Source organism: Pelomonas sp. Root1237 (assembly GCF_001425055.1).
Lineage (GTDB): Bacteria > Pseudomonadota > Gammaproteobacteria > Burkholderiales > Burkholderiaceae_C > Pelomonas.
In genome coordinates this window covers 54,050-109,042 of sequence record NZ_LMDK01000001.1, presented here as the reverse complement: position 1 = coordinate 109,042, position 54,993 = coordinate 54,050, and the positions used below count along the sequence as shown (strand labels likewise).

Genomic DNA, 54,993 nt, shown 5'->3' with positions numbered 1-54,993 from the left:
ACTGGGACAAGGGCGTCGGCCTGGCGCTGTGGGATGCCACGCGCGACGGCCTGCAGGAAGAAGGCTGCACCAAGGCCACGCTGTGGTGCTATCTGCGCAACGAGCGCGCCCTGCGCTTCTTTGAGCTGGCCGGCTTCAAGCGTGAACTCGGCAGCGCCCGCACCTCCGAAGTCGGCGGTGCGCGTGTCGAAGAGATCCGACTGCATCGCTCCCTCGTCTGAGGCCATCGCACCGTGAGCAAAGCGCCCTGCGGGGCGCTTTGTCTTTTCCTTGGTGCTGTCGTCAAGGTATCTGGGTGTTCCGGGCCGAGCGCCGGGCCGCTCCCTAGCCGGCCCGCGCTGGCGAAGTGCTTGCGGCTCAACGCCGCAAGCGTCGCCGTCCCCTCGGGGGACCGGTCAGGCGCGCCCGCGTTCAGCAGGGCGAGACTGGACGAGGGGTCCTATTTCAAGCCGCGTAACCGCCAGTGGCCAGGGCCCAGCCATCGGTGGCGTCGTCGTGGCGCTGGATGTGCACGGGGCTGAGCTTCTTGGCGGCCGCGCGCTCGACCAGGTTCTCCGCCTGCTCGGCCGTCAGCTGCAGCGCGAAGCGGGCCCAGCGCTTTTGCACCAGGGGCAGGGTCCAGGCATCTTCAAGTGCCCAGCGGATCTGATGCGGCTCCTGCAGCTCGGCAGCCGCCAGCACGCGAGGGGCCAGGGCGAGCAGGAAGCGGTTGAAGTCGGTGCGCAGCGTGTCGGTGGGCAGCAGGGCCTCGAGGCGGCTCAGGCGGGCGCTCCAGCCGGGCGTGGCGAGCTGGCGTGTGACCAGGGCCTGCAGGGCCTGGATGGGATTGAACAGACGCAGGCGATTGGGCGGCAGCACGTGCAGCGGAATCAGCGCGGCTTGCTCGTGGCTCAGCGGTGTGACAAAGCTGGCCAGCACAGCCAGGCGCTGCCACTCGGCCTCGGCCAGGCCGCCAATGCGCGTGATGGGGCCGGCGGCGCAGCTGGCGGCCATGTCCGCCAGCGCTTGGTGATTGCGATGCCCCTTGGCCCGGTTGGCGCGGCGACTCATGACGGCCAGGTTGCCGGCCGCATAACCAGCGTCGTCGCGGACGCGGTCGATGCTGGTGCTCTCGCCGTCCAGCAACTCCCGGCTGATGGGGCAGTGCTGGGTTTCCAGCTGGGCGAGATGGTGCGGCGTAAGCTGGATGTCCTCGAAGCTGCGGCCGCGTGCCCAGGCGTGGGTGCGCAGGGCCAGCCAGCGCTCGACCTGCGGGCTGGCCGGCGTGCGCACCGGGCGGCCACGTGAGGCCAGCCAGCCGCGCTGCAGTGGCGACTGCGGGTAGAGATGGGCGATGGGCGGCGTGATGCCATGCAGGGCGTAGTCGCGGCCCAGGGCCAGGCCGGTGCGCTCGTGGGCGCTGACCAGAGCAGAGGTGTCGTCCATGTCCAGGTCGAACTGGACCAGCGGGCTGCTCTGGAGGCGGGGGGTGATCTGGGCGTTGATGACGGCTTGCATGACTGACTCCTGATTGAGAGGCACGCCTGAGAGTCGCGGGCCTTGGATATCAGTTTGTGAGCCAGGTAGCTCAATAGGTGATCTACCCTGTGAAAAAAATCAGATGCGCATAAAAAAGGCACCGTAAGGTGCCCTTCGGAAGGCCGACGGAAATTCAGCCGCGGCGCCGGCGCAGCTTGGCGCCCACCACGGCGACCCCCGCAAGGGTCAGGGCCATTGAGCCCGGTTCGGGCACGCTGGTCACGCTGAGGAGCAAGGACATGCAGCCCTGCTGCTGATGGCAGCCGGACGCAAGAATGGTTCCGTTGTCGTTGATCCGCTGGGCCTCGCCGATCAGCCAGTCGGACGAGCCGACCAGGTTGTTCAGGTCGTACATGGTGCCGCCCGTGTAGAGGAAGCCATGACCGAAGCCGTCGATGCCGTTGTTGGAAATGCCAACGACGTCGCCCGCGGCGTTGATGTCTTTGCCCTGGCTGTAGGAGCCGCCCAGGGTGCCCAGATCGATCATCTGCCCGCCGCTGTACCGGAAGGCGCGAGTGAAGCTGTCCGCGGTGTAGGAATATCCGGTGGCCTGACCCCCATCGTTGATGGCCGCCGGAATGCTGAGGGCCGACCCCAAGGTGCCGAGGTCCGTCATTGCGCCCTGGCTGAAGATGGCCGCATGGCCGCCGGCAGTGCCGAGGATCTGGCTGTGGTTGTTGATGGCCGTGACGTCGGTGAAGCTGGCGCCCAGGGTGGCCAGATTGATCATCTGCCCGCCGCTGTAGAGGAAGGTCGCGGAGTTCTTGTTGCCGGCGGTGACCGACATTCCTACGACCTCACCCGCGTTGTTGACGCCGTAGGCTTGGCTGAAGCTTCCGCCCAGCGTGCCCAGGTCGGTCATCTGCCCGTTGCTGTAGAGGAAGGCACGGATGTCGGGATAGCTGCTGGAATAGGACCCGCCCACCACCTGGCCGACGTCGTTGATGGCTTGGGCGTCGGTGGGGCTGTACCCGTTGCCCAGCGGATTGGTCCCGCCCAGGCCGCCGATGTTTACCGTGTTGCCGCTGCCGTACAGGAAGCTATACGTCGCGCCATTGGCATTGGGCAGATAGGCCAGCCCAGTCACCTGGCCGGCGTTGTTGAGGTCCTTGGCATAGCTGGTGGGATATAGCGATTGCACGGCCAGCGGTGTGACCGAATAGGTCGGCGCTGCAGCCATGCACTCGGCGCCAAGGGCTGCCCAGAAAAGTCCCGCGCAGATTTGACGCAAGAATGATGTCGACGGATTCATGTCACTCTCCCTGCCTGCTCCCGGATGTTTGGCATCCGTGAAGCAGGCTATTGATTTGTTGGCCGATTCAAGCCCGCCGAGTGTGCAGAGATGCCAGCGGTCGGGGCACTGAGAAAACCCGAATGGACCGCACCGAACGCTTTTACAAGATCGAGCAGCTGATCCGCTCCCGCGGCTGCGTGTCATTCGCCGAGTTGATCGAGGCGCTGGAGGTGTCGCCAGCCACGCTCAAGCGCGACCTGGCCTACCTGCGGGAGCGGCTGGACGCGCCCATCGAGTACGACGCCGGCGAAAACGGCTACCGTTTCGGCCAGCAGTGGCGTGGCGGCAAGCATGAGCTGCCGGGCGTCTGGTTCAACGAGGCCGAACTGCACGCCCTCCTGACCATGCAGCAGATGCTGGCCGGCCTGGATGAGCAGGGTGTCGTGGGCCGCCACCTGCAGCCCATGTTCGACAAGATCACCGGCATGCTGGGCGTGGATGCGGCCGAGGCCGATGAGCTGCGGCGGCGCGTCAGGCTGATTGGCACGGCACGCCGGCGCATGGCCAGCGACAGCTTCGAGACCGTGGGCAGCGCTGTCGTCAAGCGCAAGCGCCTGGCCATCCGCTACCGCAAGAAACGCGATGGGGCGGGCAGCGAACGCGAGGTCTCGCCGCAGCGCCTCGTGCATCATCGCCACGCCTGGTATCTGGATGCCTGGTGCCATGCCAGCGACGCCTATCGCCGCTTTGCCCTGGACGGCATCGAGGCGGCGACGCTGCTGGACGCCGACGCCCGGCCTGTGCCCCTGGCCGAGCTGGAAGCCGAACTCGACCAGGGCTACGGCATCTTCGCCGGTGGCACGCCGCGCGAGGCCGAGCTGGTCTTCAGCGCCGGCACGGCGGCCTGGGTGTCGCGCGAGGAATGGCACCCGGCCCAGCAGAGCGAATTCCTGCCCGACGGCCGCTGGCGGCTGCGCCTGCCCTATGTCGATGACACCGAGTTGCTGATGGACCTGCTGCGCCATGCCGGCCAGGTGGAGGTGCTGGCGCCGGCCGCCTTGCGCGAGGCCTATGCGCAGCGCTTGCGGCAAGCGGCCGCGGCCTTGTAGGACAAGCCCGCTTCAATCGTGGTGGGGCATGTCAGGCCATGTCCAATCGCGTTAGGCTGCAAGCGTGTTTGATCCCCCGATCAAGGAGCCAGCGATGAGTGATACCAGCCAGGCGAAGGAAAAATTGGCCTCGGACTTCCGTGCGGTGATGGAAGACATCGACGCGCTGATGACGGCCACGACCAACAAGGCGGACGGCGAGGTGAAGGCCTTGCGCGCCCGCATCCAGGACCGGCTGTCCGGTGCCAAGGACAAGCTGCTGGACGCCCAGCACGAAGCCCTCCAGCGCGCCAAGGATGCCGCCGTCGCCACCGACGACTATGTGCATGCCAACCCCTGGCAGGCCATCGGTGCCGCGGCAGCCGTGGGCCTTGCGATTGGCGTGTTGATCGGCCGCCGCTGAGCCCCGCTTGAGCGACGCCAAGGAACCCGTCTCCGCGCCGCTGCGGCGGCTCGGGGTGTCGTTGCTGACGCTCAGCCGCATTCGGCTTGAGCTGTTTGCCATCGAGGCCCAGGAGGAGAAGGAGCGTATCGCCAGCCTGCTGCTTTGGGCGGTGCTGGCCGCGTTGCTGGCGGGCTTTGGCCTGCTGATGGGGCTGGTGTTGATCACGGTCGCCTTCTGGGACGATCACCGGCTGCTGGCTCTGGGCGGCGGTACGGTCGTTCTGATCGTTGCGGCCGTCGTCGCCGTGCTCAAGGTAAAGAAGCTGATCGATCAGCCGGCTAGCCTGTTCCAGTCCAGCATCGGTGAGTTGCGCGCTGACGCCGAAGCGCTGCGCCGGCCAGGGCCATGATCCCCAGGATCCCGGCCGACCCGGCTCTGCGCAGCGAGCGCAAGGCCAATCTGCTGCTGGCATCCGAGTTGATGCGCGGCCAGGCTGCACTGTCGGTGGACGATATCGGCCAGCGCGCTGACGGCTGGGTGCTGCGCATCCTGGCCTGGCGCGATCTGCTGTCCAACCCCATCGTGCTCGCCGCGGCCGGCGGCGGAGCGGCCTTGTTTGCCGGCGCGGGGGCAGACCGACGTGGCAAGCTCTGGCGCGGGCTGCGCTGGGCCTGGCTGGCCTACAAGGTCTGGGGCCGGCGCAAGCGCTAGGCTAGCGGGCTGTCGCGGCCGCGCATGTGAGCCGGGGTGCTGTCCAGCTCAGGCAGCCAGGGCATGGCCGAGTCTTTCCAGACCTGCACCACGGGCTTGAGCTGGGCGCGCTCGTTCACGCAGCCCAGGCGGATGTTCAGCGTCTCGGGTACGTCGGCTTCCGTGGCGAAGAGCTGGGTGCCGCAATCCCCGCAGAAGGCCTGTGCACGGCGGTTGCCGCTGGCTGCGACCTTCACATACTGCTTGGGCGTGCCCACCAGTTCGACCTGATCCGCCGGAACGGCGATCACCGCGCGGAACGGGCCGCCGGAGATGATCTGGCAGTCCGCGCAGTGGCAGGCAAAGACCTTGGCGGGATCGGCAGTCGCCGAGAAACGGATGGCGCCGCAGTGGCATTGACCGGTGATTTGCATATGGGCCCCTGGGCTTCAGTTGTCGGCCGCGTCCAGCCGCTTCATGCGCTCGCTCTGCCAGTAGACGTCGTCGCCACCCAGGCCGTCGAGGTTGGCGCGGTTGAGCACGCGGGACAGCACGAAGAGCAGGTCGGACAGGCGGTTCAGGTACTGGCGCGGCGCGGCGCGCACGGGCTCGGCGGTGGCTACCTGAATGACGGCGCGCTCGGCACGGCGGGCAATCGTGCGGCAGACATGGGCGATTGCCGCACTGCGCGTGCCGGCCGGCAGGATGAATTCCTTGAGCCGCGGCAGATGCTCGTTGTAGTGCTCCAGCGCTTCATCCAAGCGCAGCACGGCGGCGTCCTTCAGCAGTTCGCCGCCCGGCCAGGACAGCTCCCCACCCAGGTTGAAGAGCTCATGCTGGATGGTGACGATGAGGTCGCGGATGTCGTCGGGCAGGGGTTCGGCCAGCAGCAGGCCGAGGTTGGAGTTCAGCTCGTCGACATCACCCATGGCCTGCACGCGCAGATGGGTCTTGGGCACGCGGCTGCCGTCGGACAGGCCGGTGGTGCCGTCGTCGCCGGTGCGCGTGGCGATCTGTGAAAGTCGGTTGCCCATGATGGCGGATGCAGGTCGGTGATCGGACCTGCATCCTGCCTGAATCTTCAGGCTGCAGCCGTCTTGGGCGGCAAGGTGTTGACCAGGATGCGCTTCATCACCGTCAGGTACTGCCTGAACAGGCTGCCGGTGTTGTAGCGCAGGCCGTACTTGCGGCACAGCGCCTGTACTTGCGGTGCGATCTCGACGTAGCGGTGGGCGGGCATGTCGGGAAAGAGGTGGTGCTCGATCTGGTGGCTCAGGTGGCCGGTGAGGATGTGGAACCAACGCCCGCCGGTCAGGTTGCTGGAGCCTGCCAGCTGGCGCAGATACCAGTCGCCGCGGGTCTCGTTGAGGCAGTCTTCCTGCCGGTAGATGGCCACATGCTCGGTGAAGTGGCCGCAGAAGATGACCACATAGGTCCACAGGTTGCGGATCAGGTTGGCCGCGAAATTGCCGGCCAGCACGCGCGGCGCGCTCCACAGCGCCAGCGCCGGGAACAGCAGATAGTCCTTGAACCACTGCTTGCCCACCTTGCTCAGAAAGCGGTTCAGGCGCTCCTTGAACACGGGCTTGGGGACGGCGCCATGCTTGTAGCGGCCCAGCTCCAGGTCATGCGAGCCGACGCCGTACTGGAAGCCCAGGGCCAGCATCAGGTTGGCCAGCGGCTGCAGCCAGTGGCGCGGCTTCCACTTCTGCTCGGGCGTCATGCGCAGCAGCGAGTAGCCCAGGTCACGGTCCTTGCCGAGGATGTTGGTGTAGGTGTGGTGGGTGACGTTGTGCGAATGGCGCCAGGCCTCGCCGTCACAGGCGATGTCCCACTCGAAGGTCTGGGAGTTCAGTGCCGGGTCGCCGGTCCAGTCGTACTGGCCGTGCATGACGTTGTGGCCGATCTCCATGTTGTCGAGGATCTTGGCGTGGGCCAGCGCCAGCACGCCGGCGATCCAGCTCAAGGGCCCGACGCCGAAATGCAGCAGCGCACGGCCGCCCACCTCGCTGGCGCGGCACAGCGCGATCATCTTGCGGATGTGGTCGACGTCGGCCTGGCCGAGCGAGTTCATGACGCCGGCGCGGATGGCGTCGAGCTCGGCCTGGAATTCATCGACTTGGGGGCGGGTCAGGGTGTGCATGGCGAGCCTAGAAACGGCAGTTGGACGCGCCCGAAGGAGACGCGGTGGGGTGCGCTGACAAGGCGCGACGATGAAGTGGGCTCATGCCCACGAAGAGGAGCAACGCCGGCAGCGTGCACCACCGCGTCTCAGGCGGGTGCGTAGCGTTCTTGCCTGTTGGATGAGCGCCGTCGTGGGTGCATACCGTTGATGAGGCGAGGACTGGCATGCGGTGGAAAGCGGTCAACTGCCGTTTCTAGGCTCATAGATCCAGTTCGAGGTCGGAGCGGGCGGCGCTGACGCACAGCCGAATGAGTTCGTTGGGTGCGCTGGACAGCTCGCCCGTGTGCAGGTGCTGCACCGTGCCGCTGCGCTTGACGCATTGGCAGGAGCGGCAGATGCCGATGCGGCAGCCATGCTTGGGCGCCAGGCCGGCGGCCTCGGCCTGGTTCAGCAGCGGGGCAGCGCCCAGCGACGCGAAGCCGGTGGCGCTGCGCAGCAGCTGCACGCGCACCGGGGCGCTCAGCGGCTCGGCCGCCAGCGGCGCGGCGGCAAAGCGTTCGCTGTGCAGCGGCGCGGTGATGCCGTGCGCCTGCCAGTGCGCGTGTATCGCATCCATCAGCCCGGCGGGGCCGCACACCCAGGTGGCGCGCTCGGCCAGGTCGGGCACCTGCGCTTGCAACCCAGCCGGCGTGAGGTGGCCGGCGCTGGCGCTGAAATGCTGCACCCGGCGCAGCCCGGGCATGGCTGCCAGCTCGGCGGCAAAGATCTGTTCGACCGGGCTGCGGCAGCTGTGCACAAAGACCACACGGTCGGCCGCGCCGCGCGCCTGCAGCTCGCGCAGCAAGGCCATCACCGGCGTGATGCCGCTGCCCGCGCTGAGCAGCAGGATCTTGTCCGGCAACACGGCGGGCAGCACGAACTCGCCCATCGCCGGGCCGAGCGTCAGCACATCGCCCACGCGCACGCTCTCATGCAGATGCGTGGACACCCGCCCCTGTCGCTTGACCGTGATCGCCAGCAGGCGCGAGCCCGGGCGCGACGTCAGCGAGTACATGCGCTCGTGGCGGCGGCCGTTGATCTCCACGGTCAGCGACACGAACTGCCCGGCGCGGGCACCACGCCACATCGCGTTGGGGCGCAGCACCAGCGTGCGGGTGTCGGCCGTCTCGGCGATGCACTTCACCACCCGGGCCTTCACCTGATGCAGCGACAGCAGCGGGTGCAGGGCCTGCAGGCTGTCCTCGACGGCGCTCTCGCGCACGATGGCCGCCACCCAGGGGTGCTGCAGCGCGGCGCGCAGCGGGCGAGTCAGGGCTTCTAGGCGGGTGGGGAGGTGCGTTTGCATGGTTGCATTGTGTACGTTTGTACACAAACATACAAGCCACTCAACCAGGGCGGTGCGCCATGCTGTGTACAAATAGGCAGTCAAGCGGGTGAAGCTACGATACGAGTGTTCACAAAACGACCCGCCATGTCCGACACCGCTGCCGACAAACTCTCTCGCGCCGAGCGCAAGGACCTGACCCGCGCCAGCCTCACCCAGGCCGCGCTGGCGCTGATGGGCGAGGGGCGCAGCTTCACCAGCCTGGGCATCCGCGAGATCGCCCGCGAGGCGGGCATGGTGCCCAACGGCTTCTACCGGCACTTTCGCAACACCGACGAGCTGGGCCTGGCGCTGGTGGAGGAGGTCGGCATCAGCCTGCGCCGACTGCTGCGCGAGGCGCGCCAGGGCGGCGCGGCGCCGGCCGACCGCGTGCGCGTGTCGGTCGAGGTCTATTGCAGCTATGTGCAGCAGCACCGGCTGCTGTTCCTTTTCATCAGCAGCGAGCGCGGTGGCGGCAGCCGCATCCTGCGCCTGGCCATCCGCAACGAGGTGCGCCACTTCACCAACGAGATGGCGCAGGACTTCCGCGCCATCGGCGCGTATCCCGACATGCCCACGGCCACGCTGCAGATGGTGTGCGGGCTGATCGTCAACACCATGCTGGCGGCAGCGCCCGAGATGCTCGACCTGCCGCCCCAGCAGCCGCTGCTGGAGGCCGAAATGATGGACAACTTCGTGCAGCAGCTGCAGGTGGTGCTGCTGGGCGCGGCGGCCTGGCGGGTCAACCCAGACTGAGCCCGCCCCTCAGCGCTGGGCGACCGGCATGCGGAAGGTGTTGACCAGGCCCGACAACTTCTCGGCCTGCTGCTGCAGGCTCATGCCGGCCGCGGCGGTTTCCTCGACGAGGGCGGCGTTCTGCTGCGTCAGCTGGTCCATGTGCGAGACGGCCTCGCTGATCTGGCCGATGCCGGTGCTCTGCTCGCTGGACGCGCGGCTGATGCTGGTGACGAGTTCGGCCAGAGAGCGGATGGCGTCGACGGTTTCGCGCATCGTTGCGCCGGCGCCCTTCACGAGGCGGGCGCCGTCCTCGACCTGGCCGACGCTGGTGGAGATGAGGACCTTGATCTGCTTGGCAGCCTCGGCCGAGCGGCCAGCCAGCGCGCGCACTTCCGACGCGACGACGGCAAAGCCGCGGCCCTGCTCGCCGGCCCGCGCGGCCTCCACGGCGGCGTTCAACGCGAGGATGTTGGTCTGGAAGGCAATGCCGTCGATGACGGCGATGATTTCCTCGATGCGCCGGCTGCTGGCCTCGATGGCGCCCATGGTGCTGACGACCTGGTCGACGGCCGCGCCACCCGAGATGGCGACCGTGCAGGCGCGCTGGGCCAGGCTGCTGGCGTCGCCGGCCTGATCGGCATTGCTGCGCACGGTGGCGGTCAGCTGCTCCATGGAGCTGGCGGTTTCCTCGAGCGCCGAAGCCTGCTGCTCGGTGCGCTGCGACAGGTCGCGGTTGCCCGAGGCCAGTTCCTGCGAGGCTTGCGCCACCTCGCCGGCATTGCTGCGCACCTCGCCGATGACGCCGCACAGGCTGTCGCGCATGGCCAGCAGCGCCATCGTCAGCTGGCCGATCTCGTCGCGCGCGCTGATGACGACGTCGCCGCTGAGGTCGCGTTCGGCGATCTGCTGGGCCAGGCCGGCGGCATGCTGCAGCGGCACGGTGATGCTGCGCGAGATGCCGCGCGCGAGCAGGAAGACGGCGCCCAGCATGAAGGCCAGCAGGCCGAAGACGACCCAACTGCTGGTGCGCAGGCTGGACACGCGCGCGCCGAGCATGCCGTCCAGCGCATCCATCGCCTCCTCGGCAACGACATACATCGCGTCGATGGTGCGGGTGTAGCTGGCGATGTAGTCGGGCGCCGCGTAGGCCAGCTCCTCCTTGGCGATCAGCTCGTCGCGGGTCAGCTTCAGCGAGCCGCGCACCTGTTCGTCCAGTGCGGCGATCTTGCTGCCCAGCCGGCTCTTGAGGTCGGCATTGACGGCGAAACTCTTGTCGAAGGCCGTGCCCATGCCGGCATGCTGGTCGGCGGCCTGCTGCACGAGGCCGGCCAGCAGGGTGCGGCCTTCTGGGCCGATCTTGCCTTCCGCCAGAAAGCCGGCGCCACGCGCTCGCGCCTGGCCCAGGGCCTCGGTGGCGATGGGCAGCCGCGTCAGCGTCGCGCTGATCAGGAAATAGGTGTCGGCCTCGGGGTCGAGGATGAGGCCGGACTGGTCGACGAGCTGGTCCAGCAGTTTGAAATAGACGGCGATGAGCTGGGCGTGCAGGGTGCTGCTTTCGGCCGCCTTCAGTCCCTTGGCGCCCACCTGGCTGGACAGGCTGTCCCAGCGCGTGCGCGCGTCCTGCCAGGTCTGGCGCATTGCGTCGTTCGCGCCATCGCCCTTCAGCATGGTGTCGACGGCGGCAACCTGCTTGACCACCTCGGCGTTCTTGGCCGAGCGTGCCGTCTGCACCGAGTCGTTGCCGCCCAACACGGCAGCCGACAGGCCGCGGTGCTGCTGGGTCAGCTGGGCCAGCCGCACGAGCAGCCGGGCGGGCGCCAGGCCTTCGAGCTCGCCCTGCGCCGCCTGAGCCAATTGACGCGCCTGGCGCACCTGGAAGGCCGAAGGGATGCTGATGGCGACCAGCACCAGCAGGGTCAGCAGCGTCAGCTTGCGGCTGATCGTCAGAGTGGTCGTCGGGCTCATGGCGTTCTCCTCGTTGGCAAGGCCCTGTTGCGGCGCCGATTCAGTGTCGGCGGCCGCTGCGGTGGAAGGCCGGTTTGTGCACGGGTGCCTCATGCGGCTTGAAACCTTGGGCCGACGTCCAGCGCGGCGCGGGCGGGGCGTCATGGGGCGGTGGCGGATGACCGAACACCTCGCGCCAGCGCGCGGCCAGCAGATCGAAGCGCACCGCGCCGAAGGCGATGAGGGCAACGGCCGCGACGAGCAGCAGCCAGGTCAGGGTCGGGTCCATGCAGGTCTCCCGGGGTTCGCTGTGTGCCCCATGCTGTCACCATGCGACGGGCACTGCAACACAATCCTTGTCTGACCCCCTGGAGTTGGCCATGAACGCGCCCGAAACCTTCTCGCCCGCCCCACTCCCGGCCGCGCTGCTGGACAGCCTGCGTGCCGAATTCGCCGAGCGCTGCTCGACCGCCCTGGCGGTGCGTGAGCAGTATGGCCGCGACGAATCGGTGTTCGACGTGCCGCCGCCGCAGGCCGTCGTCTTTGCGGAAAGCGAAGTCGAAGTCGCGCGCGTGGTGGCGCTGTGTGCCGAGCATCGTGTGCCCGTCATCCCCTACGGTGCGGGCTCGTCGCTCGAAGGCCATCTGCTGGCCGTGCACGGCGGCATCAGCCTGGACGTGTCGCGCATGAACAAGATCCTGCGCGTCGACGCCGAGGACCTGACGGTCACCGTGCAGCCCGGCGTCACGCGCAAGGCGCTGAACGAAGCGCTCAAGCACGAGGGCCTGTTCTTCCCCATCGACCCCGGCGCCGACGCGAGCCTGGGCGGCATGGCCGCCACGCGCGCCAGTGGCACGAACGCGGTGCGCTACGGCACGATGCGCGAGAACGTGCTGGCGCTGCGCTTCGTGTCGGCCAGCGGCGAGGTGGTGCGCTGCGGCTCGCGCGCCAGGAAGAGCAGCGCCGGCTACGACCTGACGCGCCTGGTCATCGGCAGCGAAGGCACGCTGGGCGTCATCACCGAGCTGACCGTCAAGGTCCACCCGCTGCCCGAAGCCGTGTCGGCCGCGGTCTGCTTCTTCCCCAGCATCGATGCGGCCGTGCGCACGGCCATGCAGATCATCCAGATCGGCGTGCCCATCGCCCGCTGCGAGCTGCTGGACGCCAACGCCATCAAGGCCGTCAACGCCCATGACAAGCTGGGCCTGAAGGAGGCGCCCATGCTGTTGATGGAGTTCCATGGCAGCGAGGCGGGCGTGGCCGAGCAGGCGGCGGTGGTGCAAGACGTGGCGGCCGACCATGGCGGCGAGGCCTTCGAGTGGGCGACGACGCCCGAGGCGCGCACGCGGCTGTGGACGGCGCGGCATCACGCCTATCTATCCGGCCTGCAGATGCGCCCCGGCTGCCGCGCGGTGACGACAGACACCTGCGTGCCCATCTCGCGCCTGGCCGAGAACATCAACGCGTCGATTGCCGAGGTCGAGGCCGCAGGCCTGCCCTACTTCATCGTCGGCCATGTCGGCGACGGCAACTTCCATATGGCCTATCTGCTGGACCCGATCGACCCCGAGGAGCTGGCGACGGCCGAGCGCCTGAGCGCACAGATGGTGGCGCGGGCGATTGCGCTGGAGGGCACCTGCACGGGCGAGCATGGGATCGGATTGCACAAGCAGGGGTTTTTGCTTGATGAGACTGGATCAGAAGCCGTCGCATTGATGCGAGCGGTGAAGCAGGCGCTGGACCCGCTGGGCGTCCTCAATCCGGGAAAAATCTTTGCGACTGAATGAGGTGGTCGACGTCATGAAGCAATCGAAGGCCACACTTCTTGCGTTCGTTTCGGCGACCGCGCTCATTCCTACTTATCTGTCGCTTGAATTTCCGTTGTCGGGCCAACGTGACCTGTTGTCGGTCATTGGGACGTTCGTTGTGTTCGGCCCATTCACGGCCATGGTGACTTGCGTGATCGCCGTTCCGGCCTACGCAGCTCTCAGTAAGTTCGGCTGGGTGACTTGGTGGTCCTCGGTAGGCAGTGGTGTGCTCACCGCAGTCCTTGCCACGGCGGTGTTGATGCCTACTACGGAGGCCGAAGGATTCTTGAGATTTGCGTTGCTTGGTGGCGCTGCGGGATTCGTGTTTTGGTTGATCTGGAGAATGGGTCGCGAATGAGCCGGTGGGGTTCGGCTCCACAAACTGAATGACGCTGCCAGCGGGTCCCGCTTCCTAAACTCGCCCTATGCACACCACCACCGCCCCGCCCGCCGGCGCGCTGCGCCAGTTCGACGACCTGCCCGGCCCGCGCGGCGTGCCGGTGTTCGGCAACCTGCTGCAGATCGACTCGACGCGGGTGCATCAGCAGGTCGAAGCCTGGTGCGAGGAGTTCGGGCCGATCTTCAAGCTCAAGCTGGGCAAGCGCCGCCTCGTCATCGTCGGCGACCACGAGCTGATCAGCACGGCGCTGCGCGACCGGCCGGATGGCTTCAGGCGCACGCAGCGGCTGGAGGACGTGGGCCGCGAAATGGGGCTGAACGCGGGGCTGTTCGGCGCCAACGGCGAGGCCTGGAAGCGCCAGCGGCGCATGGTCATGGCTGGGCTGGACCCGGTGCATGTGAAGCGCTACTACCCGTTCCTGCTGCGCGTGGCCGAGCGCCTCGTCGGCCGCTGGCAGGTCGCCGCGCGCGAGGACCGCCGCATCGAGCTGCAGGCCGACCTGATGCGCTTCACGGTGGATGCGGTGGCAGGCCTGGCCTTTGGCGAGGACGTCAACACGCTGCAGTCCGATGAGGACGTCATCCAGCAGCACCTGAACCGCATCTTCCCGATGCTGTTCAAGCGCATCTTTGCGCCGCTGCCACTGTGGCGCTGGTGGCCCTCGGCCGAGGACCGCGCACTCACGCACAGCGTCGCTGAGGTGAACGTGGCGGTGCAGGGCTTCGTCGCCAAAGCGCGGGCACGGATGGCCGCCAACCCGGGGCTGCGCGAGGAGCCCGGCAACTTGCTGGAAGGCATGCTGGTGGCGGCCGACGAACCCGGCAGCGGCATCGACGACGAGCAGGTGGCTGGCAATGTGCTGACCATGCTGCTTGCCGGCGAGGACACGACGGCCAACACGCTGGCCTGGATGATCTGGCTGCTGTGGCAGCATCCCGACGCGCTGGCCCAGGCGCGGGCCGAGGTGGACCGCGTTTGTGGTGAGGCCGCGCTGCCGACCCTGGAGCAGCTCGGCGCGCTGGACTTCGTCGAGGCCTGCGCGCACGAGACGATGCGGCTGCGGCCGGTGGCGCCCATCAACGTCATGCAGGCCATGCGCGACGCGCATGTGGGCGACGTGCAGGTGCAGGCCGGCATGATCGTCATGGCCGTCATGCGGCGCGATGCCACGAGCGAGCGCCACCTGGCCAACGCGGCCGCCTTCGACCCCGCGCGCTGGCTGGTGGATGCCAAGCAGGCCGGCGCAGCCAAGCGCCTGAGCATGCCCTTCGGCGCCGGGCCGCGCATCTGCCCGGGGCGCTACCTCGCGCTGATGGAGATCAAGCTGGCTTGTGTCCTGCTGCTGCGGCACTTCGACATCACGGCGGTGGATACGCCCGACGGCCAGGCGCCGCGTGAGCTGCTGCAGCTGGCGATGGGGCCCGTGGGCTTGTCGATGCGACTGGCACGGCGCTCGGCCGCTGCGTGACGCCTGGTGCGTCCGATAACGATTCTGGTATCGATCACATCGGCGAATTCATCGCCGCGAACATGAGCGAGTTCTCATAGGCGGCGCGACTTGATTTTCTAGGGGTGTCCGGAGCGTCAATCAGGGAAAAACAGGTGTCGGATTGTTTGCGCTACCACACAATGCTGCGCAACGATAAAAACGGAGACGCCGTTGAAGACCCTTTCCATCGCCTGCCTCGCCGGGGGCCTGGCCCTCAGCGGCCTGGGCGTCGCCAGCCCGAGGACGGATGCCGACGCCCAGGCCCGCCAGATCGTGGCCCAGCTGACGCTCGACGAGAAGACGGAGCAGTTGCTCAACGGCGCGCCGGCCATCCCGCGCTTGAACATCCCGGCCTACAACTGGTGGACGGAGTCGCTGCACGGCGCCTTCGGCCCCGGGGCGACGACGAACTTCCCACAACCCATCGGCCTGGCCGCCAGCTTCAACGACCGGCTGATGCAGGACGTGGCGGCCAGCATCAGCACCGAGGTGCGGGCCGTCTACGCACTGGGGCGCGGCAAGCCCAACCCGAACAAGATAGGCGGCGCGCTGGATACCTGGTCGCCCAACATCAACATCTTTCGCGATCCGCGCTGGGGGCGGGGCCAGGAAACCTATGGCGAGGACCCCTTCCTGACCGCGACGCTCGGCAAGGCCTTCGTGCACGGCATGCAGGGGCCGGACCCGGCGCTGCCGCACGTCATCGCCAGCCCCAAGCATTTCGCCGTGCACAGCGGCCCCGAATCCACGCGGCATTCGGTGGACGTGTGGGTCTCGGCGCAGGACCTGGAGGACACCTACCTGCCCGCCTTCCGCGCGGCAATAGTCGACGCGCAGGCCGGCTCCATCATGTGCGCCTACAACCGCGTCAATGGTGAGCCAGCCTGCGCCAGCCACAGCCTGCTGGTGAAGACGCTGCGCCAGGACTGGAAGTTCAACGGCTACGTGGTGTCGGACTGCGACGCCGTCGTCGACATCCATGCCCACCACAAGTACGCGCCCGACGCCCCGGCCGGAGCCGCCGCAGCCCTCAACGCCGGCGTGGACAACGAGTGCAATGGCGCCACGCTGTCGAACACGCCGGGCCTGGGCGAGCGCTACAAGCAGGCGCTGGCGCGCGGCTACATCCGCGCGGCCGACATCGACAACGCGCTGGTGCGCCTGTTTGCCGCGCGGCTGCGCAATGGCGATCTGCCGGGGCTGGGCGAGCGCAGCTTCCCGAAGGCCGAGGCGATCAACTCGCCCGATCAGCGCGCGCTGGCGCTTCGCGCCGCGCTCGAGAGCCTGGTGCTGCTGAAGAACGACGGCGTGCTGCCGCTGCGCGCCGCGGCCCGCATCGCCGTCGTCGGCCCGCTGGCCGATGCCCGCCGCGTGATGCGGGGCAACTACTCGTCCGGCCAGACCGGGCCGACGCAGACCGTCTTCGAGGGCCTGCGCCAGCAGTTCCCGGCGGCGCAGGTGAGCTTGGTGCCCTTCGGCCCGTCGATCACCGACGGCGACCCGGTGCCTGCCAGCGCCTTCGTCGCGCCCGACGGCAGCCCGGGCCTGCGTGCCAGCTATTTCAAGCTCCAGCCTGGCTCCCCAGTGGCGCCGGGCAAGCGCCGTTTTCAGGAGAAGGCCTTCGCCAGCCACGGCGTGGCGCAGCTCGACTCAAGGGTGCGCGACTTTCCCGAGTCCGGCGAAGTGACGCGGGTGGTCTTGACGGGGTTCTTCGTCGCCCCCGAGACGGGCAGCTACCGGCTCGGCGTTGCGGGTGTCAAAGGCCAGGTGCGCGTTGCTGGTCGTGACCTGACGCTGGCCAGGCGCCCGACGCAATGGGCCGAGCCGGTCGCCTTGACGCAGGTGGACCTCAAGCAGGGCGAGCGCTATGCGCTGCAGTTCGAGGCCGAGTCCGGCACCGGGGCGCCGCCCGGCATGGTCTGGAAGCGCGTGTCCCGCCAGCCGCTGGCAGAGTTGCGCGCCGCCGTGCAGGGCGCTGACGTGGTGGTCGCCGTCGTCGGCCTGACGTCGGACCTGGAAGGCGAGGAGATGCCCGTCAAGATCGAAGGCTTCCAGGGAGGCGACCGCACGACGCTGGACCTGCCGGCCGACCAGCGCGCCTATCTGCAGGCCGCGGCGCAGGGGGGCAAGCCACTGGTGGTGCTGAACCTGAGCGGCAGCGCCATCGACCTGTCCTGGGCGCAGGCGAACGCGGCGGCGGTGCTGCAGGCCTGGTACCCGGGCGAGGGCGGCGGCCAGGCCATCGCGCAGGTGCTCACCGGTGTGGCCAACCCGGCCGGGCGGCTGCCGGTGACCTTCTACCGCAGCGCGAGCGACCTCCCGCCGTTTGACGACTACCGCATGGCCGGGCGCACCTACCGCTTCTTTGACAAGCCGGTGGTCTACCCGTTCGGCCATGGCCTGAGCTATTCCAGCTTCCGCTACGAGGCGCCCAAGGTCGAGGTGCAGGACGACGGCAAGGATGTGGGCTTGGTGGTGCGCACGGCCGTCACGAACAACAGCACGCGCGATGGCGACGAGGTCGCCCAGCTCTACCTGGCGCCGCCGCGCTTCGAGGGCGGGCCGCGCCTGGCGCTGCGGGGCTTTCAGCGCCTGCATCTGAAGGCGGGCGAACGGCGCGAGCTGAGCTACCGGCTCGATGCCCGCGACCTGAGCTTCGTGGACCGCGACGGCGTGCGCCAGGTCATGCCTGGCGCCTATCGGCTCAGCGTCGGCGGCGGCCAGCCCGACACCGGTGCGCCCGTGGAGAGCGCCAACTTCTCGCTGACGCGGCCGCTGCTGCTGCCGCGCTGACCCCATCAACTCGCTGGACAAACGACCATGCCCTCACTTTTCTCCACCCTGCTGGCCCTGCTGCTGGCCTCCGCTGCCACATGCGCCCTCGCGCAGGACGGCACCATCCACCCGCTGCAGGCGCCCGCCGAGCCACGCGCCATCCCGCTCGGCACCGGCGGCGTCGACAAGCAGCCGGCCGCCGAGAGCTGGTTCCGCCAGTGGGGCGAGCCGATGGTGCGCAACGTCACCACCGCCACGCTGACGCCCTACCTGCCCGCGCCGGGCAAGGGCAATGGCGCGGCAGTGCTGGTGGCGCCGGGCGGGGGCTTCCGCTGGCTGTCGATCAACAACGAGGGCTGGAAGGTGGCCCAGGCGCTGGCCGACCAGGGCATTGCCGCCTTCGTCCTCAAGTACCGGCTGCAGCCGACGCCGGACTCGCTCGACGGCTTCAAGGACTCGATGAACCGCATGTTCACCGCGGCCGGATCGAGCGACGGCAATCCGCGTTCGCTGGTGCCCGACCTCGCCAACCAGCTTGCCGACGCCGAAGCGGCGCATGCCCTCATCCTCTCGCGCGCCAAGGAATGGGGCGTCGACACCAGGCGGCTGGGCATGGTGGGCTTCTCGGCCGGCGCGGGCCTGACGATGCACAGCACGCTCAACTCCAAGACCATGAAGCTCGCCTTCATCGCGCCGATCTACGGCGGCATGGGGCCGGTCGACGTGCCCAAGGACGCGCCGCCGATGTTCAACGTCATCGCCAGCGACGACTTCCTGTTCCGCGGCCAGATGGGCGTCGTCAAGTCCTGGTTCGATGCCGGCCGGCCGGTCGAATTCCATCTCTACCAGAACGGCGGCCATGGTTTCGGGCTCGGCTACCCGGGCAAGACCGCCGAGGGCTGGTTCCCGGTCTTCGTCCGCTGGCTCGACGTGAATGGCTTTTTGAAAGCCGGCACGGCAAAGTAGAGGACCGCCGCCGCCAGACCTTCGCCATGATCACCCTCCGCATCCCGTGCCTTGTCGCCGTGGCATCTGCCGCGCTGCTCATCAACCCCGCAGCAGGCGCCTCGGTCGCGGAGAAGGAAGCCATGGCAGTGACCCAGGCTGCGTGCGACGCCTTCCGCCTGCGCGACCTGGCGGCGCTTGAACGCCTGCTCGCACCTGAGTTCAACCTCGTCAGCACCAACGCCGAGGTTCAGAGCCGGGCGCAGGCGCTCCAGGAAGTCCGCGATGGCGACCCGCAATACGAGCGCTTCGAGAACCACAGCATGACGGCGCGCATGTATGGCGACGCGGCGGTGGTGCAGGGCATCACCTCACTGAAGGGTCGGTCCGGCGGCAAGCCCTTCGCGGTCGATGTGCGCTTCACGGACACGCTGATCCGGGTCAACGGCCGCTGGTCGATCGTGGTCAGCCATGTCACGCGCATGCCGTCCTAGTCTCGAGTGATCAGGACGCCTGGCGTCGGGCGTCCACAAACATCACAGCGCACCACAATCCTGCGCTTTCGACGTTTTCTTGAGGAGATACCCATGTTCAGCCACGTGATGGTCGGTACCAACGACATCGAGCGCAGCAAGCGCTTTTATGACGCGGTGCTCGGCACGCTCGGCGTGCCCGAGGGCTTTTGCAACCAGGGGCCCTCGGGCCACCAGCGGGTGTTCTACCGCCATTCGGGTGGCACGTTCTGCATGAGCCAGCCGATCAACGGCGAGCCGGCCTCGCATGCCAATGGCGGCACCATCGGCTTCGGGTGCGCGTCGCCCGAGCAGGTGCAGGCTTTCCACGACGTGGCGGTGGCACACGGCGGAGAGTCCATCGAGCAGCCGCCGGGCCTGCGCGAGGGGGCGCTCGGTGCGATGCACCTGGCCTATGTGCGCGATCCGGACGGCAACAAGCTCTGCGCTCTCCACCGCATCAAGACGGCTTGAACTGACGACGGAGGCCCATGAAAAACGCCGCCCGAGGGCGGCGTTCCTGTCTTCGGCGAGCGCTCTTTAGAACATCGCCTTGAACTGCACGCCATACGTGCGCGGCTCGTTGATGAAGCCGGTCAGGTTGTTGAAGTCGATGGCACCCGTCACGCGGATCTGGTTGGTCACGTTGCGCACGAAGCCGGCGGCTTCGTACTTTCCGTTGCCCCACAGATAGCCCACGCGCACGCCGCCTTCGGTCAGGCTCTTGCCCGTGAACTCGGTGGCCTCGTACAGGAAGAAGTTGACCTTGGAGCGGTAGGCCCAGTCGGTGTAGACATAGACCTCGTCGCCGCTGGCCAGCGGGATGCTCCAGCGGGCGGTGAGGTTGTAGGTCCACTTGGGCGCGTTGGGCAGGGCGTTGCCGTCGACCATCGCGTTGTTACCGACGATGGGGTCCTGCACCGTTGGGAAGGCGCCATTGACCTTCAGCGAGCCGCCCGGAGGCACGCCCAGGCCGGCGTCCTTGAGCTTGGTGTTGTTCAGCGAGCCGCCGAAGGTGACCATCAGGTCGGGCGTGATCAGCGCTTCGAGGTTGATCTCGGCGCCGGTGCCGGTGGCCTTCTTGGCATTGAGCAGGCGCGTGGCGTTGACGCTGCCGCCCACGGCCGTCAGCTGCAGGTCCTTGACGGTGTAGCTGAACAGCGAGCCCGACAGGCGCAGCGTGCGCTTGAGCAGTTCGCTCTTGAAGCCGACTTCATAGGAGTTGACGGTTTCCGGGCTGGCCTGCGATTGGCCGGCGAAGGCCGACGCGTTCTGCATGGACGACGCGCGGAAGCCGTTGGCGTAGCGGGCGTAGAGGTTGGTGTCGGCGTCGAGCTTGTAGGTGGCCGACAGGTCGCCGCTCCACTTGCCGTCGTCGGTGCTGGCGCTGGTGCCGGTGGAGGTGTTGAACAGGCCCGTGCCGGCGTGGGTGGTGGACAGGTCCTTCTTGTCCTTGGTGTAGCGCAGGCCGGCGCGCAGCTTGAGCTCGTCGCTGACGGCGTAGTTGACCGAACCGAACACCGCGCCAGCCTTGTTGGTCTGGGCGCTGTAGATGTGGTCGACGTCGGCGTGCGTCGTCGTGTTGTAGGTGATGTTGTCGATCGTGTACTTCTCGTCGAAGAGGTACACGCCCGCCTGCCAGCTCAAGGGACCGGCGGTGTTGGACTCGAGGCGCACTTCCTGCGTCAGCTGGCGGTGGCCGTTCATGCCGCTGCCGGTTTCGGACTGGAAGGGGATGCCGGGTGCGCCGGGCACGCCGCCGTCGATGTCGCCGCGGGACAGCGGCTTCACATGCTCATAGCCGCTGATGGCGTAGATGTTCAGCCCGGGCACGGACCACTTCAGGCGCAGGCTGCCACCGGTCTGCTTCAAGGTCTGGTCGTTGACGCCATTGAAGGCGGCCTTCTCGGCGTCGAAGCCGTCGGCCAGGTCGTTCGTGCCGCGCTTGATGGCGTTGGCACGGAACAGGCGCGGGCTGCCGTCCAGGTCACGCACGTGCAGGTTGGCGAGCGCGCTGAACTGCTTGTGCGGCTCGTACAGCACCTGGGCGCGCACGGCGCTGTCGCGGTAGCCCTCGGTCTTGGGCGTGACGGCGCCGGGGGCGGTGTTCTCGGCCCAGTCGCCGCGACGCTGGCTCTGCGCGGAGATGCGGGCAGCCCAGTCGCCGCTCAGGGGCAGGTTGGCCGCGCCTTCGAGGTTCAGCGTGCCGTAGTTGCCCACCGTGACGCTGGCGTAGCCGTCCTGCTTGTGGCTGGGCTTGACGGAGTCGAACTTGACGACGCCGGCCGGCGTGTTGCGGCCGAACAGCGTGCCTTGCGGGCCGGCGACGACTTCCACCGCGGCGGTGTCGAAGATGGGGAAGCCCTTCAGGATGGGGTTCTCCTGGATCACGTCGTCGACGATGACGCTGACCGGCTGCGAGGCGTTGAGGCGGAAGTCGGTGTTGCCGTAGCCGCGCAGGTAAAAGCGCGGGAAGGCGCGGCCGAAGCTGGACTCGATGTTCAGGCTGGGCACGCGGCCCGACAGGAAGCGCAGGTCCTGGCCGCCGGAGGCCAGCACGTCGAGCTTGTCGCCGCTGATCTTGGAGACGGCGTTGGGCACGTCCTTGATGTTTTCGGCACGCCGCTCGGCCGTGATGACGACGGTTTCGAGCTGGCTGCGGTCTTTGGCTGGGGCTTCTTGAGCCAGGGCGGGAAGGGCGGTGCTCAAGGCGAGGGCCAGGAGGCTCATGCGCGGTGCGTTCATCAAACAACGACTCCAGAAAAGGAAGCGGCCCCAACTGCAGGGCCGGCGGCGATTGTGCGGACCGCCGCAGGGGCTGGCAGCCGTCATGACTGCGTTGTTGCGCAAGTCTGACGGAGTAGTCAGTTTGCGGACGGGCCGTGCAGGTGCCCCCCGCACCGGGGCCGTGCGGGGGCGCCAGAGAATGCGGCGCATGAAACGTCGTCCCCTCCTTGCTGGCCTGGCTCTGGCGCCTGTAGCCACCCGCAGCCTTGCCACCAATGCCGCTGACTTCGCCGCGCTGGAACGCCGCGTGCAGGGCCGAATCGGCTTCTTCGCCATCGACACCGGCAGCGGCCGCGTGATGGCTCACCGCGCTGACGAGCGATTCGCTACGGCGTCGACCTTCAAGATCCTGCTTGCCGCCCGCGTGGCCCAGGGTGTGGAGGCCGGGCGCTGGGGCTGGAATGACGCGGTGCCCCTGCGTGAGAGCGAGCGCGTGCCGCATTCGCCGGCCTTCGACCGCTTGCTGCCGCGTGGCCAGGCGACGCTGGCCGAGCTGGTTCAGGGCATCGTCGTCGAGAGCGACAACCCCTGCGCCAATGTGCTGCTGCGCCACTGCTGTGATTCGCCGGCCGGCCTGACGACCTGGCTGCGCCAGCAGGGCGACGCCGTCACGCGCCTGGATCGCTTCGAGACCGAGCTCAATGAGAACGCCCCGGGCGACCCGCGCGACACCAGCACGCCGCGCGCCTTTGCCAGGACGCTGCAGCATCTGCTGCTCGGCCCGGGCCTGAAGCGGGCCAACCAGGCGCGCTTGTGGGCCGACCTGCAGGCCTCGCGCACGGGCCTGAAGCGGCTGCGGGCCGGCGTGCCGGATGCGAGCTGGCGCGTCATCGACAAGACCGGCAGCGGCGCCCGTGGCGCGGTCAACGACGTGGCCCTGGTGTTTCCGCCGGGCGGCCGTTCGCCCTGGGTCGTTGTTGCCTTCCAGTCCGACTCCAAGGCCTCGAGCGACGAACTCTCCACCGTGCATGCGGACGCGATGCGCGGGCTGGTGAGGGCCTGGGCTTGAACAACGCGAGTCGGCGCCAGTACGAGGCCCGCATGCACCGCGTGCAGGCCCACATCGACCGCCATCTGGACGCGCCGCTGGACCTGGAAGCGCTGGCCGCCGTCGCCCACTTCTCGCCCTACCACTTCCACCGCCTCTTCCTGGCCTGGACGGGCCAGACCCTGGGCGACTACCTGGCGCGCCGTCGCCTGGAGAAGGCCGCTCAGCGGCTGCGCGGCCAGCCGGATTCGACCGTGCTGAGCATCGCGCTCAGCGTGGGCTATGGCTCGGCCGAGGCCTTCTCGCGGGCCTTCAAGCAGCGCTTCGGCCTGCCACCGGCGCAATGGCGCAATCTCGATCAGGCCGATAGCAATCTGGATCAAGCCGGCGCCGGGCTGGACGACGAGCATGGCTTCTCCCGCAACCGTGACGAAGGAGATCCCGTGAACGTCCGCCTCATCGACCGCCCGCCTGTGCGCATGGGCTATCTGCGCTACCAAGGCGCCTATGGCCCTGCCCTTGGCCGCTTCTGGGCCGAGACCTTCAACCCGTGGCTGGCCACGCAGAACCTCGGCCCCGTGTCGCGCTTCGGCATCAGCCACGACGACCCCAGCCTCGTGCCGCCCGAGCAATGCCGCTACGACGCCGGCGTGGCCGTGCCGGATGACTGGGCGCCCAACGGCGGCGCCCTCGTCACCGAACTGCCGGGCGGGCGCTATGCGGCGCTGGACTTCGAAGGCACGGCCGCCGAGATCGGTGCCGCCTGGGCGGCCATGATGGGCCGGTGGCTGCCGAGCAGCGGCCTGCAGCTGGATGCGCGGCCCTGCTTCGAGCACTACGGGCCGCAGTCGAAATTCGACTTCAAGACCGGTGTGTTCGACTGCGAGCTGTGCATCCCTGTCGCGCCGCTATGACCCGCTCTTGTCGGACGCTCTTGCGGGCCGAGCGCCGGGCCGCTCCCTAGCCGGCCCGCCTAGGGCGATGTGCTTGCGGCTTGATGCCGCAAGCATCGCCGTCCCCGCGGGGGACCGACCAGGCACGCCGGCGTTCAGCGCGGCGAGACTGGGCGAGGGGTTTCATAGTTGTGCGAACTCGCTGACCGTGCGGGCGCGCCCGGTCTGCTTGGCCTGGTAGAGGGCGCGGTCGGCGCGGTCGATGGCCAGGTGCAGGTCCTCGCCGGGCGCGCATTCCGCCACGCCGGCGGAGAAGGTGACGTGCAGGCCCGGCACGATGCTGTCAAAGGAGGCCGCTTCCAGCGCGTCGCGCAGGCGCTCGACCAGGGCTGCGGCCGTGTCGGCGCTGGCCTGCGGCGTGACGACGAGGAACTCCTCGCCACCCCAGCGCCCGGCGAAATCGCTGGTGCGCAGCGTGGCGTGCAGGGTGGCCGCGAAATGACGCAGCACCGCATCGCCCACGCCGTGGCCGTGGCGGTCGTTGACGGCCTTGAAGTGGTCGATGTCGATCAGCACCAGGCTCATCACATGGCCATGCTGGCGCTGGTTCAGCTGCTCGGCGGCGAGGCGCTCGCTCAAGTGGCGGCGGTTGCTGATCTGGGTCAGCTCGTCGTGGTGGGCCAGGTACTGGATGCGCCCCAGCGCAGCGCGCAGTTCGGCGGTGCGCGCGCTGAGCTTGGCGCGCAGCCGCGCCATGTTGACCGACAGCACCGACACCGCCGTCATCAGGATGGCCGCGAAGCTGAAGTGCAGGGACTCGACCGCCGCGGGAAAGTTGGCCGGGTCCGTCGTGGCGCCATAGCCCATCGCGACGGCCAGCGACGCCAGCCCGAACAGATAGAGCCCGAAGGCCTGGCGCTGCGACAGCACGAACATGCCCCAAACGAGGTTGAGCAGCATGATGGCGATGATGGCGCCGCGCAGCGGCGGGTCGATGGCATAGCCCCAGGCTGTGATCAGCGCGCCGAAGACCGATTGCGGCAGCGTCAGCGACCGGTCGCGTGCCAGATGACGGCTCAGGCCCGTGCGAACCAGCACGTAAAAGCCCGCGATGCCGGCGAGGCCGACGCCGCTGATCCAGGCACCGGGGCGGGCCTCCATCAGACCGAGGTTGACCTGCACGGCCACGTTCAGCGCGAACAGGCCGTAGACCGTCAGCGCCAGCAGTGTCAGCTTCACCGCGCCGCGGCCCTGGCCTTTCGGGCCCAGCAGCCAATCCGCCCAGCTCGCGGGAGCAGGTGCAGGGCGGGGCGAGAGTTTGGGCACGGTGGATGGGGCTGGGATGCCGGGCGAGGATAGCGGCCGCCGCGCTGGCGCGGCGGCGGGACACAGTTCGTTGCACGGCGAAGCGTCGCGGGGGTGAAGCCGCCCACACTGCCTTCATCCCTTCAACTTTGTGTGAGCACACTCCATGCCCATCACCTGCTTCATCCGCTACGAGCTCGACCCCTTCCAGCGCGAGGCCTTCCGCGAATACGCCCAGGCCTGGGGCCACATCATTCCGCGCCTGGGCGGCCGGCTGCTGGGCTACTGGCTGCCGCACGAGGGCACGAACTACGAGGCCTGGGGGCTGGTTGGGTTCGATTCGCTGGCGGCTTACGAGGACTACCGCGCCCGCCTCAAGGCCGACCCCGAGGCGCGGGCCAATTTCGAGTTCGCGCAGAAGCAGCGCTTCATCCTGCGCGAGGAGCGCACTTTCTGTGAGGATGTGCAGCCATGATCGCCGTCATCTTCGAAGTCCAGCCCACCGACGAGGGCCGCCAGGCCTACCTCGACCATGCCGCCGCGCTGAAGCCGCTGCTGGAGCGCATGGACGGCTTCATCTCGGTGGAGCGTTTCCAGAGCCTGACGCAACCGGACAAGCTCTTGTCTTTGTCCTTCTGGCGCGACGAGGAGGCGGTGCGCGGCTGGCGTGAGGTGGAGCGGCATCGCGAGGCCCAGGCGGCCGGGCGCGGCGGGCTGTTCAAGGACTACCGGCTGCGGGTGGCGCATGTGGTGCGCGATTACGGCCTGAACGAGCGCGAACAGGTCCCTCGATGAACGCCGAACCCCGCCTTGCGCGCATTGCCGCGGCCATCGCCGACCCGACGCGAGCACGGACGTTGGCCCGCCTGCTCGATGGCCGCCTGCACACGGCCGGCGAGCTGGCCACGCATGCCGGCGTGGGCGCGGCGACGATGTCGGCCCATCTGAAGCTGCTGGTCGACGAAGGCCTGGCCCGCGTGCGGCCGCAAGGGCGGCACCGCTATTTCGGCCTGGCTGACGGCGACGTGGCGCATGCACTGGAGGCGCTGCTGCGCGTGGCGGATGGGCGCGATGCCGAGCCTGCGGCCGACATACGGCGCTGGCAGCGGCCCGAGATGCGTGGATTGAGGCACGCGCGCAGCTGCTACGGCCACCTGGCCGGCGAGCTGGGCGTGCGGCTGCATGACGTCCTTTGCTCGCGCGGCTGGGTGGAGCGGGCGGGCAGTGCAGAACGGTTGACGGACACGGCGCGCGCGGCGCTGCAGGCGCAAGGACTGGAATTGGCGACCGTGGCTGCGGGCCGGGCGCTCTATCCGTGCGTGGACTGGTCAGAGCGACGCGAGCATTTCGCGGGCGCCGAGGCCGTGGCTTTGCTGGAGGCATTGCTGGCGCGCGGCTGGCTGCGCCGCCGCGACACGTCGCGCGAACTGGTCTTGACGCCCACCGGCCAACGCGAATTCGTCGACGGGCTGTTGGCCGGTTGAGCCACGTGGCCGGCGCCGCGGGTGCGTTGGCGTAGAGCTTGCTATTCATGCGGCGCTACCACCCGCCGCATCCCTATGCCCATTCATCCACGCTTTCCCGCCGCGCGCTCCACCCCCTGGGGCCGATCGGCCGCGTCACTGACGGGCTTGCTTGCGATGCCCGCACTGGCCGCCGAGCAGGTGCCGGCCGCCCAGATCAACGCCGGCGACACCGCCTGGCTGCTCAGCGCCACCGCATTGGTCCTGCTGATGACGCTGCCCGGCCTGGCGCTGTTCTATGCCGGCATGGTGCGCAAGAAGAACATCCTGGCCGTCATGGCCCAGACGCTGGCCTGCGCCGCGCTGGTGACGCTGCTGTGGTTCGTCTGTGGCTACAGCCTGGCGTTCGAGCCGGGGCCGGCCGGGCTGGAGCGCTGGATCGGCGGCCTGGGTGGCGCCGGGCTGGGCAATGTGCTGCATGACAAGGCGACCGGCCTGGTCAGCGTGCATCCGCTGATGCCCAGCGTGCCGGCGGCGGTGTTCGCGCTGTTCCAGCTCAGCTTCGCCGTCATCACGCCCTGCCTGGTCATCGGCGCGGTGGCCGAGCGCATGCGCTTCGCCAGCCTGTTGGCCTTCCTCGGGCTGTGGTCACTGTTCGTCTACGTGCCGGTGGCGCACTGGGTTTGGGCGCCGCAGGGTTGGCTGGCCCAGTTGGGTGCGCTGGACTTTGCCGGCGGCACGGTGGTGCACATCAACGCCGGGGTCGCGGGTCTGGTGGCCGCGTGGATGCTCGGCCCGCGCGTGGGCTTCGGCCGTGCTGCACTCACGCCGGCCAACCTGGCCTACACGATGACCGGCGCCGGCCTGCTGTGGGTGGGCTGGATGGGCTTCAACGGCGGCTCGGCCGGCGCGGCGGATGGACGGGCCGGCATCGCAATGCTCAACACGCAGCTCGGTGCCGCGGCGGCTGCGCTGTCGTGGATGGCGGCTGAATGGGTGACGCGGCGCACGCCGACGCTGCTGGGCCTGTGTAGCGGCGCCGTGGCGGGGCTGGTGGCCATCACGCCGGCCTGCGGCTTCGTGACGCCGGCTTCGGCCGTGCTCATCGGCCTGACGGCCGGCGCGGCCTGCTACTGGGGTGCCACCGGGCTCAAGCGCTGGCTGCGCGCCGACGACTCGCTGGACGTGTTCGGCGTGCACGGCGTGGGCGGCATCGTCGGCGCGCTGCTGACCGGTCTGTTGGCCGATCCGCGGGTGGGTGGCGTGGCCGGGTCGCTGGGCACGCAGGCCGTGGCGGTCCTGGCCACGGTGGCTTTCAGCGCGGTCATGACGGCGGGCATCCTGCTGCTGGTCTATCTGCTGCTGGGCGGGCTGCGCGTGGATGCGGCGCGCGAGCAGCAGGGGCTGGATCTCAGCCAGCACGGCGAGCAGGTGGCGTGATGGCCAGCGACAGCGAGAAGCTGGCCGTGGCCGCCCACCTGCATGTGCTGATGCGCCGCAAGATGGGTCGCGTGACGGACGTCGAATGGCTGGTGCGCAACGCCGACTACGCGCGGGAGATCATCCGCCTGGCCTGCCAGCAGGCCGAGCATCCGGAGGTGGCGGATTGGGGCGCGCGGCTGCAAGCCATGCTCTTCCCGAAACCGCCGCCGGCGGCACCAACGCCTGTAAGTGCGCGTGCAGTGGCGGCGGCCCGCTACATCGGGGGCCTGCGCTGACGCGTCTTCTCCGCGTGGCCCGGCATGGCGTTGTACAACGCATGCCATGCACATCACCCGCATCGCGCCGCTCGTCGCGGCCTACTTCGCAGCCAGCCTCGCCCACTTCAGTCACAACGCTCAGTACATCGCCTTCTATCCTGGCATGCCGGCATGGCTGACACCGGGGACGGTCTGGTTGTGCTGGTTTGCGGTTTGCGCCGTTGGCCTGCTGGCATGGGTGCTGACGCGCCTGGGTCTGCCCACGCTTGGCCTGCTGGCCCTTGGCGTTTATGGCGCCCTGGGCCTGGATGGCCTGCTGCACTATCGTCTGGGGCTGTGCTCGCAGCACACGCTGATGGCCAATCTGACGATCTGGGCCGAGGCGACGACGGGGCTGATGCTGTTGCTGGTGTCGGCCGTGCTGTTCGCGAGACGGCTGTCGTTGGTGAACACTCAAACACGTCAGGGCTGAAATGATCGAACTCCCTACCCTGCTGGCCTTCACGCTGCTCAACATGAGCTTTGCCCTCATTCCAGGGCCGGATGTCATCTGCATCCTCTCCAACGCGGTCTCGCGCGGCACGGCCGCAGGAGCCAAGGTGTGCCTGGGCATTGCCTGCGCTGCGTTGGTTCACGTCGCGGCCGCCACCCTGGGACTCACCGCCTTCCTGGCCGCCGTTCCCACGGCATTTCTGGTGGTCAAGGCGGTCGGCGCGGCCTACCTGGTGTGGCTGGGCTGGCAGATGCTGCGCCACCCCACCGAGGTGGCTGCCGGCCCCGTGAACAGCCGTTGGTCTTCGCCGTTTGCCCAGGGCGCTTTGTCCAACCTGTTCAATCCCAAAGTGGCCATCTTCTTCCTGGCCATCCTGCCGCAGTTCATCGACCCCGCCCTGGGCCATCCCGGCTGGCAGGCGGCCCTGCTGGGCATGGTGTCCATCGTCTCGGGCACGGCGGTCAACCTGTGCACCGCCGCGCTGGGCGGCAGGGCCAGGCATTGGCTGCTCGCCAAGCCGCGCATCTTCCAGCGCTTCCAGCAGCTCGCGGGCGCTGCGCTGGTGGGGCTGGGCATCAAGGTCGCCCTGGAGCGCGCTCGCTGATACGGGGAGACCGCATGCCCACGCTCGACCACCTGATCCTCAAGGTCAACGACCTGGACGCCAGCGTGCGCTTCTACGTCGACGTGATGGGCTTCACCGATGCCGGCCGCGACGGTCCCTTCACTGTCATCAAGGCTGGGCCGGACTGTCAGCTGCAGCTCGCCCCCTGGGGCACGCCGGGCTTCGAGCACTACGCCTTTGCAGTGACCCGCGCCGAGTTCGAGACCATCTTCGAGCGCATCAAGGCGGCGGGCCTGGGCTATGGGCCGACCTTTGATTCCGTGGGTACGAACACGGGGCCGGGCAGCGAGGTGGGTGCGCGTGGGCCGGGGCCGACGCTCTATTTCAACGATCCCAACAAGCACCTGATCGAGATCAGGACCTACGAAGGTTAGCGCTTGCTTTTCGGCGGCACGAGGGGCGCGCCGCGCTGGCCGGTGGTGAGATCCCACTGGTAGACCTCGCGCGTTGCCCTGTCGACGGCGTAATGGCCCAGCAGATGGCTGGCGTCCTTGGGCTCCTTGGGGCCGTCGAAGCGCAGCGTGAAGACGAAGTCGGCGTCGGTGGGATGGCGCTTGCAGCGGTAGTCGCCGCGCTTGTTGGGGCCGGCCAGATGCAGGGCGCGGGCGGTGCCGATCAGCTTCAGGCAGGCCTGGCGCTCGGTCAGGCCGGCGGCATGGGCGGGCCAGGCCGCGGTGGCGACAAGAGCAGCAGACAGGAGCAGCCGGAACATGCCGGCGAGTATCAGCCCTCAGCCCTCAGCCCACCTGAGCCGGCACGCTCCAGCGCTTGGTCACGTCGCCGCGCGTGTTGACGCTTTCCAGCTGCACGCCAAAGCCCCAGAGGCGGCCGACATGCTTGAGCACCTCCTGGGCGCTGTCGTGCAGCGGGCGGTTCAGGTGCTGCACGTGGCGCAGAGTCAGTGAGCGGTCGCCGCGCAGGTTGACGTTCCAGACCTGGATGTTGGGCTCGCGGGTGGACAGGTCGTACTGGCGCGCCAGCGCCTGGCGCACATGGCGGTAGCCGCCTTCGTCGTGGATGGCGGAGATCTCGTACTCGCTCTTGGCCTCGTCGTCGATGATGGAGAAGAGGCGGAAGTCGCGCATGATCTTCGGGCTCAGGTACTGGCCGATGAAGCTCTCGTCCTTGAAGTTGCGCATCGCGTGGTCGAGCGTGGGCAGCCAGTCACTGCCGGCGATGTCGGGGAACCAGTCGCGGTCTTCATCCGTCGGGTTCTCGCAGATGCGCTTGATGTCGGTGTACATCGCGAAGCCCAACGCATACGGGTTGAGGTTGGCGTTGGGATGCTGGTAGACGACGTTGGTGTGGGACTTGAGCCACTCGATCATCATGCCGTCGCTCAAGTAGCCGTCGTCGTACATCTGGTTGAGCAGGCGGTGGTGCCAGAAGGTGGCCCAGCCTTCGTTCATCACCTGCGTCTGGCGCTGCGGGTAGAAGTACTGCGCGATCTTGCGCACGATGCGCACGACCTCGCGCTGCCAGGGGTCCAGCAGCGGCGCGTTCTTCTCGATGAAGTACAGCAGGTTCTCCTGCGGCTCGTCGGGGAAGCGGCGGCTCTCGGCGGCTTCGTCGGGGCGGTCGGCCTTCTTGGGCAGGGTGCGCCACAGGTCGTTGATCTGCGACTGCGCGTGCTGCTCGCGGTCCTTCAGCCGCGCGCGCTCTTCGGCCAGCGACAGCTTGGCCGGGCGGCGGTAGCGGTCCACGCCGTGGTTCATCAGCGCGTGGCAGGAGTCGAGCAGGGTTTCGACGGCATCGACGCCGTAGCGCTCCTCGCAGTCGGCGACGTAGTTCTTGGCGTAGACGAGGTAGTCGATGATGGACGAGGCGTCCGTCCACATGCGGAACAGGTAGTTCCCCTTGAAGAAGCTGTTGTGGCCGTAGCAGGCGTGGGCGATGACCAGGGCCTGCATGGCCAGCGTGTTCTCCTCCATCAGGTAGGCGATGCAGGGGTCGGAGTTGATGACGATCTCGTAGGCCAGGCCCATCTGGCCGCGCTTGTAGTTGCGCTCGGTGCTGATGAACTCCTTGCCGTAGCTCCAGTGCCGGTAGTTGACCGGCATACCGACGGAGGCATAGGCGTCCATCATCTGCTCGGCGGTGATGACCTCGAGCTGGTTGGCATAGGTGTCCAGGCCGAAGCGCTCGGCGGTGTTCTTGATGACGGTGTGGTACTCGTCGATGAGATCGAAGCTCCAGTCATTGGGCGAGGGCAGGGGCTGGCTGGGTCTGCGCAACAGCGGCTTCATGCGCCGCAGCGGCAGGTGCTGGCGGCGGTCGGGCATGCCGGCCGGCGGGTTGGCCGGGCGCTCGTGGTGACGGCGGTCCTCTTTACTGCTCATGTCAGCCCCTCGTCCAACGAGTACGTCGGCCGATCCCCCGAGGGGATGTGGCCCGGCTTGGGAGCGGCCCGGCGCTCGGTCCTCATGTGGAGGCCCCTTCCTTCTTGAACAGCTCACGGAAGACGGGGTAGATCTGCGAGGCCTCGACGGCCTTGCGCATGGCGAAGTGGCGGGCGTCCTCGCTGAGCTTCTGGTATTCCTCCCAGAGGTTCTGTTCGGGTTCGGCTACCTGCACATAGGCGAAGTAGCGGCACAGCGGCAGGATCTTGTCGGCCAGCAGCTCGCGGCAGCGGCCGCTGTCGTGGTGCCAGTTGTCGCCGTCGCTGGCCTGGGCGCCGTAGATATTCCACTCGGTCGGCGAGTAGCGCTCCTTGATGATCTGCTCCATCAGCACCAGGGCGCTGGAGACCACGGTGCCGCCGGTCTCTGTCGCGTGGAAGAAGTTCTGCTCGTCGACTTCCTGCGCCTGCGTGTGGTGGCGTATGAAGACGACGTCGATCTTTTCGTAATGCCGCGTCAGGAAGAGATAGAGCAGGATGAAGAAGCGCTTGGCCAGGTCCTTGCGGCCTTCGTCCATGGAGCCGGACACGTCCATCAGGCAGAACATGACGGCGCGCGTCGTCGGCACCGGGATGCGCACGCGGGCACGGAAGCGCAGGTCGATGGGGTCGAGGAAGGGGATGGCCTTGAGGCGCTCGCGCAGATGCTGGATGCGCTCACGGGTTTCGAGCAGCAGTCGCGGCGTTTCGGGGCGGTCTTCCTTCAGCAGCTCCTGCTCGCGGGCTTCGAGCTCGTGCAGCTCGCGGCGCTTGTCCATGCCCAGCGCGATGCGCCGGCCCAGGGCGCCGCGCATCGAGCGCACGACGTGCAGATTGGTGGGCGTGCCGTCAGACACGAAGCCGGCGCGCTGGCTGCGCCACTCGGGCGTGTCGGCCAGCGTCGTGCGGGCGAGATTGGGCAGGGCCAGGTCCTCGAAGAAGACCTGCATGAACTCTTCCTTGCTGAGGTGAAAGACGAAGTCGTCCTCACCCTCGCCAGTGTCGCTGGCCTCGCCGCCTCCGCCGCCACCGCCCTGCCCACCCTTGGGCTTGGCAATGCGGTCGCCCTTCACATACTCCTGGTTGCCCGGCCGCACAACCTCGCGCACGCCGCCGTCGCCATGGCCGAAGACGGGCTCGCTCAGGTCCTTCTTGGGGATGTGCACATCCTCGCCGCGCTCCATGTCGCGGATGCCGCGGCCGTCGACGGCGCGCTTCACCGCTTCGCGGATCTGCTCCTTGTGGCGGCGCAGGAATCGCTCACGGTTGCCGATGGACTTGTTCTTGCCCGACAGCCGGCGATCAATGATTTGCTGGAGCGACATTCAATCAATCCAAACAACGCCACAGAGGCACAGAGACACAGAGAACACATGGGGCAGGAAACGCATTCCTCTGTGCCTCTGTGTCTCTGTGGCTGTGTTCCTTGGGCGTACGAGATCAAGAACTCTTGCGGACCCGCAAGTACCACTCGCACAACAGCCTGACCTGCTTGGCCGTGTAGCCCTTGTCCACCATGCGCTGCACGAAGTTCTCGTGCTTCTTGGCGTCCTCGGCGCTGGCCTTGGCGTTGAAGCTGATGACAGGCAGCAACTCCTCGGTGTTGGAGAACATCTTCTTCTCGATGACGGTGCGCAGCTTCTCGTAGCTCGTCCACAGCGGGTTCTTGCCCGCGTTGTTGGCGCGCGCACGCAGCACGAAGTTGACGATCTCGTTGCGGAAGTCCTTGGGGTTGGAGATGCCGGCCGGCTTCTCGATCTTCTCGAGCTCGGCGTTCAGCGACGCGCGGTCGAAGACCTCACCGGTGTCGGTGTCGCGGTACTCCTGGTCCTGGATCCAGTAGTCGGCGTAGGTCACGTAGCGGTCGAAGATGTTCTGGCCGTACTCGCTGTAGCTCTCCAGATAGGCGGTCTGGATTTCCTTGCCGATGAACTCGGCATAGCGCGGCGACAGCTGTTCCTTGATGTAGCTGACGTATTTCTCTTCCAGCTCCTTGGGGAACTGCTCGCGCTCGATCTGCTGCTCCAGCACATACATCAGGTGCACCGGGTTGGCCGCCACCTCGGCCGAGTCGAAGTTGAAGACCTTGGACAGGATCTTGTAGGCGAAGCGCGTGCTGATGCCGCTCATGCCTTCGTCAACGCCGGCGTAATCGCGGTACTCCTGGTAGCTCTTGGCGCGCGGGTCGGTGTCCTTGAGGTTCTCGCCGTCGTAGATCTGCATCTTGGAATACAGCGACGAGTTCTCGGGCTCCTTCAGGCGCGTGAGCACGGCGAACTGGCTCATCATCTTCAGCGTGCCCGGTGCGCACTTGGCCTCGGACAGCGACGAGCCGCGGATCAGCTTCTCGTAGATCTTGACCTCCTCGCTGACGCGCAGGCAGTAGGGCACCTTGACGATATAGACGCGGTCGAGGAAGGCCTCGTTGTTCTTGTTGTTGCGGAAGGTCTTCCACTCGCTCTCGTTGCTGTGCGCCAGCACGATGCCGTCGAAGGGGATGGCGCCGAAGCCCTCGGTGCCCTTGTAGTTGCTTTCCTGCGTGGCGGTCAGCAGCGGGTGCAGCACCTTGATGGGCGCCTTGAACATTTCGACGAATTCGAGCAGGCCCTGGTTGGCCAGGCACAGGCCGCCGCTGTAGCTGTAGGCGTCGGGGTCATCCTGGGCATAGGTTTCGAGCTTGCGGATGTCGACCTTGCCGACCAGCGAGCTGATGTCCTGGTTGTTCTCGTCGCCCGGCTCTGTCTTGGCCACGCCGAGCTGCTTGAGCACGCTGGGGAAACGCTTGACGACCTTGAACTTGCGGATGTCGCCGCCGAACTCGTCCAGGCGCTTGACGGCCCAGGGGCTGAGGACACGGTTCAGGTAGCGGCGCGGGATGCCGTAGTCGCGCTCCAGCAGCGGGCCGTCCTCGATGAGGTCGAAGAGGCCGAGGGGCGACTCATTCACCGGCGAGCCGGCCAGCGCGTAGAAGGGCACATGCTCCATCAACTGCTTGAGCCGCTCGGCGATGGAACTCTTGCCGCCGCCGACGGGCCCGAGCAGGTAGAGGATCTGCTTCTTCTCTTCCAGCCCTTGCGCGGCATGGCGGAAATAGGAGACGACTTGCTCGATGGCCTCTTCCAGGCCATAGAACTCGGCGAAGGCCGGGTAGATCTTGATGGTCTTGTTGGCGAACAGGCGCGACAGCCGCTGGTCGTTGCGCGTGTCGAGCATCTGCGGCTCGCCGATGGCCTGCAGCATGCGCTCGGCAGCCGTGGCGTAGGCCAGTGGGTTTTTCTTGCACTCTGCGAGGTAGTCCTCCAGCGAGAGCTCCTCGACCTTGCTGCGCTCGAAGCGCGCTGCGAAATGGCTGATGACGTCCATGCCGACCTCCTGCGGTTTGAACTCCACAGGGCCGCAGGCACGATCCGTGCCCGAGGGACTGGGGGGTTCTGATCGCGCCTCAACTGCAAGGCGTCATCAGAACTCTCCACTCGCTTGATCAGCAGCTTGGCGCCGCCGACTGCTCGTCAATCTCAAGAATAAGCCGCTATCTGCCCATCAACACGACCACCAACAAACCAACGCAGTTTTCCGTTGACAGGGTGCCGGGCCAGCATACGCCCGCAGTTTGGGCAAGACCTGGCACTTTTCGGGCAAACCACACGAACCCGGGGGGCTTGTGGCGGGCCGCAGACAAAGCTGTCGGTGAAGAACTGTAGCGAGAGTGGCGCGCGTCACGGATGCATCACCATCCTTGTTGGACCACGCGGGCATCGTTACTGCGCACCTAGTGTTGAGCGCCTGCCGGCAGCGTCTTGTCAGACGCCGCCGCATTGCAGTGATGGAGCCCCTCGCCCAGTCCCGCCTTGCTGAACGCAGGCTTGCCTAGTCGGTCCCCCGAGGGGACGGCGATGCTTGCCGGCTCGGCCGGCAAGCACATCGCCGGAGCGGGCCGGCTAGGGAGCGGCCCGGCGCTCGGCCCGCAGGCACATGTCTCCGGTACCGCGAATGCGGCGACGCGAGCTCAGGCGCCGCGCAGCTTGTCGAGGATGCCGGACAGGGCGTCCAGCGAGTCGAAATGGATGGCCAGTTCGCCGCTCTGGCCGCCGCGCTTCGTTGCCTTCTTCACGCGCACCTCGACGGTCGCGCCCAAAGCGTCGGCCAGCTCTTCTTCCAGCCGCAGCACGTCGCGGCTCTTGTCGCTCTTCACGCGCAGCAGCGGCGCCTGGCGGCCGGCGCCCTGGTGCCTGGCGACCAGCTTTTCGGCCTCACGCACACTGAGCTTCTTGGCCGCGATCTCGCTGGCCGTGGTGATCTGCGTGGCGCCATCCAGCGGCAGCAGCGCGCGGGCGTGGCCCATGTCGAGGTCGCCCGCCATCAGCATGTTCTGCACCGGCGCGCTAAGGTTCAACAGACGCAGCAGATTGCTGGCCGCGCTCCGCGAACGACCGACCGCCTGGGCCGCCTGCTCATGTGTCAGGCCGAACTCGTCGGTGAGTCGTTTCAGGCCCTGCGCTTCCTCGAGCGGGTTGAGGTCTTCGCGCTGGATGTTCTCGATCAGCGCCATCGCGGCGGCCGATTCGTCGGGCACCGCCTTGACCAGCACCGGCACCTCGCGCAGGCCGGCAAGTTTTGCCGCACGGAAGCGCCGCTCGCCGGCAATGATCTCGTAGGTCGCGCTCCCGTTCGGTGAGATCGGGCGCACGAGGATCGGTTGCATGATCCCTTGCGCCTTGATCGATTCGGCCAGCTCGTACAGCGAGCCCTCGTCCATGCGCGTGCGCGGCTGGTATTTGCCGGCCTGCAGCTGTTCGAGCTTCAGCGTGGAGGGCAAGTCGGTGGCGGGCGCTTCGCTGACCTTGGGGCCGAGCAGGGCCTCCAGGCCGAGGCCGAGGCCTTTGGGTTTCTTCGTGACCATGCGCCAGATTGTCCTTCAGCGCTTCGCGAGGCTTTCCAGCAGTTCCCGTCCCTCGGGCCAGTCGCCCAGGCCCGATTCGGCGTTCAGATGACCCCGCGGCCCGGCGATGACGACACTGCTGCCCCAGTCGGCCGCCATCTGCGTGCTGCGCTCGGCGGCGCCAAAGGGGTCGTCGCTGCTGATGACGGTGATGCTGGGGAAGGGCAGGCGCGGGCGGCGGATGGGTCGCCAGTTGTGGAGCTGGGGCGGCATGTCCGCGCGCTCGGTGTCCGGCGGGGCGACGAGCAGCGCGCCTTTCACGCGGCCGACGTGCTGGGAATGCTCGGCCCAGGCGGTGACGAGCTGGCAGCCCAGGGAATGGGCGACCAGCAGGGCCGGCGCGTCGTCCTGCAGCAGCACCTCGTCCAGCCGCGCCATCCAGTCGCCGCGGCGGGGCCAGTCCCAGTCGTGCTGCTCGACGCGCTCGTCGCCATGCAGCCGCTCCCAGCGGCTTTGCCAGTGGTCCGGGCCCGAGTTTTGCCAGCCCGGGAGAAGCAGTACACGCTCAGATTTCATGGTTTGCCCTTATCCTGCACAGTTCGATTTTCAGCGGTTGGAGCAGCGGCGATGACGTTCAAGGTGTTTGTGGATGGCCAGGAAGGCACCACGGGTTTGCGGATTCACGAGTACCTCGCGGCCCGCAGCGACATCGAGGTGCTGAAAATCGACGCCGACAAGCGCAAGGACCCGGCCGAGCGTTCGCGTTTGCTGAACGCCGCCGATGTGGCCTTCCTGTGCCTGCCCGACGCAGCCTCGCGCGAGGCCGCCTTCATGGTCAACAACGACCGTACCTGCCTCATCGACGCCAGCACGGCCCACCGCACGGCGCCCGGCTGGGCCTTCGGCCTGCCGGAGCTGGCCAGGGGCCAGCGTGGCGCCATCCAGGCCAGCAAGCGCATCTCCAACCCGGGCTGCCATTCCAGCGCCTTCATCCTGTTGGTGCGCCCGCTGGTGGATGCCGGCCTGTTGTCCAAGGACGCCGCCATCAGCGCCACATCCATCACCGGCTACTCGGGCGGCGGCAAGAGCATGATTGCCGAGTACGAGCAGCAGCCCTTGCCGGCCCACCTGCAGGCGCCGCGGCCCTATGGCCTGGGTCTCAAGCACAAGCATCTGCCGGAGATGGCTGCCCACACGGGGCTGGCGACGCCGCCGGTCTTCCAGCCCATCGTCAGCAGCTTCTACAAGGGCCTGGCCGTCAGCGTGCCGCTGCACCTGAGCCAGCTCAAGGCCGGCACCACGCCTGAGCAGGTCCACGCCGCGCTGGCCGCCCACTACCAGGGCGAGCGTTTCATCAACGTGAAGCCGCTGCGCGACGCGGCCGCGCTGGATGCCGGCTTCTTCGACGTGCAGGCCTGCAACGACACCAATCGCGTCGACCTCTTCGTATTCGCCTCCGACACCCAGGTGCTGCTGATGAGCCGCCTGGACAACCTCGGCAAGGGCGCCAGCGGCGCGGCCGTGCAGAGCATGAACGTCCACCTGGGTCTGGAAGAGAGCCTCGGGCTGGTCTGAACCAGAAATCTGGGCGCTGAGGCCCGGCCCGGCGACATAGGATGACGCCTCTCTCAAGCGAACGACGGGCCGCTCCCGAGTTTGCTTGACCCCCTCGGGGGCCTGGCGCGTAGCGACAGGTCTGGGGGCGCTATGTTGGGAGGCGTGATGTCGAAGACTGCAGGCACTGATCCTGTTCTGGCCCGGATCTCTTTGGTCATTCCGGGCCGCACGATCGCCTTGGGCGGCCAGCCCGAGGAGGGCGTGCCCGTGTGCCGGCTCGACACCGAAGCCATGCGCTGGACCTATGTGCTGCGGGCGCGCGAACGCTGGCTCAGTTCGAGTGACGCCAGCAACAGCCGTGAAGAGCAGGCCAACCGCACGCTGAAGGGCTTTGGCCTGAAGGACGCCGACCTCGAGGCGCTGGCCCGCGCGCCGCGCGTCGTCGTGCGCATGCCTTATGCGTCGGAACGCGAGGGCTGGCAGGGCCGCATCTTTCCCTGGGAATACCTGCTGGCCAAGGCCACGCGGCGTTATCGCAATGTGGACAACCACCGCGTCACCGTGATGCGTGAAGTGGTGCCCAAGGCCCCGGCCCGGTGGAAAAAACCCGGGCAGCGCAGCCTGCTCTATGTGCAGAGCGCACCCGGCGGCTTGCGGCAGACCTGGGATTTCAGCGCGGAAACCAAGCGGCTCAAACGCGCGCTGGGCGACATCCAGCTGATGGAGTTGAAAGACCCGAGCTGGCAACAGCTGCACGACGTCGTGAAGGCGCACCAGCCCGACCTCATCCATCTGAGTGGCTTCGACAATCTGGCCGGCCTGAAGGCCTTGCGCGACCTGGTGCCGGACGGCGAAGTGGTGGAGGCCGAATTCGGCCCGATGCAGCTGGACGACGTGCTGGCCAAGGAGGCCAGCGTGCCCGACGGCATGCTGCTGGCCAGCGAGAGCGGCGGCGCGGCCGTCGTCGGTGCGCAGCGGCTGGCCGAGGCGCTGGGGGCGGGGGGCGAGCACTGCGCCTATTTCGTCTCCCTCAGCCTCGAAAACTCGGCGGCGCGCACGGCGGCCCTCATCGTGGCCGAGCGCGCGGCCCTGTCGGCCGTGGGCTTCCAGGACGCGGTCGAGGACCAGCTGGCGGACTTCTTCTTCGAGCTGGTCTATGGCCAGCTCGACCAGGCCGTGTGGAACCTGCCGCTGGCCTTCGAGAGCGCCTGGTTGCGCGCGCGCAAGGAGCCCAGAGCCACGCGCGCCACCGGCGTCACGCTGTGGATGGGCGCGCCGCTGAACGAGGCTGCATTCACGCTGGGCGAACCCGCCGCGGCTGAACTGCGCGAGGCCGACACGCCGCCGCGCCTGCTGGCCAAGCCCGAAAAGGAGCTCAACTACGCGGTGCTGCACAACAACGGGCGGCTGTTCAGCGAGATCGTCGTGGAGCGTGGCAACGCCGGGCCCGAGGACGGCTTGAGCGTCGACGTGGAGCTGCAGCTCGGGCCCGAACAGGCAAGCTGGCGCAAGCGCTTCGTGGCCAGCGAGACGCGCTTTGACCTGAGCAACGAGGTGCATGTGCCGCTCACCGCGGCGCTGATGCGTTCGCTGCAGGAAGCGGTCAACAGCACCTTGATGGTCCAGCTCAGCCACAACGACAAGGTGCTGACGCGCGACAGCCATCGCCTGCGCCTGCTGCCGGTGGACCAGTGGCGCGACAACGACAAGGACGGCCAGTGGCTGCCTTCCTTCGTGCTGCCGCGCGATCCGGCCGTCGTCAGCGCGGTGGAACTGGCGCAGCGCTATGTGCGCATCCTGCGCGACAACCCCAGCGCCGGTTTCGAGGGCTATCAGGCCGCGCCGAGCACCGACGAAGAACAGCTGCGCGAGGTCGATCTGCAGGTGCAGGCGATCTGGGCGGCCCTGCTGCATGAGTGGCGGCTCGGCTATATCAACCCGCCGCCGTCGTACAGCAGCAAGCTCGATTCGCAGCGCCTGCGCACGCCCAGCACCATCCTTGGCGCGCGGGCCGGCACCTGCATCGACCTAGCCCTGCTGTTTGCCGCCTGCCTGGAGCTGATCGACGTCTACCCGGTCATCTTCCTGCTCAACGGCCATGCGCTGCCGGGCTATTGGCGGCACAGCAGCTTCCAGGCGGACTATCTGGCGGTCAGCGGCGATGGCGCGCATGGCGCCATGGCCGGCGCCGCGGATCGCAACTCCTCCGCCAGCCTGCAGCGCTATGCCTGGCAGGCGATCGGCAATGCCCCCTACCGCGAGGTCAGGCAGCTGATCCGCGCGCGGCGCCTGGTGCCCATCGAGACGGTGCGGCTGACCGAGCACTGCGGTTTCGTGGAGGCGGTGGAGGCGGGCATCGACGCGCTGTCCGAAGCGGAAGACTTCCACTCGGTGCTGGACATCGTGACAGCGCGCATGAGCGGCATCACGCCCCTGCCCATCGTGGAGGAGAGGCCATGAGCAGTAACAAGCTTTGGGCCGACGTGAGCGCCCGGCTGGTGCTCGAAGAGGAGGCGACCGCCGTCAGCACCCTGCCCATCGGCCAGCGCCGCCGGCGCGCCGCGGTGCGCGATGCCGATGGCCGCGCCAAGGTCGAGCTGGTGCGCGACGAGGACGGCCTGCTGCGCTGGGTCTATTCGCCGCCGACCACGCCCGGCGGCACGGGGCGGCGCTCCTACCGGTCGATTCGCGTGGCGCCCGACGACGTCGTGCAAAGCTTTCGCTTCAACGACTTCGGTGCCAATGCGGTCACCGACAAGCTGATCGCGGCCGATGACTGGTTGACGCCCGACAAGGGCATGCAGCGCTGGCAGGACGGCCGCCTGGTGAACGACGCCCAGCCCAGGATAGACAAGGGCCGCGTGCTGCTGCTGGTGCATGGCACCTTCAGCAAGTCGCAGATGTGGTTCGACGAGCTGCAGGCCACCGACGCCGGCAAGAAACTGCTCGCCGGCTGGCAGCAGAAGTACAGCGCCATCCTGGCCTTTGGCCACGCCACCCTGTCCGTGGCGGCGTGGTCCAACGCCCTCGATCTGCACAGTGCCCTGCAGGACGTCAGCGCGCCCATCGACGTGGTCTGCCACAGCCGGGGCGGCCTGGTCGTGGGCTGGCTGATGCGGCTGCGCGCCGTGCCGGTGGAGCGGGTGATCTTCGTGGCGTCGCCGCTGGTGGGCACCAGCCTGGCCGCGCCGGACAAGCTTCGTGCAGCCCTCGACATGATCGCCAGCTACGCCGATGCCGTGTCGACGCTCAGCAAGCATGCGACGGGCATCGTGCCCTTTGCCGAGGGCGTTTCGCTGCTGGCCAAGATCTTCGGCAAGGTGCTGCATCTGGGCAGCACCACGCCCATCGTCGACGCGGCAGTGGGCTTGGTGCCGGGCCTCGCGACGCAGCAGCTGGTCAAGAACAACAACGATGTGCGGCAATTGTTTGCCGCGCCTTGGCTCAGCAGCCCCCAGATGTCCGGCATCGGCGCGTCTTTCCAGCCCGACGAGAGCGCTCAGCCGATCTGGAAGTTCTGGCGGCGCTTCAGCCACATCGGCGACCAGGTCAAGTACGGTGCGGCCGACATGGTGTTCCCCGGCCCCAACGACCTGGTGGTGGACGTGGACTCGATGTTTCGCCTGGGCGAGGGCGGCAACATCACTTTCGAAGCCCTCGGCGTGGGCCCGACCACACATCACACCAACTACTTCCGCGATGAGCGAGTGATCGGTTATCTGGGCGATCAGTTGTCGATTCAGAACTGAGGGGTTTCGCGGTCCGCCTTCCAACGCGAGAGTGCGTTCGTCGTCGCGATGAGGGTGACCCACGGCGATGGGTGCCTGATTGCGGCGCCGAACTGATCTTCGACCAGCCCAACGATCTCGTCGTCGACAGCGCGACGACGCATCACAGCAGCTACTTCCAGGACTTGCGCGTGCTCAGCCGGCTGGATGCTCGCTTGCGCTGAGCGGCCTTGCCAGGCGCGTCTCTACACAGTGCGCAGGCTCTCAAGTTGCGCCATGGATGCCTGCAGCAGGTCTTCAACCATGCCGAGCACCCGATCCCGCTCAAGCTCGAGCGCAGCGCGCTCTGCATCGGCGCTGTCGATACCCGACCGGTCGACGCTCAGCAGCAGGTGAAACGGCAGCACCAGCGGCAAACCTTCCATCAAGCCGCGGTGGCCGTCTGCCAACCCGCCCTGGGGCGTGAATGGGCGTTCGGTCAGGTCAATCATGGTCCCGACCATGCGCACCGCCCGGCCCTCGGCGTTGCGCTCGATGACCCGGCCGCGCGAGTGGACGACGCGATACCCCGAGCCATTGCTGCGCAGGCGGAATCTGGCCTCGTAGCTGGGCTGGCTGCCCCGGGCGTGTGCGCTCATGGCTGCAAGCATGCCTTCAAGGTCGGCAGGATGGACCCTGCAGCGCCAGAAGTGGGTGCTATCGGCGCTGTACGGTTCGGGATAACCGAGCTGCTGTTTCCACTGGGGTGAATGGTGAACGGTCTCAAGGTCAAGGCGGAGGTCCCACACGCCAAGCTCACCCGCCTCAATGGCCTGTCGCCACTGAATTTCAGCCGGTGGTCGCTGCATTTCCATGGACGGGGATTGTCATGTCCCGATTCGGCGCTATTCGGCTTTGAGCCCGTCGGAAAGGGCGAATGCAGCGAATCCCAACGCATACCCGCAACTTGCGAGGTCGTTACTACCTACTGGCTGCTCCAAAGCGCCAGTCCACCTGCCGCAAGCGCATGGTCTTCCCACCCGTCGAGGCCCGAAACAATCAAGGTCCCCACTCGGCCCTTGCCGTGCACCGCCAGGGGCAGGGCGCCGCCTTCGGCCTGAAAGAGGGTGGGGTCGAGGCCGGTTTCCGCATGGAAATTGGCCTGGCGTTCGAGGAACTCCAGCCGAACCCGCCATGAACTGTGGCCAAACCGGCGAACGACGTTCTTCTTCCTGATGATCCAGTCCGCGTTGCCTGCGCCCGTGCCATCCATGAAATAGACGAACAGGGGATGGTCGTCGGTCTCCAGGTGAATGGCCACGGGCCGGGCCGCAAACCACTGCTGCGCCAGCGCGAGGATGGATTGCCCGATCCCCATGGCGTCAGCCGCGGTCAGGCGCTCGAGCACGAGTGCTGCTTCCTGGGCCGCACACTGGGCAGCGGTCTCCGGAGCTTTCAAGCGGGAGTCCATGCGCTATCGCGCCTTGTGACGAAGCTGCGCCGACGTGAACCTGCGGCCCGCCAGCACCAGCTGGGCGGTGGCACGGATGTCGTCCGAGCCCGCGCCGAGCTGCACTTCATAGGTTCCGGGGGCGATCACCCAGTTGCCGGTCGACTCGTCGAAGGTGGCCAGCAGCCGCGGGTCGACCGTGACCGCACCCGTGCCGGTCTGACCCGGCTTCAGCGCCAGCTTGTCGAAGCCGACGAGGCGGCGGGGCGCTTCCCATTGGGCGCTCTGCGGCGCACGGACGTAGACCTGGCCGACCGAGGCACCGTCGCGCTTGCCGGCGTTCTTGACGGTGAACTTGACGGTCACCTGCCCGCCGGCCTTCTGGGCTTGTTCTGCCTTGAGGCCGCCCAGCTCGAAGCTCGTGTAAGACAGGCCATGGCCGAAGGCGTACAGCGGCTTGTGGCCGTGCAGGTCAAACCACTTGTAGCCCACGGCGGCGCCCTCGGTGTAGCGGACCGTGAACAGCGGGCCGTCCGACTTGCCGCCGATCTGCCGGCGCACCAGCTGATCCGTGCTCGCAGGGAAGGTGATGGGCAGGCGGCCGGAGGGGTTCACCTCGCCGGTGAGGATGCGGGCGATGGCCTCGCCGCCGGCCGCGCCCGGGTAGAAGGCCGCGAGGATGCCCTTCACATCCTTCTCCCAGGGCATCAGGATGGCGCCGCCGCTCTCGACGACGACCACCGTGTTCGGGTTCGCCTTGGCGACCGCGCTGACGATGGCGTCCTGGTTGCCTTCCAGCGTCAGCGACGCGTCCAGCGACTCGGCGGTCCATTGGTGGACGAAGACGATGGCCATGTCCGCCGCGGCTGCGGCCTTGCCGGCGGACTCGACGTTGGTGCCCGCGTCGAAGGTGAATGCCGTCTGCGGCCGCAGACGCTGCAGCGCCTTCATCGGCGATGAGGGCTGCCATACCTGGGTCAGCCAGCCGCCCGGGCCGAGGCCGGTGACGGCGGTGCCGCCGATGGGCGTGACGGACGCCGAGCCACCACCGGCGAGCACCGCCTTGTCGGCGTACGAGCCGATGAGGGCCACGCGCTTGGGCGCCCCCAGCGGCAGCAGGCCGGCCTCGTTCTTCAGCAGTACCAGCGACTGCTCCGCGGCGGCCTGCGAGACCTGCGCGTGGGCGGCAAAGTCGATGGGGCCTGGCTTGAGCGGGTGGTCCATCACGCCCTTGTCGAACATCGCCCAGAGGATGCGCCGGGCCATGTCGTCGATGCGCGACCGCGGCACCGAGCCGTCCTCGACGGCCTCCTTCAGCGGCTTGGCAAAGTACGGGGCCTTGTCGAAGGGGAAGCCGGACTGCTGGTCAAGCCCGGCGGTGGCAGCGAGCACGGTCGAATGCACGGCGCCCCAGTCGGACATCACGTAGCCCGGGTAGCCCCAGTCGCCCTTGAGCACCTTGTTCTGCCAGAAGGCGTTCTGGCAGGCGTAGACATCGTTGATGCGGTTGTAGGAGCACATCACGGAGCCGGGGCTGGACTTCTCGATGGCGAGCTCGAAGGCCAGCGCGTCGCTCATGCGCAGCGCGGACTCGCCAATCTGCGCGCTGACGATGTTGCGGCCGGTCTCCTGCGCGTTGATCAGGTAATGCTTGATCGTCGAAATGATGTGGTTGGCCTGCACGCCGCGGATCAGCCCGGCGGCCATGTCGGCGGCGAGCAGCGGATCCTCGCCGGTGTATTCGAAGTTGCGGCCGTTCTGCGGTTCGCGCGCGAGGTTGACGCCGCCCGCCAGCATGACGTTGAAGCCCGACAGCCGGGCCTCCCGCCCGATCATCTTGCCGCCGGCCTCGGCCACACGCGGGTCCCAACTGGCGGCCGTGGCCAGCGACGAGGGCAGTGAGGTGCGCTCCAGGTTGGGATTGCGCACGCCGATGGACGCGTCGGCCTGGTGCTGGGCCGGTAGCCCCAAGTGCTCGATGCCGGGGATGTAGCCGGCCGAACCCGGAATCACCGTGGCGATGACCTCCTTGGTGTTGACGCCGGGGATCACGGCGCTGTCCACCTGCGCCAACTGGTCGCCCGAGGCGTAGCCGAACACCAGCAGCAGCTTCTCATCCAGCGTCATCGCCTTGAGCAGCAACTCGGTGCGCTGCGCGGCGCTCTTGGCCTTGTCCGTCCAGGGCTGGGCATCGGCGGCGAGCAGGGGCTGCGCGGCGGCGCAGAGGGCCAGCGCTACGGCCGTGGCCACCAGGGAGGCATGCATTGATTTCATGGCGAAAGGCGCATTGCGGCCGGGGTGGAATCGGTTCCAGCATCGCAGCGGTGGGGCGGACTCTACCTGGATAGCCCGGTAGGTTAATGGGGTGAACGCAGTGAACCCCCAACGCATGCCAGCAGCACGCCGTGGCGCATCGGTAGGGCCCCCACAATTGCCGCCAATAACTAACCATAGGGAGACACGGCATGCCTCACGCCCCGGCAGCACTGCCTTTTTCCGCACGGATGCTCGCCGCCTGCGTGCTGGCCATGACCCCGCTGCTCGCCAGCGCGGCGGAGCCCGCCGCGCGGGTGCTCGCCTTCAGCCCGCAGGGGCAGGTACCGGGTGCGGAGCAGGTCAGGGCCACCTTCAGCGAGCCCATGGTGCCTATGGGCAAGGTGGCCGCGCCGGGGCCGTTCGAGGTGGACTGCGGGCTGGCCGGCGATGCGCACTGGGTGGATGACCGCACTTGGGTGATGGATCTGAAGGACCAGGCGCGCGACGGCCGGGCCTGCGAGTTCCGTGTCAAGCCCGCGCTGAAGTCCCTGGCCGGGCATGCCGTGGGCGAGCCGCTGGCGTTCCGCTTCCAGCTGCCGGCGTTGACCGATGAGATGAAGCGCTACGTCGCGAACGTTGTTCCCCACCACGGCGCGGCCTGGGTCGCGGAGGACCAGGTCTTTCTGCTGCGCTACACCCATCCCCTGGGCAGCACCCCGACCGACGTTCGCTGCGAGGCGCCGGGCCAGCCCGAGGCGCCGGCCCTCCACCTGCCGACCGAGGTTCGCGACGGGCTGAAGAAGCAGGCCAGCTGGATGTGGGAGGCGCCCGACCGCCTGGAGGCGGTGCGCTGCCCCTTTGCGCTGGCGCCCGGGAGGCCCGTCACGCTGCGGCTGGTGCGCCCGACCTTGAAGCCCCATGAGCTGACATTCACAGCTCGCGCGCTGCCGGCCGTGACCGTGGCGTGCAGCCGCCTGCAGCCCGACGGCGACTGTGCCGCCAACTTCCCCATCGCCCTGGAGTTCAACGCGGCGATGCCTGAAGCCCTGCTTCGCGAGATCAAGCTGGACGTGGGGCAGGGCTTGCGCCCCGGCACGGTGACCGTCCAGCCAGCCACGCTGACTTCCGGCGCCAGCAGCACGGTCACTTTCGAAGGCGGTTTCCAGCCCCGGGCCGAGTACCGGATCCGCTGGCCGGCGCAGGACTTCGTGGACGACGCGGGCCGCAAGCTGGCGCGTGACCGCCGGCCCGCCAGCATCAAGACGCTGCCCGCGCTGGGGCTGGCGTACCTTCCGGTGCCGACGGTGTCGATCCGGCCGCTTCAGGCCGACAACATGGTGCCGGTCTTCCTCCAGGGGGCGGCCACGCAGCCGGTCATCCGCGAAAAACTCATCGGGGCCGGCGACGGCGGCGAGGCGGCAGACCAGCTCATCCTGCGGTGGATGGGGCTGCTCGGCGCCGGTGAGGGCCCGCGCCACTACTTCTCGATGCCCGACGCCTGGCGCCCGCGCTGGGAGGTCGCTCCGCCCCTGTTGGGCGACGCTGCCGCCATCCCGCTGCAGGCCGTGGAGGCTGCGGTCTCTCCCGAGGCCCGCCGTGGGCGGGTGGCGCTCAGGGGCGCGGGCCTGCACCTGCTTGAACTGCAGGCGTTCGCTGTGCAGGGCGGGGCCAACCCCGTGTACGAAAGTGTGGCTGTGTTGCTGACGCGGCTGGCCGTGCACTTGAAGGTTGCCGAGACCAACAGCGCCGTGTGGGTGACGCAGCTGGACGGCGGCGCCCCGGTCGCTGCGGTGGACCTCAGGGCCTATGACTGCCGCGGCACGCTCGTCTGGCAGGGCCGCAGCGATGCCGACGGCCTGGCGTCCATCGACCGCAGCGCGCTCGCCAGCTGCAGCGACTCCCTCGGTGCCGGCGTGACGGTCATCGCCCGGCATACCTGGCCCGATGGCGAGCGGGATGTCTCGGTCGCCAGCAGCCGCTGGACGAGCCTGCTCGACGCCGCCAGCTACGGCGTCCACCGAACCTGGGACAGCTCGTTCATCCGGGCGCATACCGTGCTGGACCGCAGCCTGTTCAAGCCGGGCGAGACGGTGTCGATGCGGCACGTGGTGCGTCGGGAGACCGAGGCCGGGCTGGCCGCAGGCGAGCTTCCCCGCGAGGCGACGATTGTTCATCACGGATCGGGCAAGAAATGGACCGTCCCGCTAGAGGAGATCGCGCACGGCGAAGGGCTCTCCCGCTTAGAGCTGCCCAGTGACGCGCCCTTGGGTAGCTACGGGGTGGTTCTGAAGCTCGGCGAGGGTTCGTCGTCGAACGTTACCGACCACGACACGGCGCAATTCGCCGTCGAAGCCTTTCGCCTGCCCGGCATGCTGGGCGCGATCCAAGCGCCACGGCTGACCTTCGGCGCGGCACCGACGCTGCAGCTAGACCTTCATCACGCCGATGGCGGGGTGGCGCAGCACTGGCCCGTCACGCTGAGGGTCTATGTCCAGGCGCAGGGATACCGCACGCCCGATGTGCTCGATGGCTACACGGACATGCCGGCCTTCCTCGACGACGCGGACGCATCGAAGCCTGAGCCGGCCCAACTGCTGCTGGACACGCAGTCGTTGCAGCTCGATGCCCAGGGCCATGCGCAGGCCACGCTGCCCGCGCTGCCCCGGCGCGCACGGCCCTATGTGCTGCGTGCCGAACTGAGCTATCAGGACCCCAACGGCGAGGCCCAGACCGTGTCGCAGGGCTTTGACGTGCAGCCCAGCCTGCTGACGGTCGGCGTGCGTACGAGAGGCTCGGTCGCGGTCCTGCGGCCGCTGGAAGTGCAAAGCCTGGTGCTCGACGACAGCGGGGCGCGGCGCAGCCGGCAGCCCGTCAGCGTGAGCGCCAGGCGCAGGGACGCATACGTCTCCGGCCCCGTCGAGGATCTGGGCGAGGTCTGCAAGGGCCTGACCGATGACAAGGGCGAGCTGGTGTGCGGCTTCGTGCCCCGCAAGGCTGGCGTGTACCGGTTCGAGTCGACCGCAGCGGACGCGGATGGCAGGGTGGCCACCGCCTACAGCGTGTCCACGGTTTCTGATGCGCAGCGCTTGCCGGCCGCCCCGCTGTTTGTGAACGCCGACAAGGCCCTGTATCGCGAGGGTGAAACGGCCAGCATCGCGGTCTCCAGCCCCTTCAAGCGGTCGCGTGTGTGGCTGACGATGGAGCGCCAGGGTGTCCTCGAGTCCCGCGTGCTCACGCTGGACGCGGCGCGGGCCAACATCCCGCTGCGTATTCGCCGCGAATGGGCGGGCAATGTGTCGGTCTCGCTGCTGGCGCTGGATGCCGATGCGGGGCCGCTGCCTGCGGCCGTGGCCACGGGCATCACCGAACTGATGGTGTCCACCGAAGCCCATGCGCTGCGGGTCAGCCTCGCGCCCGACCGCGCGCGCTACCAGCCCGGCGACACCGCCCGGGTCCGCATCCACGTCGCGACGGCAGATGGCAAGCGGCTGCCCGTAGCGCGCAAGCTCAGCTTTGTGGCGGTGGACGAAGCGTTGCTGAGCCTGAAGGGCAACCCGAGCTGGCAGCTGCTGGCCCGGATGCAGGCCCCCCGCCTGCACAACGTGTACACGACCAGTGGCTTGGTCATGAACCCCGCAGTGGACGAGCGGGCCATGCTGCGCTCCGCGGAGGTCATGCTCATGGACATCCTTCAGCTCTCGGCTGACAAGGCCGCCGGGATTGTGGCTGTCACGGGCCAGCGGAGTGCGTTGCAGAGTGCCCAGAAGATCAAGCAGAACGACGGCGTGTATCCCGAGGTATTGCAGCGTGTGGTCGGGGCAGCGGGGGTCACCGTCTCGCGCCGCGCCGGCAGTGACGCGGCGGCGCCGCCGGCCCGCACCCTGCTCGATTCCCTGCTGTACTGGCAGGCCGACGTGCCCGTCGACGACAACGGCGACGCCGTCGTGAGCTTTCCCATCAAGGACGGGCTGAGCCGCTTCCGGCTGGTGGCGGTGGCCAGCGCCGGCAGCGAGGACTTCGGCACCGGCGCGGCCCACCTGGACGTGATGAAGGACCTGCAGCTCACCGCCGGCCTGCCGCCGCGTGTCCGCGATGGCGACCGGTTTGCGGCGCTGGTGACGGTGCGCAACACATCCGCGGGCCCAATCACGCTGGATGCCAGCGCCGGCCTCGCCGGCCAGGCCGCACTGCCGGCCCAGGCGCTGCGCCTGGCGGCGGGCGAGGCGCGTCAGATCAGCTGGCAGGTGCGCGTGCCGCAGGGTGCCCAGGCCTTGACCTGGCGCTTCGCTGCGAAGGAACGCGGCGCTGCGGGCCGGCAGGACGTGCTGGAGACCACGCAGCAGGTCGAACCCGCCGTGCCCGTGACCGTGCAGGCGGCCACGCTGGCCCAGGTCAACGGCAGCTTTGACGTGCCGGCGTTCGGCTTCGACGGCGCCGGGGCGGTAGCCGGTACCGCCCGCGTGGCCGTGCAGTTGCTGCCCTCCCTGGCCGGCCAACTGGGCGGCGTGCAGGCTTGGCTCGCCAGCTACGCCTACCGCTGCCTGGAGCAGAGGGTGTCGCGCGCCGTCGGCATGCACGACCGCAAGGCCTGGGATGCGGCCATGGCGGAGCTGCCGCGCTACCTGGACGAAGACGGCCTGGCCAACTACTTCCCGCCCGAATCCGCCCTCGCGCGGCTGGGCAGCGACACGCTGACCGGTCATCTGCTGGACCTGGCCGACGCGTCGGGCTGGCCCATTCCCGAGGCCGAGCGCAAGCGTATGCTGGCCGGGCTGGAAGGCTTTGCCGCCGGGCGCATCAAGCGCGCGTTCTGGGCGCCCAGCGAGGACGGCCTGGCGCGCAGGATCGGCGCGCTGGCGACGCTCGCGCGCTACCAACGGCTCGCACCCGGGCAGCTCGACGCCATCCGCGTCGACCCCGACGAGTGGACCACCCGCATGCTGATCGACTGGCTGACGGTGCTGAGGAAAGCCGATGCGCAGCTGGCCCTGCAGACTGCGGCCGCGAACGCACTGCGCGCCCGGCTGACCTACCAGGGGCGCCGGATGGTCTTCTCCACCGAGGCCCGCGACTACTGGTGGTGGCTGATGAGCCACGGCGACGTGGACGCCGCGCGCCTGCTGCTTGCCGTGGCCGACCTGCCCGATTGGAAAGCCGACCTGCCACGCCTGCTGACGGGGCTGCTGAGCCGCCAGCAAACGAACGGCGCCTGGGCCACCACCAACGCCAACGCCTGGGGCACGCTGGCCGTCGATGCCTTCGCGCGCCTGCTGGAGCCGGTGCCCGTGGCCGGCGAGACGCGCATCGCGCTCGGCCAGCAACGCAAGACCCTGAGCTGGAAAGAGCCGGGCAGCAAGTCCTTCGACGCTCCCCTGGGCAAGGCCACCGACGCGCTGCACATCCAGCACGATGGCGCCGGCGCGCCCTGGGCTTCGGTGGAGGTGCGCGCCGCCGTGCCGCTGACGGCGCCGCGCTCAGCCGGTTACAGCCTGAGCCGCAGCATCACCGCCGTGCAGCAGAAGGTGCCGGGCCAATGGCATGTGGGCGACATCGCGCGCGTGCGCCTGAGCATCCATGCCCAGGCCGACATGAGCTGGGTCGTGGTGGATGACCCGGTGCCGGCCGGCGCCAGCATCCTGGGCAACGGCCTGGGCCGTGATTCCGCCGCCGCCCAGGCCGGCGAGCAGCGCACGGGCAACGCCTGGCCGCTGTACCAGGCCCGCGACTTCACGTCGTTCAAGTCCTTCTACCGCCACGTGCCGCGCGGCGACTTCAGCCTCGAATACACGATCCGCCTCAACAACTCCGGCCAGTTCACTTTGTCTCCCACCCGCGTGGAGGCCATGTACGCGCCGGAGGTGTTTGGCGAGGCGCCGAACGCGGTGTTCGGCATCGAGCCGTGAGGCAGGGCCTGGCGCCGCCGGGCTATTGCGCCACCAGCTCCACGCGCCGGTTGCGCGCCCGCCCTGTGTCGTCGCCATTGCCCGCCACCGGTGCCAGGCTGGCCAGGCCCTTGGCGCTCAGGCGCTTGGTGTCGACCTTGTACGGCGCCGCGGTCAGGGCCAGCACGACGGCGCGGGCGCGCTCCATGCTCAGCGCCTGGTTGGCCTCGAAGGTGCCGACGTTGTCGGTGTGGCCGACGATGTACGCCTTCAGCGTGGGCTGGTTCTTCAGCAGCTCGGCCATCGCGTCGAGCTGGGCCTTGGACTCGGGCTTGAGCTCGGTCTTGCCGGTGTCGAAAAAGAGGCCCGTAAGCGTCACGCGACCCTCGGCGGCGAGGCCGGCCTGCAGCGCGGCGGGGTCCACCGTGACCTGGCCGGTCTCCATGGCCTTGGGCTCGACGATCTGCAGATAGGTGGCCACCATGCCGGTGGTGGCGTTCGCGGCCAGCGAGTTGTAGAGCAGCACGGTGGCTTCCTGGCCGGGCTTGCCCAGCGTGCCGACGAGCATGCGGCCCTCGTCGCCGGACAGGGCCGAGGTCAGGCTGTAGCGGCCGCTGCTGGGGGTGTCGACCGTGCCCTTGGCCCAGTTGAAGCCCTTGGTCGGATCGCTCTGCTTGAGCCAGGCGAAGTAGAGGTCGAAGCAGTCGCGCTCGCACGAGAAGCGCTTCTTGAAGCCGGCGGCATTCAACGCCTGCTCGTAGTTGCGCCACACCTCCAGCGCCGACTTGCCGCGCGGCGCGATGTAGACCGTCTGCGTGACCTTGCCCTCGAGGTTGAGCATCGGGTCCTTGAACTGCCGCTTGTCGGCCTTGGACAGCTCGACGCTGGCGGGCAGCACGGCGGCGTCCCAGTTGGAGACATGCTGGCCGGCGAGCCAGGAGCCGGCGAAGCGCCTGACGAGGGGGTGGTCGGCGGCGCCGGGCACGTCGGCGTAGGGTGCGTCGGCGGCTGGCGCGCTGAGATGGACGGCGGCGGCCAGCAGGGCGGCGGTGAAGCGGAGGGTGATGTTCATGGCGTCGTTGCGGGCGTTATTGCAGGACCATCTCGACGCGGCGGTTCTTGGCGCGGCCGTCATCGCTGGTGTTGGGCGCCACGGGCGCGAAGTTGGCGATGCCCCGCGCCTGCAGCCGGGTGGCCGCAATGCCGCGTTGGGTCAGCGCAGCCACCACCGCCTTGGCCCGACCGTCGCTGAGCGCGAGATTGGCGTCGATGGCGCCGACGTTGTCGGTATGGCCGACGATGAGCACCTTCAGCGCCGGCTGGGCCTTGAGCACGGCGGCCATCTGGTCGAGCTGCGCGTTGCTCTCGGGCTTGATTTCGGTCTTGCCGGTGTCAAAGAAAAGGCCGTACAGGGCGATGCGCCCTTCAGCCTGCAGGCCCTGGCCGATGGCCTTGGCGTCGACGGTGACCTGGCCGGCGGGCATGGCCTTGGGCTCGACGATTTCGATGTAGGTGGCGGCGCGGTTGGTGTACTCGTTCTCGGCCATGGACGTGAACAGCAGCAGGTTCAGCGAGCGGCCGCCGCTGGCCAGCGTGCCCACCAGCATGCGGCCTTGGTCATAGGTGATGGCCGCGGCCAGGGGCCAGGCGGCGCCCCGGTGGTCGCCGTCCATGGCGGGCAGGTCGCCCTCAGCCCAGTGCATGCCCTTCATGCGCTCGTACTTGTCCAGTGCGAAGTGGGCCTTGGTGCAGCCCTGCGCCTCGCTCTCGCATTGCCAGGTGGTCTTGAAGCCGGCAGCGATCAGCGCCTGCTGGTAGTTGCGGTAGACCTCCAGCGGGCTCTTGCCCAGCGGAGCCAGGTAGAAGAGGCGGGTCACCTTGCCTTCGAGGCTGACCGGGCGATTGAACTTGTCGTTCTCGGTCTTGGACACGCCGCTGGCGTCGGGAAAGCTGCGCTGCTCCCAGTCCTGCTGCGCATAGCCCACCAGCACGCTGCCGGCAAAGCGCTTGAGGACGGGGTGGTCGGCGCTCTTGGCGACGTCGGCCTTGGGGGCGTCGGCCTGCGCAGTGGCGAGGGTCAGGGCGGCAAGAAGGGCGAGGGCAGCGCGGAGTGGCGTCATGAGTGGCGGCGGGTTGGAGGCGCGATGTTGACGCAGCCAACGCGCGAGACCCTCGCCACAGCGACCTGCAAACGTGGGAGCCGAAAGAAGTGACTCGCCGTCAGACGAGTTGCTTCTCCGGGCTGCGGTAGTGATACCGGTAGGCGAACACGAAGCCCATGCGCGCATACAGGCGTTGGGCGGCGGCGTTGTCGCTGCCTACCTGCAGATAGGCCTGGCGAGCGCCCTGCGCGTGGGCGAGGGCCAGCAAGGCCTGGCACAGGCGCTCGCCATGGCCCTGGCGCGGCACGGCGGAGAAGATGTCGTAGAGGCCGACGATGTCGCCATCGACGACCATTTGCCCGCAGGCCAGCAGCGCGCCGCCGGCGTCGTTCAGTGCGAAGCCATGGTAGGTGACCGGGGCGTTAGCAATGCGCTCCGTGTGGGCCGCAATGGCCGTCGCTGACGAGCCGCGCAGTGTGCCGACGATGCTGGCATAGGCGCCTGCATCAAGGGCCTGGAGGGGGGTAGGTGAGGGTTCCGGTATGAGGGCATCCAGCACCATCACGTCGGCCGCATCGAACACCCCCCAGCCCTTGGCAGCGAGCAAGGCGTCGAGGTCGGCCGGCTGGCTCCAGGGCGTCACGCGCACGGCCAGCGGCAGGCCGGCGGCGTCGTAGGCGCGTTGGCAACGGGCCAGCAGCTCATCCAGCGGCAGGCTGCCCTGGCGCAGCGCATTGATGCAGCGCGAGCGCTTGGCCTTGCCGGGCGACAGCCGGATCAGCCAGCCGTCGATGTCGGCCTGCTGGGGCGGGGCGCTGGCGTCGAGCCCGGCATGCTCGGCGCGCAGGGCGAGGGCCTGAATGCCGGTCTCAGGCATGGGACAGAAGCATGGCAGGGTCGCGCCAGATGCAGCGCCATTCGGGCAGGCAGACGCCACCAAAGGGCGGGGTCGTGCCGGGGTCGATGAACTCGGCGCCCATGCGGGCGTAGAAGCGCTTGGCGGGTTCGTTCTGGTCCAGCACCCACAGGTGCAGAGGCTGGTTGTGCGCCGGCCCCAGCTCGCGAACGATGGCTTGCAGCAGCAGGCGGCCGATGCCGCCGCCCTTCAGCTCGGGGTGGACATGCAGGTTGTCGACCAGCGTGCCGCAGACTGGGTCGTGGCCCGGCAGCACATAGGCAAAGCCGATCATCTGGCCGGCGGCGTCTTCCGCGACGATGCCGAAGGCGGACGCAGCCGGCGACGTCTGCAGGCGCTCACGCCAGACGGCCTGGCGCTCGGCGAACACGTCGTGGTCGAGAAAGCTGTCGGGCACGATGCCGCGGTAGGCGCTGCGCCAGCTGGTGGCGTGCAGGGCGGCGACGGCGTCCGCGTCGGCCGGCGTCATGGGGCGCAGGACAGCCAAGCTCATGGCTTTGCGCCATCGGGGGCGTTGAGATAGGTCCGGTAGGTCATGTCGACACCGTCGCTGCGGGCCGCGGATCGGATCGGGCGTG

At 68.3% G+C, this 54,993-nt stretch carries 52 protein-coding genes (2 of these 52 only partly in view); 28 read left to right on the top strand and 24 right to left on the bottom strand.

Annotated elements, in window-relative coordinates:
- Nucleotides 1-221 carry the 3' portion of a GNAT family N-acetyltransferase gene (locus ASC91_RS00500; protein WP_056191021.1) on the top strand. It extends 298 nt beyond the left edge of the window, so only the last 221 of its 519 coding nucleotides appear in the window; its start codon lies off the left edge, out of view; it ends in the stop codon at nt 219-221.
- 223 nt (nt 222-444) lie between these two features.
- Here ASC91_RS00500 and ASC91_RS00495 read toward each other — a convergent pair whose 3' ends face one another.
- A complete protein-coding gene (locus ASC91_RS00495; RefSeq protein ID WP_056191020.1) occupies nt 445-1,497 on the bottom strand; it encodes a hypothetical protein in 1,053 nt (350 codons plus the stop codon).
- Between the two features lie 154 nt (nt 1,498-1,651).
- The gene (locus tag ASC91_RS29115; protein ID WP_056191018.1) at nt 1,652-2,698 is read right to left on the bottom strand and encodes an HAF repeat-containing PEP-CTERM protein; all 1,047 of its coding nucleotides are present in this window, start codon (nt 2,696-2,698) and stop codon (nt 1,652-1,654) included.
- 194 nt (nt 2,699-2,892) lie between these two features.
- Between ASC91_RS29115 and ASC91_RS00485 the strand changes: the two genes are divergently transcribed.
- The 4 genes from ASC91_RS00485 (at nt 2,893) to ASC91_RS00470 (ending at nt 4,957) form a co-directional block, all read left to right on the top strand.
- Complete coding sequence (locus ASC91_RS00485; protein ID WP_056191016.1) at nt 2,893-3,861, top strand: YafY family protein; 969 nt, start codon at nt 2,893-2,895, stop codon at nt 3,859-3,861.
- Nucleotides 3,862-3,955: 94 nt separating this feature from the next.
- Nucleotides 3,956-4,264: a YqjD family protein gene (locus ASC91_RS00480; protein WP_056191014.1), complete on the top strand. Its 309-nt coding sequence runs from the start codon at nt 3,956-3,958 to the stop codon at nt 4,262-4,264.
- A 7-nt stretch (nt 4,265-4,271) separates the two neighbouring features.
- Nucleotides 4,272-4,655, top strand: a complete 384-nt coding sequence (locus ASC91_RS00475) for a phage holin family protein (protein ID WP_056191012.1) — start codon at nt 4,272-4,274, stop codon at nt 4,653-4,655.
- Nucleotides 4,652-4,957, top strand: a complete 306-nt coding sequence (locus ASC91_RS00470) for a hypothetical protein (RefSeq protein ID WP_056191011.1) — start codon at nt 4,652-4,654, stop codon at nt 4,955-4,957. Before ASC91_RS00475 ends, ASC91_RS00470 begins: the two co-directional genes overlap by 4 nt.
- On the opposite strand, the gene ASC91_RS00465 is transcribed toward ASC91_RS00470, so the two are convergent.
- From ASC91_RS00465 to ASC91_RS00450, 4 genes are all read right to left on the bottom strand, one after another.
- A complete protein-coding gene (locus tag ASC91_RS00465) occupies nt 4,954-5,370 on the bottom strand; it encodes a GFA family protein (protein ID WP_056191009.1) in 417 nt (138 codons plus the stop codon). The two genes, ASC91_RS00470 and ASC91_RS00465, sit on opposite strands and share 4 nt — an antisense overlap.
- A gap of 15 nt (nt 5,371-5,385) precedes the next feature.
- Nucleotides 5,386-5,970 (bottom strand): cob(I)yrinic acid a,c-diamide adenosyltransferase, encoded by a 585-nt coding sequence (locus ASC91_RS00460; RefSeq protein ID WP_056191007.1) that lies wholly within the window; start codon nt 5,968-5,970, stop codon nt 5,386-5,388.
- 47 nt (nt 5,971-6,017) lie between these two features.
- Nucleotides 6,018-7,079, bottom strand: a complete 1,062-nt coding sequence (locus ASC91_RS00455; RefSeq protein WP_056191004.1) for an acyl-CoA desaturase — start codon at nt 7,077-7,079, stop codon at nt 6,018-6,020.
- Between the two features lie 241 nt (nt 7,080-7,320).
- On the bottom strand, nt 7,321-8,406 hold the full coding sequence (locus tag ASC91_RS00450) for a ferredoxin reductase (protein WP_056191002.1): 1,086 nt from the start codon (nt 8,404-8,406) through the stop codon (nt 7,321-7,323).
- A 126-nt stretch (nt 8,407-8,532) separates the two neighbouring features.
- Between ASC91_RS00450 and ASC91_RS00445 the strand changes: the two genes are divergently transcribed.
- A complete protein-coding gene (locus ASC91_RS00445; protein WP_056191000.1) occupies nt 8,533-9,180 on the top strand; it encodes a TetR family transcriptional regulator in 648 nt (215 codons plus the stop codon).
- A gap of 9 nt (nt 9,181-9,189) precedes the next feature.
- Here ASC91_RS00445 and ASC91_RS30740 read toward each other — a convergent pair whose 3' ends face one another.
- Together ASC91_RS30740 and ASC91_RS29110 are read right to left on the bottom strand one after the other, a co-directional pair.
- Nucleotides 9,190-11,127 carry a methyl-accepting chemotaxis protein gene (locus ASC91_RS30740; protein WP_056190998.1) on the bottom strand — a complete coding sequence of 646 codons (1,938 nt, stop codon included), beginning with the start codon at nt 11,125-11,127 and terminating at the stop codon, nt 9,190-9,192.
- A 40-nt stretch (nt 11,128-11,167) separates the two neighbouring features.
- Nucleotides 11,168-11,395 carry a hypothetical protein gene (locus tag ASC91_RS29110; protein WP_056190997.1) on the bottom strand — a complete coding sequence of 76 codons (228 nt, stop codon included), beginning with the start codon at nt 11,393-11,395 and terminating at the stop codon, nt 11,168-11,170.
- 91 nt (nt 11,396-11,486) lie between these two features.
- Between ASC91_RS29110 and ASC91_RS00430 the strand changes: the two genes are divergently transcribed.
- From ASC91_RS00430 to ASC91_RS00400, 7 genes are all read left to right on the top strand, one after another.
- The gene (locus tag ASC91_RS00430; protein ID WP_056190995.1) at nt 11,487-12,893 is read left to right on the top strand and encodes an FAD-binding oxidoreductase; all 1,407 of its coding nucleotides are present in this window, start codon (nt 11,487-11,489) and stop codon (nt 12,891-12,893) included.
- A gap of 13 nt (nt 12,894-12,906) precedes the next feature.
- Entirely contained in the window at nt 12,907-13,272 is a 366-nt protein-coding gene (locus tag ASC91_RS00425; RefSeq protein ID WP_157280969.1) for a hypothetical protein, read from the top strand.
- 67 nt (nt 13,273-13,339) lie between these two features.
- A complete protein-coding gene (locus ASC91_RS00420) occupies nt 13,340-14,782 on the top strand; it encodes a cytochrome P450 (protein ID WP_056190992.1) in 1,443 nt (480 codons plus the stop codon).
- Between the two features lie 192 nt (nt 14,783-14,974).
- Complete coding sequence (locus ASC91_RS00415) at nt 14,975-17,596, top strand: glycoside hydrolase family 3 C-terminal domain-containing protein (RefSeq protein ID WP_200955195.1); 2,622 nt, start codon at nt 14,975-14,977, stop codon at nt 17,594-17,596.
- A 27-nt stretch (nt 17,597-17,623) separates the two neighbouring features.
- Nucleotides 17,624-18,544: an alpha/beta hydrolase gene (locus ASC91_RS00410; RefSeq protein WP_056190988.1), complete on the top strand. Its 921-nt coding sequence runs from the start codon at nt 17,624-17,626 to the stop codon at nt 18,542-18,544.
- Between the two features lie 26 nt (nt 18,545-18,570).
- Complete coding sequence (locus tag ASC91_RS00405) at nt 18,571-19,017, top strand: nuclear transport factor 2 family protein (RefSeq protein WP_056190986.1); 447 nt, start codon at nt 18,571-18,573, stop codon at nt 19,015-19,017.
- 93 nt (nt 19,018-19,110) lie between these two features.
- Nucleotides 19,111-19,509 carry a VOC family protein gene (locus ASC91_RS00400; RefSeq protein WP_056190984.1) on the top strand — a complete coding sequence of 133 codons (399 nt, stop codon included), beginning with the start codon at nt 19,111-19,113 and terminating at the stop codon, nt 19,507-19,509.
- Between the two features lie 66 nt (nt 19,510-19,575).
- Here ASC91_RS00400 and ASC91_RS00395 read toward each other — a convergent pair whose 3' ends face one another.
- Nucleotides 19,576-21,780, bottom strand: coding sequence for a TonB-dependent receptor (locus ASC91_RS00395; RefSeq protein WP_056190982.1), 2,205 nt, complete (start codon nt 21,778-21,780; stop codon nt 19,576-19,578).
- Nucleotides 21,781-21,970: 190 nt separating this feature from the next.
- On the opposite strand from ASC91_RS00395, the gene bla reads away from it, so the two are divergent.
- Entirely contained in the window at nt 21,971-22,831 is an 861-nt protein-coding gene (bla, locus tag ASC91_RS00390; protein ID WP_056190979.1) for a class A beta-lactamase, read from the top strand.
- Nucleotides 22,828-23,724 carry a GyrI-like domain-containing protein gene (locus ASC91_RS00385; protein ID WP_235531759.1) on the top strand — a complete coding sequence of 299 codons (897 nt, stop codon included), beginning with the start codon at nt 22,828-22,830 and terminating at the stop codon, nt 23,722-23,724. The genes bla and ASC91_RS00385 overlap by 4 nt, the downstream gene beginning before the upstream one ends.
- 162 nt (nt 23,725-23,886) lie before the next feature.
- Here the strand turns inward: ASC91_RS00385 and ASC91_RS00380 are convergent, their stop codons facing one another.
- Complete coding sequence (locus tag ASC91_RS00380) at nt 23,887-25,029, bottom strand: GGDEF domain-containing protein (protein WP_157280967.1); 1,143 nt, start codon at nt 25,027-25,029, stop codon at nt 23,887-23,889.
- 145 nt (nt 25,030-25,174) lie between these two features.
- Between ASC91_RS00380 and ASC91_RS00375 the strand changes: the two genes are divergently transcribed.
- The 8 genes from ASC91_RS00375 (at nt 25,175) to ASC91_RS00340 (ending at nt 29,663) form a co-directional block, all read left to right on the top strand.
- Nucleotides 25,175-25,483, top strand: coding sequence for an NIPSNAP family protein (locus ASC91_RS00375; protein ID WP_056190974.1), 309 nt, complete (start codon nt 25,175-25,177; stop codon nt 25,481-25,483).
- Entirely contained in the window at nt 25,480-25,803 is a 324-nt protein-coding gene (locus ASC91_RS00370) for an antibiotic biosynthesis monooxygenase (RefSeq protein WP_056190972.1), read from the top strand. The genes ASC91_RS00375 and ASC91_RS00370 overlap by 4 nt, the downstream gene beginning before the upstream one ends.
- Nucleotides 25,800-26,492, top strand: a complete 693-nt coding sequence (locus tag ASC91_RS00365) for a helix-turn-helix transcriptional regulator (RefSeq protein WP_056190970.1) — start codon at nt 25,800-25,802, stop codon at nt 26,490-26,492. The genes ASC91_RS00370 and ASC91_RS00365 overlap by 4 nt, the downstream gene beginning before the upstream one ends.
- Before the next feature lie 156 nt (nt 26,493-26,648).
- The gene (locus ASC91_RS00360; protein ID WP_056190968.1) at nt 26,649-27,911 is read left to right on the top strand and encodes an ammonium transporter; all 1,263 of its coding nucleotides are present in this window, start codon (nt 26,649-26,651) and stop codon (nt 27,909-27,911) included.
- Nucleotides 27,911-28,189: a hypothetical protein gene (locus ASC91_RS00355; protein ID WP_056190967.1), complete on the top strand. Its 279-nt coding sequence runs from the start codon at nt 27,911-27,913 to the stop codon at nt 28,187-28,189. Before ASC91_RS00360 ends, ASC91_RS00355 begins: the two co-directional genes overlap by 1 nt.
- 46 nt (nt 28,190-28,235) lie before the next feature.
- The gene (locus tag ASC91_RS00350) at nt 28,236-28,643 is read left to right on the top strand and encodes a hypothetical protein (protein ID WP_056190966.1); all 408 of its coding nucleotides are present in this window, start codon (nt 28,236-28,238) and stop codon (nt 28,641-28,643) included.
- A gap of 1 nt (nt 28,644) precedes the next feature.
- Nucleotides 28,645-29,268 (top strand): LysE family translocator, encoded by a 624-nt coding sequence (locus tag ASC91_RS00345; protein ID WP_056190964.1) that lies wholly within the window; start codon nt 28,645-28,647, stop codon nt 29,266-29,268.
- A 14-nt stretch (nt 29,269-29,282) separates the two neighbouring features.
- A complete protein-coding gene (locus ASC91_RS00340) occupies nt 29,283-29,663 on the top strand; it encodes a VOC family protein (protein ID WP_056190962.1) in 381 nt (126 codons plus the stop codon).
- Here ASC91_RS00340 and ASC91_RS00335 read toward each other — a convergent pair.
- The 6 genes from ASC91_RS00335 to ASC91_RS00310 all read right to left on the bottom strand — a co-directional run bounded on the left by ASC91_RS00335 (nt 29,660) and on the right by ASC91_RS00310 (nt 37,121).
- Nucleotides 29,660-30,001 (bottom strand): hypothetical protein, encoded by a 342-nt coding sequence (locus ASC91_RS00335; RefSeq protein WP_056190960.1) that lies wholly within the window; start codon nt 29,999-30,001, stop codon nt 29,660-29,662. The genes ASC91_RS00340 and ASC91_RS00335 overlap by 4 nt on opposite strands.
- A gap of 25 nt (nt 30,002-30,026) precedes the next feature.
- Nucleotides 30,027-31,571 carry a SpoVR family protein gene (locus ASC91_RS00330; protein ID WP_394326309.1) on the bottom strand — a complete coding sequence of 515 codons (1,545 nt, stop codon included), beginning with the start codon at nt 31,569-31,571 and terminating at the stop codon, nt 30,027-30,029.
- Between the two features lie 139 nt (nt 31,572-31,710).
- Nucleotides 31,711-32,991 carry a YeaH/YhbH family protein gene (locus ASC91_RS00325; protein ID WP_056190957.1) on the bottom strand — a complete coding sequence of 427 codons (1,281 nt, stop codon included), beginning with the start codon at nt 32,989-32,991 and terminating at the stop codon, nt 31,711-31,713.
- 115 nt (nt 32,992-33,106) lie between these two features.
- Nucleotides 33,107-35,029: a PrkA family serine protein kinase gene (locus tag ASC91_RS00320; RefSeq protein ID WP_056192487.1), complete on the bottom strand. Its 1,923-nt coding sequence runs from the start codon at nt 35,027-35,029 to the stop codon at nt 33,107-33,109.
- Nucleotides 35,030-35,672: 643 nt separating this feature from the next.
- Nucleotides 35,673-36,566, bottom strand: a complete 894-nt coding sequence (locus tag ASC91_RS00315) for a ParB/RepB/Spo0J family partition protein (RefSeq protein ID WP_056190955.1) — start codon at nt 36,564-36,566, stop codon at nt 35,673-35,675.
- Nucleotides 36,567-36,581: 15 nt separating this feature from the next.
- A complete protein-coding gene (locus ASC91_RS00310) occupies nt 36,582-37,121 on the bottom strand; it encodes an alpha/beta hydrolase (RefSeq protein ID WP_056190953.1) in 540 nt (179 codons plus the stop codon).
- A gap of 51 nt (nt 37,122-37,172) precedes the next feature.
- Here ASC91_RS00310 and argC point away from each other — a divergent pair, with 51 nt between their 5' ends.
- The 4 genes from argC (at nt 37,173) to ASC91_RS30595 (ending at nt 42,054) form a co-directional block, all read left to right on the top strand.
- Nucleotides 37,173-38,120 carry an N-acetyl-gamma-glutamyl-phosphate reductase gene (gene argC, locus ASC91_RS00305; RefSeq protein ID WP_056190951.1) on the top strand — a complete coding sequence of 316 codons (948 nt, stop codon included), beginning with the start codon at nt 37,173-37,175 and terminating at the stop codon, nt 38,118-38,120.
- A gap of 147 nt (nt 38,121-38,267) precedes the next feature.
- Nucleotides 38,268-40,562 (top strand): hypothetical protein, encoded by a 2,295-nt coding sequence (locus tag ASC91_RS00300; protein WP_157280965.1) that lies wholly within the window; start codon nt 38,268-38,270, stop codon nt 40,560-40,562.
- Complete coding sequence (locus ASC91_RS00295; protein WP_056190948.1) at nt 40,559-41,851, top strand: triacylglycerol lipase; 1,293 nt, start codon at nt 40,559-40,561, stop codon at nt 41,849-41,851. Before ASC91_RS00300 ends, ASC91_RS00295 begins: the two co-directional genes overlap by 4 nt.
- Before the next feature lie 71 nt (nt 41,852-41,922).
- On the top strand, nt 41,923-42,054 hold the full coding sequence (locus ASC91_RS30595; protein ID WP_268795218.1) for a hypothetical protein: 132 nt from the start codon (nt 41,923-41,925) through the stop codon (nt 42,052-42,054).
- 21 nt (nt 42,055-42,075) lie between these two features.
- On the opposite strand, the gene ASC91_RS00290 is transcribed toward ASC91_RS30595, so the two are convergent.
- From ASC91_RS00290 to ASC91_RS00280, 3 genes are all read right to left on the bottom strand, one after another.
- The gene (locus tag ASC91_RS00290; RefSeq protein ID WP_082532305.1) at nt 42,076-42,684 is read right to left on the bottom strand and encodes a PAS domain-containing protein; all 609 of its coding nucleotides are present in this window, start codon (nt 42,682-42,684) and stop codon (nt 42,076-42,078) included.
- 110 nt (nt 42,685-42,794) lie between these two features.
- Complete coding sequence (locus ASC91_RS00285; protein ID WP_056190945.1) at nt 42,795-43,280, bottom strand: heme-binding protein; 486 nt, start codon at nt 43,278-43,280, stop codon at nt 42,795-42,797.
- 3 nt (nt 43,281-43,283) lie between these two features.
- On the bottom strand, nt 43,284-45,524 hold the full coding sequence (locus tag ASC91_RS00280) for a beta-glucosidase (protein ID WP_082532304.1): 2,241 nt from the start codon (nt 45,522-45,524) through the stop codon (nt 43,284-43,286).
- Between the two features lie 200 nt (nt 45,525-45,724).
- Between ASC91_RS00280 and ASC91_RS00275 the strand changes: the two genes are divergently transcribed.
- Nucleotides 45,725-51,418 carry an MG2 domain-containing protein gene (locus ASC91_RS00275; RefSeq protein WP_082532303.1) on the top strand — a complete coding sequence of 1,898 codons (5,694 nt, stop codon included), beginning with the start codon at nt 45,725-45,727 and terminating at the stop codon, nt 51,416-51,418.
- Between the two features lie 22 nt (nt 51,419-51,440).
- On the opposite strand, the gene ASC91_RS00270 is transcribed toward ASC91_RS00275, so the two are convergent.
- The 5 genes from ASC91_RS00270 to ASC91_RS00250 all read right to left on the bottom strand — a co-directional run.
- Complete coding sequence (locus tag ASC91_RS00270) at nt 51,441-52,469, bottom strand: OmpA family protein (protein ID WP_056190939.1); 1,029 nt, start codon at nt 52,467-52,469, stop codon at nt 51,441-51,443.
- A 16-nt stretch (nt 52,470-52,485) separates the two neighbouring features.
- The gene (locus ASC91_RS00265) at nt 52,486-53,517 is read right to left on the bottom strand and encodes a DUF4892 domain-containing protein (protein WP_056190937.1); all 1,032 of its coding nucleotides are present in this window, start codon (nt 53,515-53,517) and stop codon (nt 52,486-52,488) included.
- A gap of 100 nt (nt 53,518-53,617) precedes the next feature.
- Nucleotides 53,618-54,376, bottom strand: a complete 759-nt coding sequence (locus tag ASC91_RS00260; protein ID WP_056190935.1) for an N-acetyltransferase — start codon at nt 54,374-54,376, stop codon at nt 53,618-53,620.
- Nucleotides 54,369-54,908, bottom strand: a complete 540-nt coding sequence (locus ASC91_RS00255) for a GNAT family N-acetyltransferase (RefSeq protein ID WP_056190934.1) — start codon at nt 54,906-54,908, stop codon at nt 54,369-54,371. The genes ASC91_RS00260 and ASC91_RS00255 overlap by 8 nt, the downstream gene beginning before the upstream one ends.
- A protein-coding gene (locus tag ASC91_RS00250; RefSeq protein WP_056190932.1) for a hypothetical protein crosses the window boundary here: on the bottom strand, nt 54,905-54,993 show its 3' end. It continues 373 nt past the right edge of the window; only the last 89 of its 462 coding nucleotides appear in the window; its start codon lies off the right edge, out of view — the gene reads right to left on this strand; the stop codon is at nt 54,905-54,907. The genes ASC91_RS00255 and ASC91_RS00250 overlap by 4 nt, the downstream gene beginning before the upstream one ends.

What these genes read in the sequence shown, in the direction of transcription:
- ASC91_RS00495 (WP_056191020.1), bottom strand. Translation starts at nt 1,497, where the DNA reads ATGCAAGCCGTCATCAACGCCCAGATCACCCCCCGCCTCCAGAGCAGC.
- ASC91_RS29115 (WP_056191018.1), bottom strand. Translation starts at nt 2,698, where the DNA reads ATGGCTGCAGCGCCGACCTATTCGGTCACACCGCTGGCCGTGCAATCG.
- ASC91_RS00485 (WP_056191016.1), top strand. Translation starts at nt 2,893, where the DNA reads ATGGACCGCACCGAACGCTTTTACAAGATCGAGCAGCTGATCCGCTCC.
- ASC91_RS00480 (WP_056191014.1), top strand. Translation starts at nt 3,956, where the DNA reads ATGAGTGATACCAGCCAGGCGAAGGAAAAATTGGCCTCGGACTTCCGT.
- ASC91_RS00470 (WP_056191011.1), top strand. Translation starts at nt 4,652, where the DNA reads ATGATCCCCAGGATCCCGGCCGACCCGGCTCTGCGCAGCGAGCGCAAG.
- ASC91_RS00465 (WP_056191009.1), bottom strand. Translation starts at nt 5,370, where the DNA reads ATGCAAATCACCGGTCAATGCCACTGCGGCGCCATCCGTTTCTCGGCG.
- ASC91_RS00460 (WP_056191007.1), bottom strand. Translation starts at nt 5,970, where the DNA reads ATGGGCAACCGACTTTCACAGATCGCCACGCGCACCGGCGACGACGGC.
- ASC91_RS00455 (WP_056191004.1), bottom strand. Translation starts at nt 7,079, where the DNA reads ATGCACACCCTGACCCGCCCCCAAGTCGATGAATTCCAGGCCGAGCTC.
- ASC91_RS00450 (WP_056191002.1), bottom strand. Translation starts at nt 8,406, where the DNA reads ATGCAAACGCACCTCCCCACCCGCCTAGAAGCCCTGACTCGCCCGCTG.
- ASC91_RS00445 (WP_056191000.1), top strand. Translation starts at nt 8,533, where the DNA reads ATGTCCGACACCGCTGCCGACAAACTCTCTCGCGCCGAGCGCAAGGAC.
- ASC91_RS30740 (WP_056190998.1), bottom strand. Translation starts at nt 11,127, where the DNA reads ATGAGCCCGACGACCACTCTGACGATCAGCCGCAAGCTGACGCTGCTG.
- ASC91_RS29110 (WP_056190997.1), bottom strand. Translation starts at nt 11,395, where the DNA reads ATGGACCCGACCCTGACCTGGCTGCTGCTCGTCGCGGCCGTTGCCCTC.
- ASC91_RS00430 (WP_056190995.1), top strand. Translation starts at nt 11,487, where the DNA reads ATGAACGCGCCCGAAACCTTCTCGCCCGCCCCACTCCCGGCCGCGCTG.
- ASC91_RS00425 (WP_157280969.1), top strand. Translation starts at nt 12,907, where the DNA reads ATGAAGCAATCGAAGGCCACACTTCTTGCGTTCGTTTCGGCGACCGCG.
- ASC91_RS00420 (WP_056190992.1), top strand. Translation starts at nt 13,340, where the DNA reads ATGCACACCACCACCGCCCCGCCCGCCGGCGCGCTGCGCCAGTTCGAC.
- ASC91_RS00410 (WP_056190988.1), top strand. Translation starts at nt 17,624, where the DNA reads ATGCCCTCACTTTTCTCCACCCTGCTGGCCCTGCTGCTGGCCTCCGCT.
- ASC91_RS00405 (WP_056190986.1), top strand. Translation starts at nt 18,571, where the DNA reads ATGATCACCCTCCGCATCCCGTGCCTTGTCGCCGTGGCATCTGCCGCG.
- ASC91_RS00400 (WP_056190984.1), top strand. Translation starts at nt 19,111, where the DNA reads ATGTTCAGCCACGTGATGGTCGGTACCAACGACATCGAGCGCAGCAAG.
- ASC91_RS00395 (WP_056190982.1), bottom strand. Translation starts at nt 21,780, where the DNA reads ATGAACGCACCGCGCATGAGCCTCCTGGCCCTCGCCTTGAGCACCGCC.
- bla (WP_056190979.1), top strand. Translation starts at nt 21,971, where the DNA reads ATGAAACGTCGTCCCCTCCTTGCTGGCCTGGCTCTGGCGCCTGTAGCC.
- ASC91_RS00375 (WP_056190974.1), top strand. Translation starts at nt 25,175, where the DNA reads ATGCCCATCACCTGCTTCATCCGCTACGAGCTCGACCCCTTCCAGCGC.
- ASC91_RS00370 (WP_056190972.1), top strand. Translation starts at nt 25,480, where the DNA reads ATGATCGCCGTCATCTTCGAAGTCCAGCCCACCGACGAGGGCCGCCAG.
- ASC91_RS00365 (WP_056190970.1), top strand. Translation starts at nt 25,800, where the DNA reads ATGAACGCCGAACCCCGCCTTGCGCGCATTGCCGCGGCCATCGCCGAC.
- ASC91_RS00360 (WP_056190968.1), top strand. Translation starts at nt 26,649, where the DNA reads ATGCCCGCACTGGCCGCCGAGCAGGTGCCGGCCGCCCAGATCAACGCC.
- ASC91_RS00355 (WP_056190967.1), top strand. Translation starts at nt 27,911, where the DNA reads ATGGCCAGCGACAGCGAGAAGCTGGCCGTGGCCGCCCACCTGCATGTG.
- ASC91_RS00350 (WP_056190966.1), top strand. Translation starts at nt 28,236, where the DNA reads ATGCACATCACCCGCATCGCGCCGCTCGTCGCGGCCTACTTCGCAGCC.
- ASC91_RS00345 (WP_056190964.1), top strand. Translation starts at nt 28,645, where the DNA reads ATGATCGAACTCCCTACCCTGCTGGCCTTCACGCTGCTCAACATGAGC.
- ASC91_RS00340 (WP_056190962.1), top strand. Translation starts at nt 29,283, where the DNA reads ATGCCCACGCTCGACCACCTGATCCTCAAGGTCAACGACCTGGACGCC.
- ASC91_RS00335 (WP_056190960.1), bottom strand. Translation starts at nt 30,001, where the DNA reads ATGTTCCGGCTGCTCCTGTCTGCTGCTCTTGTCGCCACCGCGGCCTGG.
- ASC91_RS00330 (WP_394326309.1), bottom strand. Translation starts at nt 31,571, where the DNA reads ATGCCCGACCGCCGCCAGCACCTGCCGCTGCGGCGCATGAAGCCGCTG.
- ASC91_RS00325 (WP_056190957.1), bottom strand. Translation starts at nt 32,991, where the DNA reads ATGTCGCTCCAGCAAATCATTGATCGCCGGCTGTCGGGCAAGAACAAG.
- ASC91_RS00320 (WP_056192487.1), bottom strand. Translation starts at nt 35,029, where the DNA reads ATGGACGTCATCAGCCATTTCGCAGCGCGCTTCGAGCGCAGCAAGGTC.
- ASC91_RS00315 (WP_056190955.1), bottom strand. Translation starts at nt 36,566, where the DNA reads ATGGTCACGAAGAAACCCAAAGGCCTCGGCCTCGGCCTGGAGGCCCTG.
- ASC91_RS00310 (WP_056190953.1), bottom strand. Translation starts at nt 37,121, where the DNA reads ATGAAATCTGAGCGTGTACTGCTTCTCCCGGGCTGGCAAAACTCGGGC.
- argC (WP_056190951.1), top strand. Translation starts at nt 37,173, where the DNA reads ATGACGTTCAAGGTGTTTGTGGATGGCCAGGAAGGCACCACGGGTTTG.
- ASC91_RS00300 (WP_157280965.1), top strand. Translation starts at nt 38,268, where the DNA reads ATGTCGAAGACTGCAGGCACTGATCCTGTTCTGGCCCGGATCTCTTTG.
- ASC91_RS00295 (WP_056190948.1), top strand. Translation starts at nt 40,559, where the DNA reads ATGAGCAGTAACAAGCTTTGGGCCGACGTGAGCGCCCGGCTGGTGCTC.
- ASC91_RS00290 (WP_082532305.1), bottom strand. Translation starts at nt 42,684, where the DNA reads ATGGAAATGCAGCGACCACCGGCTGAAATTCAGTGGCGACAGGCCATT.
- ASC91_RS00285 (WP_056190945.1), bottom strand. Translation starts at nt 43,280, where the DNA reads ATGGACTCCCGCTTGAAAGCTCCGGAGACCGCTGCCCAGTGTGCGGCC.
- ASC91_RS00280 (WP_082532304.1), bottom strand. Translation starts at nt 45,524, where the DNA reads ATGCATGCCTCCCTGGTGGCCACGGCCGTAGCGCTGGCCCTCTGCGCC.
- ASC91_RS00275 (WP_082532303.1), top strand. Translation starts at nt 45,725, where the DNA reads ATGCCTCACGCCCCGGCAGCACTGCCTTTTTCCGCACGGATGCTCGCC.
- ASC91_RS00270 (WP_056190939.1), bottom strand. Translation starts at nt 52,469, where the DNA reads ATGAACATCACCCTCCGCTTCACCGCCGCCCTGCTGGCCGCCGCCGTC.
- ASC91_RS00265 (WP_056190937.1), bottom strand. Translation starts at nt 53,517, where the DNA reads ATGACGCCACTCCGCGCTGCCCTCGCCCTTCTTGCCGCCCTGACCCTC.
- ASC91_RS00260 (WP_056190935.1), bottom strand. Translation starts at nt 54,376, where the DNA reads ATGCCTGAGACCGGCATTCAGGCCCTCGCCCTGCGCGCCGAGCATGCC.
- ASC91_RS00255 (WP_056190934.1), bottom strand. Translation starts at nt 54,908, where the DNA reads ATGAGCTTGGCTGTCCTGCGCCCCATGACGCCGGCCGACGCGGACGCC.